This is a genomic window from Nocardia sp. NPDC051929, assembly GCF_044548645.1.
Lineage (GTDB): Bacteria > Actinomycetota > Actinomycetes > Mycobacteriales > Mycobacteriaceae > Nocardia > Nocardia sichangensis.
On the sequence record NZ_JBIUCG010000001.1, the window covers coordinates 115,344 to 172,854 of the forward strand.

Annotated in this window: 51 protein-coding genes (1 of these 51 running past the window's edge); 26 read left to right on the plus strand and 25 right to left on the minus strand. The window is 69.3% G+C overall.

Annotated elements, in window-relative coordinates; translation table 11 throughout:
* Positions 1-225: 225 nt before the first annotated feature.
* The gene (locus ACIHAX_RS00310) at positions 226-828 is read right to left on the minus strand and encodes a TIGR03086 family metal-binding protein (RefSeq protein WP_355074876.1); all 603 of its coding nucleotides are present in this window, start codon (positions 826-828) and stop codon (positions 226-228) included.
* A gap of 51 nt (positions 829-879) precedes the next feature.
* On the opposite strand from ACIHAX_RS00310, the gene ACIHAX_RS00315 reads away from it, so the two are divergent.
* The 3 genes from ACIHAX_RS00315 to ACIHAX_RS00325 all read left to right on the plus strand — a co-directional run bounded on the left by ACIHAX_RS00315 (position 880) and on the right by ACIHAX_RS00325 (position 3,018).
* Entirely contained in the window at positions 880-1,317 is a 438-nt protein-coding gene (locus tag ACIHAX_RS00315) for a MarR family winged helix-turn-helix transcriptional regulator (RefSeq protein ID WP_397275026.1), read from the plus strand.
* Positions 1,318-1,488: 171 nt separating this feature from the next.
* Complete coding sequence (locus tag ACIHAX_RS00320; protein ID WP_355074880.1) at positions 1,489-2,274, plus strand: metallophosphoesterase; 786 nt, start codon at positions 1,489-1,491, stop codon at positions 2,272-2,274.
* 66 nt (positions 2,275-2,340) lie between these two features.
* On the plus strand, positions 2,341-3,018 hold the full coding sequence (locus tag ACIHAX_RS00325; RefSeq protein WP_355074882.1) for a phosphodiesterase: 678 nt from the start codon (positions 2,341-2,343) through the stop codon (positions 3,016-3,018).
* Here ACIHAX_RS00325 and ACIHAX_RS00330 read toward each other — a convergent pair.
* A complete protein-coding gene (locus ACIHAX_RS00330) occupies positions 3,015-4,076 on the minus strand; it encodes an AraC family transcriptional regulator (RefSeq protein WP_355074884.1) in 1,062 nt (353 codons plus the stop codon). The genes ACIHAX_RS00325 and ACIHAX_RS00330 overlap by 4 nt on opposite strands.
* 85 nt (positions 4,077-4,161) lie before the next feature.
* Here ACIHAX_RS00330 and ACIHAX_RS00335 point away from each other — a divergent pair, with 85 nt between their 5' ends.
* From ACIHAX_RS00335 to ACIHAX_RS00350, 4 genes are all read left to right on the plus strand, one after another.
* Entirely contained in the window at positions 4,162-5,628 is a 1,467-nt protein-coding gene (locus ACIHAX_RS00335) for an NAD(P)/FAD-dependent oxidoreductase (RefSeq protein WP_356963725.1), read from the plus strand.
* A gap of 78 nt (positions 5,629-5,706) precedes the next feature.
* Positions 5,707-7,833 (plus strand): ATP-binding cassette domain-containing protein, encoded by a 2,127-nt coding sequence (locus tag ACIHAX_RS00340; RefSeq protein WP_397275029.1) that lies wholly within the window; start codon positions 5,707-5,709, stop codon positions 7,831-7,833.
* Positions 7,833-8,570, plus strand: coding sequence for an energy-coupling factor transporter transmembrane protein EcfT (locus ACIHAX_RS00345; protein ID WP_355074890.1), 738 nt, complete (start codon positions 7,833-7,835; stop codon positions 8,568-8,570). The genes ACIHAX_RS00340 and ACIHAX_RS00345 overlap by 1 nt, the downstream gene beginning before the upstream one ends.
* A gap of 666 nt (positions 8,571-9,236) precedes the next feature.
* Positions 9,237-9,890: an ammonium transporter gene (locus ACIHAX_RS00350; RefSeq protein WP_364424952.1), complete on the plus strand. Its 654-nt coding sequence runs from the start codon at positions 9,237-9,239 to the stop codon at positions 9,888-9,890.
* A 163-nt stretch (positions 9,891-10,053) separates the two neighbouring features.
* Here ACIHAX_RS00350 and ACIHAX_RS00355 read toward each other — a convergent pair whose 3' ends face one another.
* Entirely contained in the window at positions 10,054-11,322 is a 1,269-nt protein-coding gene (locus tag ACIHAX_RS00355) for a lipase family protein (protein WP_397275032.1), read from the minus strand.
* Positions 11,323-11,573: 251 nt separating this feature from the next.
* On the opposite strand from ACIHAX_RS00355, the gene ACIHAX_RS00360 reads away from it, so the two are divergent.
* Positions 11,574-12,218, plus strand: coding sequence for an isochorismatase family cysteine hydrolase (locus ACIHAX_RS00360; RefSeq protein ID WP_355074896.1), 645 nt, complete (start codon positions 11,574-11,576; stop codon positions 12,216-12,218).
* Positions 12,219-12,260: 42 nt separating this feature from the next.
* Here ACIHAX_RS00360 and ACIHAX_RS00365 read toward each other — a convergent pair whose 3' ends face one another.
* From ACIHAX_RS00365 to ACIHAX_RS00385, 5 genes are read right to left on the minus strand one after another with little or no spacing between them, the layout of a single operon-like run.
* Positions 12,261-12,437 carry an antitoxin gene (locus tag ACIHAX_RS00365; RefSeq protein WP_355074898.1) on the minus strand — a complete coding sequence of 59 codons (177 nt, stop codon included), beginning with the start codon at positions 12,435-12,437 and terminating at the stop codon, positions 12,261-12,263.
* A 43-nt stretch (positions 12,438-12,480) separates the two neighbouring features.
* Positions 12,481-14,781 (minus strand): ATP-dependent DNA ligase, encoded by a 2,301-nt coding sequence (locus tag ACIHAX_RS00370; protein ID WP_397275034.1) that lies wholly within the window; start codon positions 14,779-14,781, stop codon positions 12,481-12,483.
* Between the two features lie 47 nt (positions 14,782-14,828).
* The gene (locus tag ACIHAX_RS00375; protein ID WP_355074902.1) at positions 14,829-15,035 is read right to left on the minus strand and encodes an antitoxin; all 207 of its coding nucleotides are present in this window, start codon (positions 15,033-15,035) and stop codon (positions 14,829-14,831) included.
* A gap of 38 nt (positions 15,036-15,073) precedes the next feature.
* Positions 15,074-16,216 carry an MBL fold metallo-hydrolase gene (locus tag ACIHAX_RS00380; RefSeq protein WP_397275323.1) on the minus strand — a complete coding sequence of 381 codons (1,143 nt, stop codon included), beginning with the start codon at positions 16,214-16,216 and terminating at the stop codon, positions 15,074-15,076.
* Positions 16,216-16,944 carry an enoyl-CoA hydratase gene (locus ACIHAX_RS00385; RefSeq protein WP_355074906.1) on the minus strand — a complete coding sequence of 243 codons (729 nt, stop codon included), beginning with the start codon at positions 16,942-16,944 and terminating at the stop codon, positions 16,216-16,218. Before ACIHAX_RS00385 ends, ACIHAX_RS00380 begins: the two co-directional genes overlap by 1 nt.
* 89 nt (positions 16,945-17,033) lie before the next feature.
* On the opposite strand from ACIHAX_RS00385, the gene ACIHAX_RS00390 reads away from it, so the two are divergent.
* The gene (locus ACIHAX_RS00390) at positions 17,034-18,137 is read left to right on the plus strand and encodes an NAD(P)-binding domain-containing protein (RefSeq protein ID WP_364424960.1); all 1,104 of its coding nucleotides are present in this window, start codon (positions 17,034-17,036) and stop codon (positions 18,135-18,137) included.
* Between the two features lie 22 nt (positions 18,138-18,159).
* Here ACIHAX_RS00390 and ACIHAX_RS00395 read toward each other — a convergent pair whose 3' ends face one another.
* The 6 genes from ACIHAX_RS00395 to ACIHAX_RS00420 form a co-directional block, all read right to left on the minus strand.
* Positions 18,160-19,017 (minus strand): aldo/keto reductase, encoded by an 858-nt coding sequence (locus ACIHAX_RS00395; RefSeq protein WP_355074910.1) that lies wholly within the window; start codon positions 19,015-19,017, stop codon positions 18,160-18,162.
* Positions 19,018-19,131: 114 nt separating this feature from the next.
* Entirely contained in the window at positions 19,132-20,718 is a 1,587-nt protein-coding gene (locus tag ACIHAX_RS00400) for a carboxyl transferase domain-containing protein (protein WP_397275037.1), read from the minus strand.
* Positions 20,719-20,769: 51 nt separating this feature from the next.
* Positions 20,770-21,372 carry an ATP/GTP-binding protein gene (locus tag ACIHAX_RS00405; RefSeq protein ID WP_355074914.1) on the minus strand — a complete coding sequence of 201 codons (603 nt, stop codon included), beginning with the start codon at positions 21,370-21,372 and terminating at the stop codon, positions 20,770-20,772.
* On the minus strand, positions 21,353-21,727 hold the full coding sequence (locus tag ACIHAX_RS00410) for a DUF742 domain-containing protein (RefSeq protein ID WP_039795171.1): 375 nt from the start codon (positions 21,725-21,727) through the stop codon (positions 21,353-21,355). The genes ACIHAX_RS00405 and ACIHAX_RS00410 overlap by 20 nt, the downstream gene beginning before the upstream one ends.
* A 7-nt stretch (positions 21,728-21,734) precedes the next feature.
* Entirely contained in the window at positions 21,735-22,148 is a 414-nt protein-coding gene (locus tag ACIHAX_RS00415; protein WP_011207200.1) for a roadblock/LC7 domain-containing protein, read from the minus strand.
* On the minus strand, positions 22,145-26,047 hold the full coding sequence (locus ACIHAX_RS00420) for an ATP-binding protein (protein WP_397275039.1): 3,903 nt from the start codon (positions 26,045-26,047) through the stop codon (positions 22,145-22,147). Before ACIHAX_RS00420 ends, ACIHAX_RS00415 begins: the two co-directional genes overlap by 4 nt.
* Before the next feature lie 320 nt (positions 26,048-26,367).
* On the opposite strand from ACIHAX_RS00420, the gene ACIHAX_RS00425 reads away from it, so the two are divergent.
* The 5 genes from ACIHAX_RS00425 (at position 26,368) to ACIHAX_RS00445 (ending at position 32,369) form a co-directional block, all read left to right on the plus strand.
* On the plus strand, positions 26,368-28,428 hold the full coding sequence (locus tag ACIHAX_RS00425) for an AMP-binding protein (RefSeq protein ID WP_364424968.1): 2,061 nt from the start codon (positions 26,368-26,370) through the stop codon (positions 28,426-28,428).
* Positions 28,429-28,546: 118 nt separating this feature from the next.
* Positions 28,547-28,933: a hemophore-related protein gene (locus ACIHAX_RS00430; RefSeq protein ID WP_355074921.1), complete on the plus strand. Its 387-nt coding sequence runs from the start codon at positions 28,547-28,549 to the stop codon at positions 28,931-28,933.
* 122 nt (positions 28,934-29,055) lie between these two features.
* Entirely contained in the window at positions 29,056-29,769 is a 714-nt protein-coding gene (locus tag ACIHAX_RS00435; protein WP_355074922.1) for a response regulator transcription factor, read from the plus strand.
* Positions 29,766-31,142: a sensor histidine kinase gene (locus tag ACIHAX_RS00440; RefSeq protein ID WP_397275042.1), complete on the plus strand. Its 1,377-nt coding sequence runs from the start codon at positions 29,766-29,768 to the stop codon at positions 31,140-31,142. The genes ACIHAX_RS00435 and ACIHAX_RS00440 overlap by 4 nt, the downstream gene beginning before the upstream one ends.
* A 57-nt stretch (positions 31,143-31,199) precedes the next feature.
* A complete protein-coding gene (locus ACIHAX_RS00445; protein WP_364424971.1) occupies positions 31,200-32,369 on the plus strand; it encodes a hypothetical protein in 1,170 nt (389 codons plus the stop codon).
* 82 nt (positions 32,370-32,451) lie between these two features.
* Here the strand turns inward: ACIHAX_RS00445 and ACIHAX_RS00450 are convergent, their stop codons facing one another.
* The 4 genes from ACIHAX_RS00450 to pdxH all read right to left on the minus strand — a co-directional run bounded on the left by ACIHAX_RS00450 (position 32,452) and on the right by pdxH (position 36,395).
* On the minus strand, positions 32,452-32,811 hold the full coding sequence (locus ACIHAX_RS00450) for an FKBP-type peptidyl-prolyl cis-trans isomerase (protein ID WP_355074928.1): 360 nt from the start codon (positions 32,809-32,811) through the stop codon (positions 32,452-32,454).
* Positions 32,812-32,848: 37 nt separating this feature from the next.
* Positions 32,849-34,162, minus strand: a complete 1,314-nt coding sequence (locus ACIHAX_RS00455) for a citrate synthase (RefSeq protein WP_083880375.1) — start codon at positions 34,160-34,162, stop codon at positions 32,849-32,851.
* 191 nt (positions 34,163-34,353) lie between these two features.
* Positions 34,354-35,634 carry an MFS transporter gene (locus ACIHAX_RS00460; protein WP_355074930.1) on the minus strand — a complete coding sequence of 427 codons (1,281 nt, stop codon included), beginning with the start codon at positions 35,632-35,634 and terminating at the stop codon, positions 34,354-34,356.
* A gap of 68 nt (positions 35,635-35,702) precedes the next feature.
* Positions 35,703-36,395: a pyridoxamine 5'-phosphate oxidase gene (pdxH, locus tag ACIHAX_RS00465; protein WP_364424975.1), complete on the minus strand. Its 693-nt coding sequence runs from the start codon at positions 36,393-36,395 to the stop codon at positions 35,703-35,705.
* A gap of 121 nt (positions 36,396-36,516) precedes the next feature.
* Here pdxH and ACIHAX_RS00470 point away from each other — a divergent pair, with 121 nt between their 5' ends.
* Together ACIHAX_RS00470 and ACIHAX_RS00475 are read left to right on the plus strand one after the other, a co-directional pair.
* Entirely contained in the window at positions 36,517-37,665 is a 1,149-nt protein-coding gene (locus ACIHAX_RS00470; protein WP_364424977.1) for a citrate synthase 2, read from the plus strand.
* 110 nt (positions 37,666-37,775) lie between these two features.
* Positions 37,776-38,648 carry a polysaccharide deacetylase family protein gene (locus ACIHAX_RS00475; protein ID WP_364424979.1) on the plus strand — a complete coding sequence of 291 codons (873 nt, stop codon included), beginning with the start codon at positions 37,776-37,778 and terminating at the stop codon, positions 38,646-38,648.
* A 25-nt stretch (positions 38,649-38,673) separates the two neighbouring features.
* On the opposite strand, the gene ACIHAX_RS00480 is transcribed toward ACIHAX_RS00475, so the two are convergent.
* The gene (locus tag ACIHAX_RS00480) at positions 38,674-39,312 is read right to left on the minus strand and encodes a hypothetical protein (protein WP_355074937.1); all 639 of its coding nucleotides are present in this window, start codon (positions 39,310-39,312) and stop codon (positions 38,674-38,676) included.
* A 64-nt stretch (positions 39,313-39,376) separates the two neighbouring features.
* Between ACIHAX_RS00480 and serC the strand changes: the two genes are divergently transcribed.
* From serC to ACIHAX_RS00495, 3 genes are all read left to right on the plus strand, one after another.
* Positions 39,377-40,501 carry a phosphoserine transaminase gene (gene serC / locus ACIHAX_RS00485; protein WP_355074939.1) on the plus strand — a complete coding sequence of 375 codons (1,125 nt, stop codon included), beginning with the start codon at positions 39,377-39,379 and terminating at the stop codon, positions 40,499-40,501.
* Between the two features lie 210 nt (positions 40,502-40,711).
* Positions 40,712-41,749 (plus strand): septation protein SepH, encoded by a 1,038-nt coding sequence (sepH, locus tag ACIHAX_RS00490; protein ID WP_397275045.1) that lies wholly within the window; start codon positions 40,712-40,714, stop codon positions 41,747-41,749.
* A 273-nt stretch (positions 41,750-42,022) separates the two neighbouring features.
* The gene (locus ACIHAX_RS00495) at positions 42,023-42,766 is read left to right on the plus strand and encodes a DUF6928 family protein (protein ID WP_356963706.1); all 744 of its coding nucleotides are present in this window, start codon (positions 42,023-42,025) and stop codon (positions 42,764-42,766) included.
* A gap of 27 nt (positions 42,767-42,793) precedes the next feature.
* Here ACIHAX_RS00495 and ACIHAX_RS00500 read toward each other — a convergent pair whose 3' ends face one another.
* Both ACIHAX_RS00500 and ACIHAX_RS00505 read right to left on the minus strand, forming a co-directional pair.
* On the minus strand, positions 42,794-43,093 hold the full coding sequence (locus ACIHAX_RS00500) for a DUF2537 domain-containing protein (RefSeq protein ID WP_355074945.1): 300 nt from the start codon (positions 43,091-43,093) through the stop codon (positions 42,794-42,796).
* The gene (locus tag ACIHAX_RS00505) at positions 43,090-43,893 is read right to left on the minus strand and encodes a TrmH family RNA methyltransferase (RefSeq protein ID WP_397275047.1); all 804 of its coding nucleotides are present in this window, start codon (positions 43,891-43,893) and stop codon (positions 43,090-43,092) included. The genes ACIHAX_RS00500 and ACIHAX_RS00505 overlap by 4 nt, the downstream gene beginning before the upstream one ends.
* 111 nt (positions 43,894-44,004) lie before the next feature.
* Between ACIHAX_RS00505 and ACIHAX_RS00510 the strand changes: the two genes are divergently transcribed.
* The 3 genes from ACIHAX_RS00510 to ACIHAX_RS00520 all read left to right on the plus strand — a co-directional run bounded on the left by ACIHAX_RS00510 (position 44,005) and on the right by ACIHAX_RS00520 (position 46,074).
* A complete protein-coding gene (locus ACIHAX_RS00510) occupies positions 44,005-45,207 on the plus strand; it encodes a GNAT family N-acetyltransferase (protein ID WP_397275049.1) in 1,203 nt (400 codons plus the stop codon).
* Between the two features lie 37 nt (positions 45,208-45,244).
* Positions 45,245-45,646 (plus strand): YccF domain-containing protein, encoded by a 402-nt coding sequence (locus tag ACIHAX_RS00515; RefSeq protein WP_355074951.1) that lies wholly within the window; start codon positions 45,245-45,247, stop codon positions 45,644-45,646.
* A 200-nt stretch (positions 45,647-45,846) separates the two neighbouring features.
* The gene (locus ACIHAX_RS00520) at positions 45,847-46,074 is read left to right on the plus strand and encodes a hypothetical protein (protein ID WP_355074953.1); all 228 of its coding nucleotides are present in this window, start codon (positions 45,847-45,849) and stop codon (positions 46,072-46,074) included.
* 48 nt (positions 46,075-46,122) lie between these two features.
* Here the strand turns inward: ACIHAX_RS00520 and ACIHAX_RS00525 are convergent, their stop codons facing one another.
* Positions 46,123-46,560: a MarR family transcriptional regulator gene (locus tag ACIHAX_RS00525; RefSeq protein ID WP_355074955.1), complete on the minus strand. Its 438-nt coding sequence runs from the start codon at positions 46,558-46,560 to the stop codon at positions 46,123-46,125.
* A gap of 116 nt (positions 46,561-46,676) precedes the next feature.
* On the opposite strand from ACIHAX_RS00525, the gene ACIHAX_RS00530 reads away from it, so the two are divergent.
* Positions 46,677-46,916, plus strand: a complete 240-nt coding sequence (locus ACIHAX_RS00530; RefSeq protein WP_355074957.1) for a DUF2530 domain-containing protein — start codon at positions 46,677-46,679, stop codon at positions 46,914-46,916.
* A 9-nt stretch (positions 46,917-46,925) separates the two neighbouring features.
* Here ACIHAX_RS00530 and ACIHAX_RS00535 read toward each other — a convergent pair whose 3' ends face one another.
* Entirely contained in the window at positions 46,926-48,986 is a 2,061-nt protein-coding gene (locus tag ACIHAX_RS00535) for a neutral/alkaline ceramidase (RefSeq protein WP_397275052.1), read from the minus strand.
* A gap of 125 nt (positions 48,987-49,111) precedes the next feature.
* Here ACIHAX_RS00535 and ACIHAX_RS00540 point away from each other — a divergent pair, with 125 nt between their 5' ends.
* The gene (locus tag ACIHAX_RS00540) at positions 49,112-49,729 is read left to right on the plus strand and encodes a TetR/AcrR family transcriptional regulator (protein WP_228829715.1); all 618 of its coding nucleotides are present in this window, start codon (positions 49,112-49,114) and stop codon (positions 49,727-49,729) included.
* Between the two features lie 6 nt (positions 49,730-49,735).
* On the opposite strand, the gene ACIHAX_RS00545 is transcribed toward ACIHAX_RS00540, so the two are convergent.
* Positions 49,736-52,585, minus strand: coding sequence for a sacsin N-terminal ATP-binding-like domain-containing protein (locus ACIHAX_RS00545; protein WP_397275054.1), 2,850 nt, complete (start codon positions 52,583-52,585; stop codon positions 49,736-49,738).
* 44 nt (positions 52,586-52,629) lie between these two features.
* A complete protein-coding gene (locus ACIHAX_RS00550; RefSeq protein ID WP_397275056.1) occupies positions 52,630-54,714 on the minus strand; it encodes a DUF3027 domain-containing protein in 2,085 nt (694 codons plus the stop codon).
* Positions 54,715-54,731: 17 nt separating this feature from the next.
* Between ACIHAX_RS00550 and ACIHAX_RS00555 the strand changes: the two genes are divergently transcribed.
* On the plus strand, positions 54,732-55,505 hold the full coding sequence (locus tag ACIHAX_RS00555; RefSeq protein ID WP_355074963.1) for a glutaminyl-peptide cyclotransferase: 774 nt from the start codon (positions 54,732-54,734) through the stop codon (positions 55,503-55,505).
* Positions 55,506-55,597: 92 nt separating this feature from the next.
* A protein-coding gene (locus ACIHAX_RS00560) for an MFS transporter (protein ID WP_397275058.1) crosses the window boundary here: on the plus strand, positions 55,598-57,511 show its 5' portion. The gene runs 21 nt beyond the window's last position; the window shows 1,914 of its 1,935 coding nt (coding positions 1-1,914); its start codon is at positions 55,598-55,600; its stop codon lies beyond the right edge, outside the window.

The window sequence follows — 57,511 nt, forward strand, 5'->3', positions numbered from 1 at the left end:
ATGGGGCGCGCTCGCCTAGAGCGGCAAACAGCGCGCGAGTGCCATCGAGGTCGCTGCTCACCACTGGCGCCATCGCGAAGCACGCAAACCGTCGCCGCTCCGTCGCGCTCGCTCGGCGGCAGATACCGGCTCGCTGTTCGTCCACAGTCATCCCCAGGCGGTCTGCCCCGTGTGCACAGAGCCGATGCACCGAGTAGAAACGGTCTATCGGGCCGCTCGAGCAGATCAGTTCGGCCAGCTCGGCGCACGGCCGAGGAGCAAAAGGATGCGGTCGAGGGTCGGCGTGTGTTCCGGAACGGACAGTGCCGGTGCGAAAGCCGCGCCCGGGACGGAGCGCTCCGGACCATCGGGGACGGCGAGGGCGATGGCCAGCGCCGCCTCGGCCACGTCGGGATCGGGTGTGATGGTCTCGCCGATCGAGCGCGCGACATCCCAGGCGTGCACGACGCTGTCAACGAGGTGGAAGCCGATCACGCGAACGGCGGGAATCCCCTGGTCGGGCAAGATCTCCGGCAGCAGCAGCGAGCGCTCGAGCACGTCCTCGGCGGCGAACGCGGCGAGGACGTCGTCGGCGGAGGCGCGATAGTCGGCGACCGGATCGGCCGACGCGCGCACGGTCCAGACATCGAGATCCTCGCTGCCCCGCGCGGCGGCGGCGAAGCCGTGGTTCTGCGTGATCATGTGTTCCAGCAGGTCACGAAGACGCCAACCCGCGCAGGGTGTCTCGGCGTCCAGCGCATCGGGACGGACGCGGTCGACGACGTCCACGCTCAGTCGGACAGAACGGGCATGCCGGTCGCGCAATCCTTCGGCAGATTCAGTAAGCATGAGCTTATCATATGCGCAAGCTTACGATTTGCCAAGCAGTATCGTCGATCCATGTCCAACGCCCGCCCCGATCTCGCCGCGATGATCGTGCCGCTCGGGCGGGCGCTCATGGCCCTCGAACTGCCCATCCTGGAGCGGCACGAACTGTCCATGTGGGGCTACTCCGTATTGCTCGGCCTCGACGCCGAACCTGTCTACACCCAGGCGGCGCTGGCCAAGGCGATCGGCGCGGACAAGACCCGCATCATCGGCGTCCTCGACGAACTCCAGCGCCGCGACCTGATCACACGCGAACCGGACCCCACGGACCGCCGGGTGAACCTGCTGTCGCTCACCGACGCGGGCCGCACCCTTCGCGACCGCGCCCAGCGCGACATCCAGGCCGGGGAGGACCGACTGCTCGAGCGGCTGCCCGCGCCGGATCGCAGCGCGTTCCTGCGCGCTTTGCGGACCCTCTCCGACACGGTGTCCGACCGCCCCGCCACTTGACCCCCCACGAGTCCGCGCAATGTGATCCAGCACACAATGCGACGGGCACCGCTCGTACGGTGGCGAGCGTCATGACGACGCGTAATGCGCAGGTCAACTAGCCTTATGAGGTGCCGCGGACGCGACGCGCGCGCAATCTGACGCAATGCAGCGAACCCCTAGCGAAAGCGAATGCCGATGATCCTGGTTGCTCAGGTCAGCGACACCCATTTCGATCTCGGCACCCGTAACGCCCAGCGTGTGCGGCGGGTGATGGACTTCGTCGCGGGGCTGCGCCGCAAGCCGGACGCCATCCTGGTGACCGGCGACGTGACCGATTCCGGCAAACCGGAGCAGTTCGCGGAGGCCAAGGCCGCTTTCGACGGCGAGATCCCGGTGTACGCGATCCCGGGCAATCACGACGACCGCGCGGGCTTCCGCACCAGCCTGCTCGGCGAGCCCGCCTCCGATGCCCCGATCAACCACGCGCATCGCATCGGCGATCTCACCGTCGCGCTGCTGGATTCGAGCGTTCCGGGGCAGCCGGGCGGGCAGCTCGCGGACGAGACCTATGACTGGCTCGGCGGCGTCCTCGACGCGGCGCCCGCGGGCAAGCCGATCCTGCTCGCCTTGCACCACCCGCCCGCGCACCTGTTCAGCCCGATCGTCGACGTGATCTCCCTGGCCGATCCGCAACGGTTCGCCGACCTCGTGGCCGGTGACGACCGGATCGTCGGCGTACTCACCGGGCACGCGCACTCCGCCGCGACGACCACCTTTGGGGGACGCCCGCTGCTGGTGGCCCCCAGCACCGCATCGGTGCTCAGCGGCGAGTGGGAACTCGACCTGCCCGACCACGTCATGGACTACGCGCCTGACCCGGCGGTGGCGCTGCACGTCATCGGTGACGACCACCGCCTCACCAGCCATTTCCGGGCGGTTCCGATGGGCGGCCGGATCGGCGTGCAGCCGGTCTGACAGCGGTTTACCCGGCACGTGCCGGGGCAATCGGGAGGCACACGACGCCTACCGGGAGGATCCGCCATGGTCGATCTACCAGCCGCAGTGGTGAAGAACGCGTTCGCGGCCGGAGCCCGGATCCGGCACGCGCGGGTATTCCACCCCTCGGGCTTGCACCTGGCCGGCCGTCTGCACGCGGAGCCCGAATTCGAGCCGCTGTTCGGCAGCGGCGATCGCGCGGTCATCGCACGGGTGTCCAAGGGCATCGGGTTGCCGAACGGCCTGCCCGATGTGCTCGGCCTGGCGTTCCGCGTGCTCGATCGCGACGAGCAGCCTTGGGATTTCGCGCTGGCCACCACCGGCCGGGGACCGCTGGGCCGGTTGGTGATCACCCCCGCGCGCGGTTGGGCCAGCGCCCGGTACGGCTGCCTGATGCCCTATCGGATCAGCAACTCCTCGCCCACCTGGTTCTTCGCCGAGCCGGACAGCGTGCAGCCCGCGTCCGCGTCGCTGGAGGCGATGCAAGCCCACCTCGACGAGGATCTGGTCAGCTTCACCCTCACCGCGGGCCGCCTCGGCGGGCCGACTTGGCGAGTCGCGGAACTCACTCTGCGTCCCGCCGACTCCGCCGAGTACCGCACGGATTACTTCGATCCGATGCTCAATCACCCGGCCGAGGTGGAGTTGTTTCCCAAGGCTGTCGGCAAGATTCGCGAGTTGGCATACATCGGCAGCAGGAGCGGCCGCGGCGAAGAGGGCTAACGCCGGACGGCACGTTCGCGGCGATAGGCCGCCGGGGTGTTACCGGTCCAGCGTTTGAAGGCGAAGATGAAGGTCGACGCTTCGGCGTAGCCGAGACGGATGGCGACGTCGCTCACCGATAGCGGTGTGGCGGTGAGCATTTCCTCCGCCAGCGCACGACGCACTTCGTCCAGCAGCGCGCGATAGCTGGTACCCGCGGCGTCCAGGTGCCGCCGCAGCGTGCGGGTGCTCATGTTGAGATCGTTCGCCACGGCGTCGATGCCGGGCGGAGCGGCGAATCCGTCCGCGCCGCCGCGCGGCACAAGACGTTCGCGCACCTCGGCCGCGATGCCGGTGCGCGCCCTGCGGCGGTGCACCAGTTCCCGGCACTGCGCCAGGCACATCGCCCAGGTCTGCTCGTTGGCCTGCGGCAACGGTTGTTCCAGCAGCATCGGTTCGATCGCGAACAGGTTGTGCGGCATGCCGAAACGCGGCGGCACGAGAGTCACCTCGGCGATCCGCTCCGCGTAGCCGGGATCGGGAAAACGGAATTCCGCCCTGGTCAGCGGCAGGCGTGTGCCGAGCAGATCGCTCATCACCTGGTGCATCGCGGTGACGTCGCGTTCGACGAGGAACTGCCGCACGTCCGTCGGCACCGCCTCGTCGCGCACCACCGCGACGAACTCGCTGGCGCCCCACTCGGCCACCGGGATGCAGAAGGTGAAGCTGAGGTCCAGATAACGCAGCGCGAAGCTGATCGCCTCCCCGAGTGTCGGGCTGCTGACGCAGGCGAAGCCGAAGATGCCGAAGGTGGTGATCCGGTAGCGGCGACCGACCTCCACACCCAGCGCGGGCCGGTCGGCGAGTTCGCGGACGAGATTGCGGATGACCGTCAGTTCGGTGTGCGCGTCGATCTGGACGTCCGGATCGCGCAATTGCTGCTCACCGAGCGCGGTGCCGTGCAGCATGCGCGCCGAGGACACGCCGTGTTCGGCCGCGTATCCGACCATCAGCGCCACGCTGGCCACGCCGCGCGGAAAGTTCCAATCGCGGATATCCGGATCCTGTATCCGCTCCACGCGGACATTATGGCCGAAATTCTCTATACGACGGCACCGCGGCTCCTACAGTGGAGTCATCTACGGTCGTAGTGAGGAGTCTCACATGACAGCGCGCAATCGGCCATCCATACTCATCATCGGCGCGGGCTTCGGCGGCATCGGCATGGCGATCGAGCTACGCCGCAACGGCTTCGACGACATCACCATCCTGGAGCGGGCCGCCGACATCGGCGGGGTATGGCGGGAGAACACCTACCCCGGCGCGGCCTGTGACGTCCCCTCACCGCTGTACTCGTTTTCGTTCGAACCCAAGCCGGACTGGCCGCAGCGGTACTCGGGACGGACCGCCATCCACGCCTACCTGCGCGCGGTCGCCGAACGTCACAACGTGCTCTCGGCGATCCGCTTCGGCACCAGCGTCAGCGACGCCGAATTCGACGACGCCACCGGCCGGTGGACCGTGCGCACCACCGACGGCAAGAGCTGGATCGTCGACGTGCTGATCTCGGCGGTGGGCCAGCTGTCGCGTCCGTCCCTGCCCGCCATACCCGGCATCGACACCTTCGCGGGCCCGTCGTTCCATTCGGCCGAGTGGGACCACGAGGTCGACCTCCACGGCAAACGCGTCGCCTGCGTCGGCACCGGGGCGAGCGCCGTTCAGTACATCCCGGAGATCCAGCCCGAAGTCGACCGGTTGACACTGTTCCAGCGCACACCGGCCTGGGTGGTCCCGAAGTTCGACACCGACTACTCGCCGGTCCAGCACAACCTGTTCGCGCGGGTGCCGGGCGCGCTGCTGGTGGAGCGGTTCGGGTGGTGGTCGATCGCGGAGTTCATCTCGCTCGGGCTGGTCGAGGTTCCCGCCATCGCCCGGTTCGTGGCCCGCATCGCCTCCCGGCACCTGGCCGAACAGGTCGAGGACCCGCAGCTGCGAGCCAAACTCACCCCGGACTACCCCATCGGGTGCAAGCGCGCGCTGTTCTCCAACGACTACTACCCCGCGCTCACCCAGCCCAACGTGCGGGTGGAGACCACCGCCATCACCGAGATCACCCCGCAAGGCGTACGCACCGCCGACGGGACGACGCACGAAGCCGACGTGATCATCTACGGCACCGGCTTCAAGGGCACGGAGTTCCTCTGGCCGATGGAGATCTGGGGTCGTGGCGGGCGCAGGCTGGCCGACGCATGGGCCGACGGCGCGCACGCGTATTACGGCATGACGGTGCCGGACTTTCCGAATCTTTTCCTCGTCTACGGGCCGAACACCAATCTCGGCGTCGGCTCGATCATCTACATGATCGAATCGCAGGCCCGCTACATCCGCCAGGCCGTGCAATGGCTCGCCGACCACCCCGGCCATTGCGCCGAAGTCCGCGCCGACCTGGAAGAGGATTACAACACCGCGCTCCAGCAGCGTCTGGCCCGCACTCCGTGGAACTTCTGCTCGAGCTGGTACCGCAACTCCGCGGGCCGCATCACCAACAACTGGCCGGGATCGCAGACGAGCTATCGTCGCCGCACCCGCCGCTTCGACCCCAGCGCCTACACCCTCACCCCCGTCGCGTGACGGAGCGCGCCTCGGCGAGCGGGCCCGCCCGGATTCGCCTCGACCCGCCGCCGCCCGCCGGGCTGGCAGACTTGTGCTGTGAATGAACTGGCCCGTCCGGGCGGATCGGATGTGCGCGGCCCGCTGCGTCCGATCGAGTTGGCCACCGGCGCCGTGCTGGGCGGAGCCGCCGTCGGGCTGGTGACCATCGGATCGGTCATCCCGTTCGCCGCCGCGCTCCAGCTGGTCGGCGCGGTCCCGATCGGGCTGATCGCGCATCGTTTCCGGCTGCGCGCCCTGGTCACCGCGACGATCGCGGCGACGCTGGTCACTTTCGTCGCCGCGGGCATGGCGTCCGCGACGGCGCTGGTCGCCTCGGCCACCGTGGGCGGGATCATCGGCGCCGTGAAGCGGCGTGGCGGCGGTGTCGTCGCCGCGTTCGGGCTCTCCTTGCTCGCCGGGCTGGCCTGGGCCGCGTTCGCCGTCGGATCGCTTGCCCTGCTGTCGACCACCCGCGAACTGCTGTTCGACAACATCCGCAACGCGTCGCGCGGCTTCCAGGATCTCGCGGCGCGCCAAGAGCAGCTTGCCCCGCTCGGGCAGCTCGCCGCGGACCTGACCGACTCGGTGCTGCGCTGGTGGTGGGCGTGGGTCGGCGGCAGCGTCGCGCTCGGCATGGCGGCCACCGGCGTCTTCTCCTGGTACGTACTCGGCTCGGTGCTGGACCGGCTGGCCTGGCTGCCCGGCCGGGACCGGCTCGACGCGCCGCAAGACGACCGGCCCGTCGATCCGCTTCCGGTCACGCTGCGCGACGCGGGTTTCCGCTATCCCGGAGCGGCGCGCGATGCGCTGAGCGGTATCGATCTGACCGTGCGGGTCGGTGAATTCGTCGCCGTGGTCGGACACAACGGTTCGGGCAAGTCCACGCTGACCCGCTTGCTGGCCGGGCTGCCGCCCACCTCGGGGTCGGCGCAGCGGCCCGGGTCGGCCGGGCTCGGCAGACTCGGCGGGACGGCGCTGGTGTTGCAGCGACCGGAGAGCCAGACCTTGGGCGTGCTCGTCGCCGATGACGTCGTGTGGGGATTGCCCACCGATCTCGCCGCCGCGGTGGATGTCGACGCACTGCTCGGCGAGGTCGGGCTCGCCGGAATGGGGGCGAAGGAGACCGCCACGCTCTCGGGCGGACAGCAACAGCGGTTGGCGGTCGCCGCCGCGCTGGCCCGGCGGCCCGCGCTGCTGATCGCCGACGAGGCGACCTCGATGATCGATCCGGACGGGCGGCGGGAACTGGTGGAGCTGCTTGCCTCGCTGCCGAAACGACACTCGATGGCCGTGGTGCTGGTGACCCACCACGAGGCCGACGCCGCGGTCGCCGACCGGGTGGTGCACCTGGCCGGGGGACGCACCGTGGCGCATCTGCCCGCGTGGCCGCGTCCGGCGCAGGACACGCGACGCAGGCCGATGGGCGCGCCGGTCCTCGAACTGCGCGACGTCCGGCACACCTACAACCGCGCGACGCCGTGGGAGGCGCCCGCCCTGCACGGCGTCGACCTGTCCGTGTGCCAGGGCGAGGCCCTGCTGATCGTCGGCGGGAACGGCTCGGGCAAATCGACCCTGGCCTGGATCATGGCGGGCCTGATCGAACCGAGTTCGGGTCGGTGCGAGCTGCGCGGAAAGCCGATCGGCAAGCAGATCGGCCGGGTCGGACTGGCGTTCCAGCACTCCCGGCTGCAACTGCAGAAGCAGACCGTCGGCGCGGAGATCGCGGACTGGGGCGGTCGCGCGACCGGCTCTGGCGCGGTCGGCCGCGCGCTGGACGCGGTCGGGCTGGACCGTTCGCTGGCCGCGCGCTCGGTCGAGGAACTCAGCGGCGGCCAGGCCAAGCGAGTGGTGCTCGCGGCGATCGTGGCCAGCCATCCCCAAGTGGTCGTGCTCGACGAGCCGCTGGCCGGTCTCGACCCGGAGGGCCGGGCCGACATCGTGGAACTGCTCGCGCGGTTACGGGATTCCGGCTTGACGCTGATCGTCATATCGCACGACGTGGCCGACATGGCGGCGGTGTGCGACCGGACGGTGCGATTGCAGTCGGGACGCATTCTGGGAGCGGAATCGGCGCGGCAGACAGCGCCGGTGCCGAGTGACTCCGCCACGCGAGCCGATTCCGGACGGAACCCGGTGCGCGCGCCCGGAGAGACCGCGTGGCGGCTCGAGCACGGAGGTCGATGATGAGCACCGTTCTGCTGCGTCAGGTCCCGGTCGACAGTCCGGTCCACCGGTTGTGGGCGGGCACCAAGATGATCGGGGTGTTCCTGATCAGCCTGCTGCTGATGTTCCTGCCGTCCTGGCCGGTGCTCGGTGTGATGGCGGCGTTCCTCGTCTTCGTGGGCGCGGTCGCCCGGCTGCCGCTGGGCACTCTGCCACGGCTGCCGTGGTGGTTCTGGGCGCTGCTCGGCGCGGGAGCCCTGATCAACGTGCCGGTCGGCGGCACGGCGGTACTGCGCTATGCCCAGGTTCTGGCCTTCGGCCTGATCCTGGTGGCGGCCTCCTTCCTCATCGCGTGGACCACGCCGATGGGCGACATCGCGCCCGCCCTGGCCAAGCTGGGCGCGCCGTTGCGCCGGCTCCGGATTCCGGTGGACGAATGGGCTGTCGTCGTCGCGCTCACCTTCCGCGGTCTGCCGCTGCTCATGGAGGAGATCCGGGTGCTACGTGCCGCTCGCAGGCTGCGCCCGAAGGACGGCATGATCGCCCGCGCGGCCGACAACCCGCTCATCGACATCCTCACCGCCGCCATGGCGGTATCCACCCGCCGCGCCGGTGAATTGGGTGAGGCGATCACCGCACGCGGCGGCACCGGGCAGCTCACCGCCCGTCCCAGTGCACCCGGCCTGCGCGACGCTGTCGCGCTCGTGCTGGTAGTCGGCGTCTGTCTCGGTTCCATCGCGCTGCACGTGGTGCTGTGAGCGCGGTGAAAGGTGGGCGTAAATGCGGGGTCAAACGGGATCCTGGTCGGTTGCGGCCCCTGATGGCCGTCGGTGGAATTCCGGCAGGTCAATTCGCTGACCATTTGCAGACCGACTGGTACCTCTCGAAAAGACCCCGCAGGGGACCCCGGATGCGCCTCGCGCACAACGCATACGTCTCGAACGCATAGCAGCCGGCTCCGATACGGCGCACAGAGCACCGATCAGTACCACCGGCTGGGTTACCCGGTTCGCAGTCGCACCCCCGCGACCAGGACGTGCTGCCACGCCCCAGTGCGACACCAGCGAAAGCCCTTGTGGTACTGCGGCTTACACCTATCGGCGACGCGATGTGAAAGGCTCGGAATCGATGCCCCGATTCGGCGCATTACACCTTCATCCACCCGCGCGGAACCGACCGGTGCGATCAGAGCACCCCGGACCCGCACGAATGAATAGCTGATAGCTATAACTCATCAGGTGGCAAAAGTCGAAAGAATACCCTCTGAAATCGTGTCCCAAACCCCAAGGGCCACAGTACAGTTATCACTCGGAAGTAACTGTCTTTTGGATCACATCACGGATGGACACGTCGGCGGGGGAAGGAATTTCGGCGTGTGTCGCGTTCTCTAATGCTTGTAACCTGATGAAGATTGGATACCGAGAATGATTCTCCGGAGAGTCACCGCCGCCGCCGCTCCACTCGTCGCCGCACTCACGGTCGGGGCAGGCGTCGCGCACGCGGAACCGGCTGCGGCACCGGTCCCGGATATCGGGTACCAAGCCCAGCTGGTCGGCGACAAGATCGTCACGACACTCACCGCAGGCACGTTCGACGTGCGCGGCGACGCCGTGGACATCAAAGACGCCGCAGGCAATGTCGCGGTCACGCTGCCGCTCGCCTTCCGCCAGGACGGGCTCGAATACCCCATGCCCCACCTCGTGCGGGACGCGGGCCGCGTACTGGAACTGACCGTCGTCAAGGACGCGGCGCAGGCTCACCCGGCGGCAACGCCGGTCGCGTCGCCGTTCGAGAACCAGCGCGCGATGGATGCCTTCCTGTCACAATTCGGCATCGCCACCGCGGTCGGCGGGTTCATCGGCACGGTCATCGGCGCGCTCGTCGGATTGACCGGCCTCATCGGCGGTCCCATCGGAATCGGCACCGTGGTCGCCGGTGCGGGCATCGGCGGCATCATCGGCACGATCGTCGTCGGCGGTCCGGCCTTGATCATCGCGGGCATCGATCTGATCAGCACGCTGGCCGCCCAGCCCGGCACCACCAAGTGGATGGACACCACCGGGCGTTCACAGAACTGACCGACGCCAGCGAGCACGACGCGCACCGAATCGGCCGGGATCCGGTGCGCTCTCGTCTGTGCGCACCAGTCGGTGCCGCCCGGACGCGATGCCGCGACTCGCGATCACACATCCGGCTCCATCGCCGGGAGTACCGCGGTCGACCTTCGAGGCGGTCGTCCACCTACCGCTCATGGCATCCAGGAGCCGCCGGCAGACCGGCAAACCGGTCGGCGAGGAAGTTCATCGCGCCCGGCGCCTCACCGATCGCCGTCGGGTTGTGGGTGGGCAGCATCGAGTGCACCGAGGTGACGGTCGCGCCCAGGGCGCAGTACCGGCCGACCAAGTCGGTGAAACCCGCTACGGGGATCACGTCGTCGGTGCGGCTGTGGTACAGGTACATCGGCGCCTCCGGCGCGCTGCCACCGAGTTCCTCGACTTCGGTGGCGGCGCGAAATGCCGGGTGCGAGAACACATCGGGCACAGCGGCGAAGTCGGCGACCTGCGCGCCCGCGTATATCGGCACCAGATCGGACCCGCAGGCCGCGCCGTTCTCCACCAGCGCCGCGAGCCCCTGCTCGTTGAGCAAGTCCAGCACGCCCCCGGCAGGATCGTTGCGGGCGAGCGCGAACAGGATGAGCAAAGCGAGCCCGGTCTGGATGGTGCCGTCCGCGTCGGCGGCTATGGCGGGCCAATCCGCGGGGATCCCGCCGGAAGTGATGCCCGCGAATCGGACGTCCGGCGCGTACCACGGCTGCAGCTGCGCGGCCCACAGCGTGGCGAACGCTCCGCCGGAGTAGCCCCAGGTGCCGATGGGCGTCGCGGGCCCGAGCCCGGCTTGCGGGAGATCACGGGCCGCCCGGATGCCGTCCAGCACGCCGCGTCCGGAGTTAACGCCATCCAGGAAGCGGGACCGCGGCCCCTCGTAGTCGCTGACCACCACCGCCCACCCGCGGCGTAGCGCCTCCGCCATGAACGGCGTGTCGATCAGCGTGTTCACCGCGCCGGAATCCCAGCCGCCGCGCAGCGCGAACGACGGCGCGCAGCGCGTGCCGAGACTGTCCTCGGCCACCTGATACGACAGCAGCGGCCGGGAGCCGGGCCCGAACCACGGCAGCATCGGGACCAGCACGGTCGCCACGTCGGCGACGGGATCTTCGCTCGAGTCGGTGCTGCGGTATTTCACCTGCCATGCCGAAATCGGCAGGGGCAACCCGAACAACGCGATCGGCCGGGAATCCAGCACGGCGCCGTCGTGGTAGCGCGCGAGATCCGCGGGGGCGGCGTAGAACGGGTCGCGATCCGGCGGTGGTAGCTCGGCGTGTGCCGCAGGTGCGGCGGCCAGACAGGCGGCCAGCACGAGCAAAGCGGCCAGCAGAACCCGCGGGATCGTCGTGCACACAGATCGGTCGCGCGCCTGCGCGATGACAGGCACTGCATCGGCGTCCTTCATCAGAGCCTCCCCAGTTCCGGCGAGGCGGCAGATGTCCCGGCGCGGTCAGCGGCGGCTCACCTGACCTCCAGGCTTTCCACGGTACTGCCGGGCCGACCGACCCGGCAACGGTCTATCGCAGGTCACACCCACCGCCGCCGCTGTCCGTGCGGCTGGTTACAGTGTTGGCCAAAACACCCCCAGCGCAAGCGAATAGCTGTCCGGCGCGACCCCGCCCGCAGCGCGAGCGCAACGAAGAGGAGTAGCCGAGCATGCGGCATGGCAACGGACTGGACATCCCCGAAGGACTCGCCGATGTGTGCGCCCCGGACCGGATGGCCGTGATCGTCTACGACATGCAGGTCGGTGTGCTCAGCCAGTTGCCGGACGGCCCGGAGATCATCGAGCGGGTGGTGGGGGTGGTCGACGCGGCGCGTTCCGGCGGCTACCCGGTGGTGTTCCTACGCCATTTCTTCCTGCCCGAGCGGCTCAGCGGAACCTTCGCGCTGCGGATGGCCATGAGCTGGCAGCAGGTGGATTCGGTGGACAAGGTGCGCTTCATCCTGCAGCGCGACACCCCCGCCTTCGAGCTCGTGCCCGAACTGCGGCCGCGCGCCGACGAGGTGGTGTTCGACAAGACGTCGATGTCGGCCTTCGAAGGCACTCCGCTGGCCTCGATGCTGCGCGACCTGCGCATCGGCGCCTACGCGATCGCGGGCGTCGCGCTGGAGATCGGCATCGCGCCCACGGTCACGCATTCCACCGATCTCGGATTCGTGCCCGTGGTGATCAGCGACGCGGTCGGCGGCCGGGACAAGGAAGCCATGGCGCGGGCTTACGACGATTTCGAGTTCCAGGGCCACGCGCTCGTCACCGATATCGCGACCATCACCCCGCTGCTCACGGGCGCGGGCTGAGCCGCGAACGGGACCCGGCCGGTGCCGGGTCCCGTTCGAAGATCACTGCTCCCGCAGGGCTTTCTTGGCCGCGTCCTGGGCGGCGTCCACCTGGCCGGAGTACTTGTTGCCCGTCTTCTCGTCGACGAGGTCGCCCGCCTTGTCGATGACCGCGTCCAGCTTGTCCGCGTTCTTCTGGGCCAGGTCCATCGCCTTACCCGCCAGGTTCTTGAAGTCCACCGTGCACTCCTCGTTTCGAGCTGGGAACAACCGCGCCCCAACCCTACCCAGCGCCGGGCGCGGGCCCGAGCCATGCGGGATGCCACAAACGACCCATCTCGGTCCAGTTCATGAACCGCACGGTGCCACCGAGTTTCGGCGTCACCCACACCGCTTCCTTGCGTTCTTCGGCGGTGAGTTCGTTGTCGAACGGCGAGGTCTTGCGTTCCAGCTTGCGCAGCCGCGCGGCCAGCTCCCGCATGTCCGGCTCGCTGAACCCGGTCCCGACCCTGCCGACGTAGTACAGCAGACCGTCGTGGGGAATGCCGATCAGCAGCGACTTGAACTCCCGCGCCGCGCTGCGCCGCCACCCGCCGATCAGCACCCGCTGGGTACGCCAATTGCGCTGCTTCACCCAGGCGTGCCCGCGTTTGCCAGGTAGGTACACCGAGTCCTTGCGTTTCGCGACCACGCCCTCCAGCCCGTGCTCCTGGCTGTAGCGCAGGGCATCGGCGCCCGAGCCGTCCAGTCGCGGCGGCACCACCAGCGACGGCGCGTTCGCCGCGAGCGCCTCCAAGACCCTGCGGCGATCGGCATATCGTTTGCGCAACAGCGACGTACCGTCCAGGTACAACACGTCGAACGCGACGAACACCGCACGCGCCGCGTCGGCTTGCAGCAGACCGAGATTCGCGACGCCGTGATCGTCGAAGACGACGGCCTCGCCGTCCAGCACCACCTGGTGTGCGGACAGTTCCCGCCGCAACGCCGCGATACCGGGGTAGCGGTCGGTCACCACGTTCCCCGCCCGGCTGCGCAAAGTCAGCGCGTCGTTGTCGATCTCGGCGATCAGCCGGAAGCCGTCCCACTTCGTCTCGAAGCACCACTCGTCGGCGCCGAGCTCGGCGACCTCGCCGTGCGTCGCGAGCATCGGCGCGAGACCGCGCGGAAGCGTCGCGGGCCCGTTCGACGGACGGATGATCCGGCCCGGCGGCTCGTCCGGCTCCTCCCGCGGTTCGGCGCCGTTCCGCGCGCGCATCAGATGCATCAGCCACTGGTTGCCGTTGGTCTGGATCAGCGCGTACCGGCCGTTGAGCCGCTTGCCGTGGAATCGCACGATGACCTCGTCGTCGCGCCACTTCTCGGTCTCGTAGGTGCCGGAGTCCCAGATCGTCATCTCCCCGGCGCCGTACTCGCCTTTCGGGATGGCGCCGTGGAAGTCGAGATACTCCATCGGATGGTCCTCGGTGTGCACGGCCAGACGGTTCTGGTCGGTGGAGATCGGCGGCCCTTTCGGCACCGCCCAGGACACCAGGACCCCGTCGCGCTCCAGCCGCACGTCCCAGTGCAGGCGTCGCGCGTGATGTTCCTGCACGACGTAGCGGTTGTTCGTCCCCGGCGCGGGCGACTCGGCGGGTACCGGTTCGGGCGTGCGGGACGGATCGCGCATCGACCGATACTTGGTCAACGCGTCGGGCGAGGACGAGGCGTCCGGCGCGATCCGCGGATCCAGCTCGGCGAGCAGATCGCCGTCGGACCGGTACCTGGCCAGTACCTCGTCGAACCGCAAGTGCCGCAGCTTCTTCCGGTTCTCGATCTCCTTCCACGTGCGCGGCGCCGCGACGTTCGGCTCGGTCCGTCCCCGCATCGAATAGGGCGCGATGGTGGTCTTGGCGGGGTTGTTCTGGCTCCAGTCCAGGAAGACCTTGCCGCCGCGCGCCGCCTTCGCCATCGTCGCCGTGACCAGGTCCGGTTGCAGCCGTTGCAGATTCGTGGCCACCTGTTTCGCCACCGTGGACGCGCCGCCCGAACTGAGCGCGCGATCCAACGGCACGTACAGGTGAATTCCCTTGCTGCCGCTGGTCACCGGGAACGCGTGCAGCCCGATGCCCTCGACCATCTCGCGCACCGCGAGCGCCACCTCGGCGCATTCGGCGAGCCCGACGCCCTTGCCCGGGTCCAGGTCGAACACCAACCTGGTCGCCGGGCCCATGCTGTCGTCGTCGAAACGCCACTGCGGCACATGGACTTCCAGCGCGGCCTGTTGCGCCAGCCAGGCCAGCCCCGCTTCGGAATCGATCAGCGGATAGACGACCTTGCGATCGGAATGGCGCAGGGTGCGCCGCTCGATCCAGGAGGGCGCGTGCGACGGGAGATTCTTCTCGAAGAAGGAGGGTTCGTCCACCCCGTTGGGCCAGCGTTTCCGGGTGACCGCCCGCCCGGCGATATGCGGCAGCATGGCGGGCGCGATCGCCGAATAATAGGCGATCACTTCGCCTTTGGTCGTTCCGGTGGCCGGGTACAGCACCTTGTCGAGGTTGCTCAGGTCAACCTCGATACCACCGAACTCGCGGCGGGCCGCCATATCCGAAGTGTAGCGGCGGAGGCCGCGGTGCGGCCTCCGCCGTGGGATCAGGCGTGCGGTCCGGACTGATCCGGCGGAACCACCTTCTTGGCGGCCTCTTTGCCCTTGGCGATCTGGTCCGAGTACTTGCCGTGCGTCTTCTGATCGATGAAGTCACCGGCCTTGTCGACCGCTTGATTGATCTTGCCTGCGTTCTTGGCCGCCGCGTCCTTCCCCTTGTCGACCAGGCCCTTGACCGTATCCGCGAAACTCATCGCCGTGATCCTTCCTGTCGCCGATTGTCCGGAGTCGTTCAGCCGATATTCTCCCACCACGTATCCGCGGGTGGGGCGCTCGACGGGTCCACACGCTGTCCCGGCATCGGCACCGCGACGTCGGTGCCCGCCGCCCGCGCCGCGGCCACCATGCGCGCGACCGGCTCGGACCAGCCGTGGAAGGCGAGATTGAAGGTGGCCCAGTGAATGGGCACCAGCAATCCGTGGCCGGGATTCCCGCCGCACAGGTCGGCGTGTGCCCGGACCGCCTCCTCGGGATTCATGTGCACGTCCGGCCAGCGCTCGTCGTAGGCGCCGATCGGCAGCAGCGTCAGATCGAACGGGCCGAGCGCCGCACCCGCCTCGGCGAACGCCTTGGTGAAGCCGGTGTCGCCGCCGAAGTAGGCCCGCCGGGTCGGACCTGCGATCGACCACGAGGCCCACAACGTCGTGTTGCGCAGCAGTCCGCGCCCGGAGAAATGCCGTGCCTCCGTGCAGGTGATCGCCAGATCCACGCCGTCGCGGTCCCGGCCGAGCTCGGCGAGCGTCACCGAACCGCCCCAGTCCAATTCGACGATGCGATCCTCCGGGACACCCCAGTGTCGCAAGTGCGCGCCGATACCGATCGGCACCAGAAACGGTGCGCTCTGGCGGGCCACCAACTCCCGGACGGTCTCCTTGTCCAGGTGGTCGTAGTGGTCGTGGGAGATGAGTACCGCGTCGATCGGCGGCAGGTCGGCCAGCGGCTGCGGCACGGGATGCATGCGCGCCGGGCCGACCAGCGGCGACGGCGAAACGCGCTCGCTCCACACCGGATCGGTGAGGATCCGGTACCCGTCGACCTCGATCAACGTCGTGGCGTGGCCGTACCAGGTGACGGCGAGAGCGGCCGCCGTGTCCGGTTGCTGCGGCGTCCGCAATGGGATGCTGCCCCGCGGCCGGCCCACGTTGCGCTGGGTCAGCGCCGAGACCAGCAGCGAGGGAGCCGAACCGGCGACCACTTGGCTACTGGGCTCGGTGTTGTGGAACTGTCGATCGCGATAGGTGGTCGCACCCACCGCGTACGGCTGGATCGCCGAGATCGAAGCGCCCATCGCCGATGGGATGTCCCGCACCGCCCGCACCACCCAGGTGAGGCCGAGCGCGCCTGCCGCGGCGCCCGCGATCCGTCTGATGTCCATCATCGCCCCACAAACTTCGCGGGGCGCTTTTCCTGCCTGGCCAAACGACCCTCCTTGGCATCCTCGCTCGTCCACGCGGCCTCCAGTGCCGCGCGCTGCTGCGCGGTTTCCGGATCGCGCGTTCCGTCGTCATTGAGCACCAGCTTCATGTGCCGCAGGGACAGCGGGGCCAGCGCCGCGATGTGCTTGGCCCAAGCCTGTGCGTCGGCCACGGTGCCGATCCGGTTGGCGAACCCGAACGCGTAGGCGTCGTCGGCCGATATCTGCTCGGCCCCCAGCAACACCGTCCGCGCCGGACCGCCGCCGATCAAAGCGGCGAGCCTGCGCACGGTCCACCGATCGACGGTGATGCCCAGTTTCGCCGCGGGGACCGCGATGTACGCCTCCGGCGCGATCACCCGCAGGTCGGAAGCGAGCGCCAACTGCACACCGGCGCCGATCGCGGCGCCGTTGATCGCCGAAATCACCGGGACCGGGGCCGATTCGATCGCGTGCAACATTTCCAGCAATCCGGACAGGAAATCGTCCGAATACACCCCGGACAAGTCGGCGCCCGCGCTGAACACCGGGCCCCGCCCGGTCAATACGATGGCCCGGGCCTGGTCGGCGACCGCGGCGAGCACTGCCTCGCGCAGCAGTGTCACGAGTTCGTGATTGAGCGCGTTGCGGCGCTCCTCCCGCTGAAGTTCGATGGTGACCACGTCACCATCGCGGCTGACCCCGAGCATGCGACCTCCCCGACTGAACGGTCCGTCTGTTCTCTTCACTCTGCCACAGCGGACTACCCGTTCCACGCCGGGCGATACGATCACCGGCTGTGCCGACCGACTTCGACATCCTGGTGATCGGCGCTGGTCAGGCGGGGCTCTCGGCCGGATACCACCTCCAGCGCCTCGGACTGCGTCCCGAGCGGCACTTTCTGCTCGTCGATCGGTCGCCCGGCCCGGGCGGCGCTTGGCAGTTCCGCTGGCCCTCCCTCACCCTGGACACGGTCAACCGTGTGCACGATCTGCCCGGTATGTCGTTCGCCGAGACCTTGCCGCCCGGTTCGTCGTCCGTGCCCGCCGCGACCGCCGTGCCGCACTACTACGAGCTGTACGAGAAACGATTCGACCTGCGCGTGCACCGGCAGGTATCGGTCACCGTGGTCTGCGACCGGACCGAGGAAGGCGCCCCCGCCGAGCGGGGTGCGGTGCTCAACGCGGAGACCGATACGGCGGGCACGATCCGGGTACGCGGCCTGATCAACTGCACCGGCACCTGGGAGCGTCCGTTCGTTCCGCACTACCCCGGGGCGCAGACCTTCGCCGGACGCCAGCTGCACACCCACGACTACCGCACTGCCGAGGAGTTCGCGGGCGAGCACGTCGTGGTGGTGGGCGGCGGCATCTCGGCGGTCCAGCTGCTCGACGAGATCTCCCGTGTCACCACGACGACCTGGGTCACGAGGACACCGCCGCGCTTCCGCGAGAACACCTTCACCGAAGCGGCCGGCCGCGCCGCGGTAGCAATGGTCGAAGACCGGGTGCGGCGTGGGCTGCCGCCGGGATCGGTGGTCTCGGTCACCGGGCTACCGCTCGATGACCGGCTACGGGCGGCGCGGGCCCGCGGCGCGCTCACCCGCCTGCCGATGTTCGAACGCATCGAGCCCGACGGGGTGCGGTGGGCCGACGGAACCTTTCAGCGAGCGGATGTGATCCTCTGGGCCACCGGCTTCCGCAGCGCGCTGGACCACCTCGCGCCGCTGCGGCTGCGCGGTCCCGGCGGCGGCATCACCATGTCGGGACGGCTGGCCACCCGTGTGGCCGCCGATCCGCGCATCCACCTGATCGGGTACGGACCGTCGGCCAGCACGATCGGGGCCAATCGAGCGGGGCGCGCGGCGGCCCTCGAACTCACCGAATACCTCGGACTGCGCTGACCGGCCCCGGCGCTTCCCGCGGTCAGTCGATCAGGCCGTAGGTGAACCGGTCCGGGTCCGGACCGATGCGCGCACCGGCATCCAGGCCGTTGATCGCGTCCATCTGCTCCGGCGTCAGCTCGAAACCGAATACGTCGAAGTTCTCGGCGATCCGCGACGGTGTGACCGACTTGGGAATGACGATGTTGCCCAATTGCAGGTGCCAGCGGATGATCACCTGCGCCGGGGTGCGGCCGACCTCGGCGGCCACCGCCGAGATGGTCCTCTCGTCGAGCAAGGTGCCCTGCCCGAGCGGGCTCCACGCCTCGGTGGCGATCGCGTTGCCCGCGTGGTACTCGCGCAGCTCGCGTTGTGCCAGCCTCGGGTGCAGCTCGACCTGGTTCACCACCGGGATCTCACCGGTCTCGGCGATGAGCCGTTGAATGTTCGCGACCGTGAAGTTCGAGACGCCGATCGACCGCACCCGGCCATGCGACTTCAGGGCCTGGAAGGCACGGAAGGTGTCCACGAAGCGGTCGGCCTCGGCCACCGGCCAGTGGATGAGGTACAGGTCGAGGTAGTCCAAGCCGAGCCGCTGCAGGCTCGCGTCGAAAGCGCGCAGCGTGGAGTCGTAGCCCTGCTCGGCATTCCACAGCTTGGTCGTGACGTAGATCTCATCCCTGGGCAGGCCGGATTCCCTGATCGCACGGCCGGTGCCCTCTTCGTTTCCGTAGATCGCGGCCGTATCGATACTGCGATAGCCGACCTCGAGCGCAGTGGTGACGGCCGAGAAGACGTCCTCGGAGGGCACTTGGAACACGCCGAAGCCGAGCTGCGGGATCACGTTCCCGTCGTTCAGCACGATCGAGGGAACGGTGCTGGTCTCGCTTTTGAAGGTCACATTCCGACGGTAGAAGTGTGGCGGCGAACCGTCAATCACGCACTCGGGTGTGTTGGCTTGTAATTTGCTGGGAACGGGAGCTTGCGGACCGCGGACTTTCCGCGTTCACCGCGGTCAGCTCGTCGAGCCGGGCAACCCAAGCCGCCGGTACCGCGTCTGCCGAGCCGTCGGCAACTCCGATTCCGGACGGGCGCGCAAGGCCGCCAGTTCGTGCGCGATCGCGGCGACCATCCGGCGGGCGAAGTCCACCGGCTCGTCCGCCGCGTCGGGCAATTCCGGCACGATCCGGTCGACCACGCCGTCGGCCAGCAGGTCAGGGGCGCTGATCCGTTGCGCCGCAGCCAATTCCGCAGCATGATCGGTGTCACGGAAGACGATGGCGCTCGCCCCCTCCGGCGGCAGCGGGGCCAGCCACGCATGTGTGGCGGCGAGCACCCGGTCGGCGGGCAGCAGCGCCAGCGCGCCGCCGCCGGTGCCCTGGCCGAGCAGCACCGACACGGTCGGGGTATCCAACGTCACCAGATCGGCTATGCAGCGAGCGATCTCGGGCGCCAGCCCGCGTTCCTCGGCCTCCTTCGACAGCGCCGCGCCTACGGTGTCGATGACCAGAACCAAAGGCAGCCGCAACTCCTGAGCAAGCGCCATACTGCGCCGCGCCTCGCGCAGCGCCGCCGGACCCATGGTGTTCTCACCCTGCTGTCCTCGCCGATCGTGCCCGAACACCACACACGGCTGCCCACGGAAACGGCCGAGAGCGAGCACGGCGGTGCGATCGGACTCGCCCTGACCGGTGCCGCTGAGCGGAACTCGTTGCGTCACATGACGAAGGAGATCCCGAATGCCGGGACGCTCCGGGCGGCGGGAGATGAGGACCGACCGCCACACCCGATCGTCCGCGGCGCGATCACATTCGGCATCGGACTGAATCGACTCTGTCGCAACGTCGTTCGAATGCGGAGCAGATACCGGCCGGTGCGGCTCCGATGCCGCGATCTGCTCGGAACTCCGTCCAGCAGCCGAATCCGGCAATTCGATGCCGCTGAACACACTCAACGCGCGATGGGCGATACGGCGGAAGACCGGAATCGTCAGAACGCCGTCGATTACGCCGCGCCGATACAGGTTCTCCGCGGTCTGCACGCCTTCCGGGAAAGGTCTGCCGTACAGGGCCTGATAGACCCGAGGGCCGAGAAACCCGATGAGCGCCCCGGATTCGGCGAAAGTGATGTGCCCCAACGAACCCCACGACGCGAAAACGCCGCCCATCGTCGGGTTGCGAAGGTAGACGACGTAGGGGTACCCCGCCGACTTGTGCGCCGCCACCGCACCGGCGATCTTCACCATCTGCACGAAGGCGACGGTGCCCTCCTGCATCCTGGTCCCGCCGGAGGTCGGCGAAGCGACCAACGGCAGCCCGAGTTCGGTGGCGCGCTCGACCGCCGAGACGATCCGCTCCGCCGCCGCGACACCGATCGAGCCGGCCAGAAATCCGAACTCGCACGCGATCACGGCCACGCGCCGACCACGCAGCAGCCCTTCGCCGGTGAGCACCGATTCGTCGGTGCCCGCCGCGACGGCCGCCTTCCGCAAGGCATCGCGGTACCGCGGAGAAACGGCCACCGTCACCGGCGGCCGGTCCCAGCTGACGAACGAGTTCTTGTCGAGCAGTTGCTCGAGTAACTCTCGCGCCGAAGTACGCACCGGGCGAGCCTATCCGGCCCTACCCAATGCTCCGGCGAGCCGCGCGAGCACTCAGTAGCCCTGCATCACCTTGCGCAGCGCGTACTCCGTGAGCGCGACCAGGGCCTGCTTGGCCGGCTCCCGGCGACGGGCGTCGATGGACATGATCGGCACATCGGCAGGCACGGCGAGCGCCTGCCGGATGTCCTCGATCGGGTAACGCGGCGCGTCGTCGAATTCGTTGAGCGCCACCAGGAACGGTAGGCCGCGCGCTTCGAAGTAGTCGACGGCCGCGAAGCTGTCCTCCAGCCTGCGGGTGTCGACCAGTACGACGGCGCCGATGGCGCCCCGGATCAGGTCGTCCCACATGAACCAGAATCGGTACTGGCCGGGCGTGCCGAACAGGTACAACACGAGATCGTCGGCGAGACTGATCCGGCCGAAGTCCATCGCCACGGTGGTGGTCGATTTCATCGGGATGCCGGTCAGATTGTCGATCCCGGCGCTGGCATTGGTCACCAATGCCTCGGTGCGCAGCGGAACGATCTCCGAGACAGCACCGACCAACGTGGTCTTCCCGACGCCGAAGCCACCCGCGACCACGATCTTCGCCGATGTTGGCTTACTGGTACGAGTGTCGACCTGCGCCGTCGAATCAAATACGCCGGAGTCCACTGAGAACCCTTTCGATCAGCTCGCGACGCTCATCGTCGCTGGAATCGTCTTTCAAAGTCGCCGAAACGCGCACGTGCCCGGCCTCGATCAAATCGGCCACGAGCACACGGGCCACCCCGATAGGGATACCCAATCGGGCTGCTACCTCGGCAACGGACGGCGATTCTCTGCACAACTCCACGATTGACGTCTCGATGTTGGTCAGTTCGAACTGCCGCTCCAGGGCGACCGGATGCGATGCGACGAGAGCCTCCAACGCCAACTCGACCGCGGGCCTGGTGCGGCCTGCGGTCAGCGAGTACGGCCGTACGAGGCTGGGCTCGACGCTTCCCACGCGGTGATCTTCTATGTCCATCCCACCATCAGGAACCCATCGTGACGCGTGGTGTGGCCTGAACAGTCTGGCCAACCCGCTCGACCAACAGAGCCATCTCGTAGCCGACCTGACCGATGTCACACGAAGTGTTGGTCAGCACAGCGAGATAGGAACCGTCGCCGACAGCCATGAGTAGCAGGTAACCGTGCTCCATCTCGACGACGGACTGCAGCACGGTGCCGCCCTCGAACAGGTTCGAGACGCCGACTGACAGGCTGGCCAGACCGGCCGTGACGGCCGAGAGCTGTTCGGCGCGGTCGACGGGCAGTTGGGCACTCGCGGCCATGAGTAGGCCGTCAGCCGAGACCAGGACAGCATGGGCTACGCCAGGAACCTCGTTGGCAAAGTTCGAAACCAGCCAATCCAGCTGACGATTCGTACCACCTAGATCGGGGTTCATCGGTCTCCTTTATCTCCGGTTAGGTTCATTGCTCTCATTGCGCGGCCATCCCGGACGCCCTGCTGGTGACGACTCAAGCTGGACCTGATCGTTTCTGGGTCGCGGCGCGGCGCCCGATCCGCCGCACCGCTGACGCCGCCGGGGACAAGCCTTCCGCCCGGATTGCGTTGCGGCAACCCCGCCGCCGTTTTCGTCTCCGGCTGCGCCTCGCTTGCCCGGCGAGCCGCTTGCCAACCCTCGTCACCCGGCGATTCGAAGGAGGCAGCCACCTGGGACCTATCCGTGTTGGGATCCGACAGCCACGCCGACATCATCTCGGCGAAGATCGGCGTTCCGCCCATCGACGCTCCCGACTCGTCCGCGGGCTGCAACCTGGTCTGGAAGAACGACGCCGTCTTGGCCGGGTTGGACCGGAAGCTGTGCTTGCCGGGATCGCGCCCCGGCGAGGCGGCAGGCTGCTCTGGGCTCGCGGCGTGCTGGCCACCGCGATCGCGCTGCGGGAGCGCGATACCCGGCGGTACGGGCTGGCGCTGCGGCGCCTGAGCGCCCGGCTGCCGCTGTGGCAGACCGGTCAGCCCGCTCTCGCGCTGCGGAAGGCTCGACGGCGCTGGCGGACGCTGCGGCAGACCGCTCGCCGTCGCATCTCGTTGCGGCAGACCGTTGCCGACGGCAGGCAGCGCGCCGGAGCCCGGCTCCCGCTGCGTCAAGCCGTTGGCGGACTCACGCTGCGGCAGACGGTGAGCACCGGCATCCCGCTGCGGCAGACCGTTGCCGGGTTCACGCTGCGGCAGACCGGTGGGCGCCGCATCGCGCTGCGGCAGGCTGGGCGTGGGCTGCCGCGATGGCAGGCCGGTAGCACCCGATTCACGCTGCGGCAGGCCGGTAGCGCCCGGCTCACGCGACGGCAGACCCGTCGCGCCCGATTCACGCTGCGGCAGGCCGGTAGCACCTGGCTCACGCTGCGGCAGGCCGATGGACGGTTCACGCGACGGCAGGCCGGTAGCACCTGGCTCACGCGACGGCAGGCCGATGGACGGTTCACGCGACGGCAGGCCGGTGGCGCCCGGTTCACGCGACGGCAGACCCGTGACACCCGGCTCACGCGACGGCAGACCCGTGACACCCGGCTCACGCGTCGGCAGACCTCCCGCCGCCGACTCACGCTGCGGCACACCGTTCGAACCCGGCTGCCGCTGCGGTAGGCCGGTGGCGCCCGGTTCACGCGACGGCAGACGCGTCACACCCGGCTCACGCGTCGGCAGACCACCCGCCGCCGACTCACGCTGCGGCAGGCCGCCAGATGCGGACTCACGCTGCGGCAAGCCACCCAAACCGGAGTCGCGCTGCGACAAACCACCCGCGGCCGATTCCCGCTGCGGCAGACCGCCGGAGGCGGACTCACGCTGGGGTAGACCGCCCAAACCGGATTCCCGCTGCGGCATGCCCTTCGAAGCGTCTCGCGGCGGCACGCCGTTGGTGCCCGGCTGGCGCTGCGGCAGACCGGTGCTCGGCTGCGGCACGCCGTTGGCGCCCGGCTGACGCACCGGTAGCTCGCCCGAGTTCGGCTCACGCGACGGCAGGCCCGTACCGGACGACTCGGCGGGCCCACCGGGCTGGCGCGGCGGCGGACCGCCGGGGCTGAGGTTGCGCTTGGGCAGGCTGGCCGCGGCGAGCTTGCCACGCTGCGGACCACTCGGCGCGGGCTGCCCCGGCGTGGGCCGCAGACTCGTAGCCGACTGCTGGTTCTCCGAGTGCATACCGGACGACGTCATCGCCGAACCCGGCTGCCGCTGCGGCAGTCCACCCGGTCCCGTGGGGATCGGTCCGCTGGACGAAGCGGTGGGCTTGGCGCTCACGGCCGGAATCGGGCCGCTCACCCCGGGATCGACGGTGACCATGACATTGCCCCCAGGAGTCCGCTGGACGGCCCGCATCTGCATGGACGACGGCGCCGACGGACGCTGTGGAGCGGCGGCCTGCGGCGAAGGCTGCGGGGTGACGGGCTGCCCCGCGCTCGGTTTGCCCGCGACGATGAGTCCGACGGGCACGTGCACGGTCACCGTCACGCCCGGATCGCGCGCGGTGTCGAAGGTCGGCCGCAGCCGCACGGTGAGACCGTGCCGCTCGGCGAGCCTGCCGACCACGAACAGACCCATGTGCCGGGCCGTGTCCGGCCCCGGCTCGGCGGTCTGCTCCAGACGGCGGTTGATATCGGCCATCTCGGCGGGCGGCATACCGATGCCGCGGTCGGCCACCTCGATGAGCAGTCCCTGATCGTGCGCCTGCGCGAACGTGAACTTGACGTCGGTCTCCGGCGGCGAGGCGCGCAGCGCGTTATCGAGCAGCTCGGCGAACAGATGCGCGAGGTCGGAGGCGGCGGGTTCCTTCAGCGAACCGCGCGGCGTGGCGCCGAGCTTCACGCGCTCGTAGTCCTCCACCTCGGAGATCGCGGCGCGCAGCACGTCGGCGATCTCGACCGGGGCGGACTTGGCGCGGCGCTGCCTGGTGCCCGCGAGAATCAGCAGGTTGTCACCGTTACGGCGCATACGGGCGGCGAGATGGTCCAGCCGGAACAAGTTCTCCAGCAGGCGCGGGTCCTTCTCGTCGTACTCCATCGCCTCGATGAGCGTGAGCTGATGGTCGACGAGCGACTTCGACCGCCGCGCCAAGGTCTCGAACATGTCGTTGACCTGCGAACGCATCTTCGCCTGGTCACTCGCCAGGCGCAGCGCCTGGCCGTGGATGTCGTCGACCGCGCGGGCGAGCTGACCGATCTCCTCGGTGCTACGCACCGGCATCGGCTCCAGCGGCACCTCTTCCGGCGAGGCGCCGGTGCGGAGCTGGGCGACCTCGTGCGGCAGGTCGCTCTCGGCCACGCGCAGCGCGGCCAACCGCAGCCGGTGCAGCGGGACGATCATCGAGCGGGCCACGAAGACCGCGAGCAGCAGCGCGGCGAGGATGGTCGCGATGACGACCGCGGTATAGGTCCACGCGTCCCGCTGGGCGGTGGTCACCAGCGAGTCCATAGCGGAGTCGATGTCCTTGGTCGCCTTGCCGACGACGTGCTCGTACACCGCGAGGCTGTCGGTCAGCGACTTCTTCAGGTCACCGACCGGAAGCTGGCCCGCCTGCGACTGCGGGCTGGTCAGCAGCGCGATCCTGGTGTCGATGCCCGCGCGCAGGTCGGCGATCGAGGTGTCGCCGTCGGCGAAGCGGTGCGCGAGCACGTTGAGCAGCGCGCGCTCGGTGTTGGAGGCGATGAGGAAGTTCTGGACGCCGGACTGCTGGGCGCGCAGCACCTCGGGGAAGGCGGCGAGCTCACTGACCAGGGTTGCACGGGTGTTGAGCGAGTCGACCAGCCGCAGTTTGGCCGCGTCCACCGCGGTGTCGCTGACCTGGCCGACCGTCGTCTCGACGATCCGGACGCTGTCGCTGCGGACGCGGTCGATCAGCGCGAGGGTGTCCGACGGCGGTCCGGTGGAGACCGACTTGCCCTGGGCGCGCACCCCCTTGGCCTGGGTGAGCATGCTGTCGATGGCCGCGCGCGCGCCCGGTACGCCGTCGAGTTTGCCGACCGCCTTCTCGGCGTTGGCGATCGCCTTGTCCAGGTCCGCCAGGTTCTGGTCGGTCACCACGGACTGGTTGGACCCCAGCGAGATCATCTGCGAGCCCGCTGTGGTGGCGGTCTGCGCGCTGAGCGCGGTGACCGAGGGGATGGCGGCGACGTTGTCCGAGATGTCGGCGAGCCGGTTCGAGTCCGCGAACTCCGACGAGATCCTGGATACGCCGAGGCCGACCGCGACCGCGAGAGGCACGGCGAGGACCGCCGTCACCTTCCAGCGCAGGTCCCAGTTGCCCAGCGCCCAGCGGCTACTGCCGGAGCTAGCGGCGTCACGCATCTCCCACTCACTTTCCAAACTGGCCTCTACCACGCGCCATCAACCGAACCTCCACAATCGCGTGCTTGGCTCGACAGGTGGAGCTGGCCGAGAGCTGCGGCTGGCCGAGAAATTGCGTCTACGACGGCCCAAATAAGTGACATCAGATTCTAACGGATCAATAACTTCTTGGGTGACGGGGCGTGATGTCGCGATCATTGACCTGCCGGTTCCAGGCAAAACCAAAGGTAGCGGCACCCACCCGGGCGTCGCGTGAAGTCTGCCACAATCAACCAGATCTATCGAGGCGGGCATCGAGGCGAGGCTAGGGAGTCACGGGGTTGAACGTGCGGCACGAGTACCGACCGGCCTACCAGACCAGCTTGGTGGATCCAGCCGAGTTCTGGGCCGGCGCGGCCGAAGCGATCGACTGGGACGTGCCGCCGACGCAGATCGTCGACAGCGGCGCCCGCCCGGTAGCCAGGTGGTTCTCCGGCGCCCGGCTCAACACCTCCTTCAACGCGCTCGACCGCCACGTCCACCCCACCACCCCCGACTCGCCGAGCCGCGCCGACCAGCCCGCACTGATATACGACTCGGCTATGACCGACGCCACCGTTGTCTACACCTACGCCGAGCTGCTCGACGAGGTGTCGCGGTTCGCTGGGGCGATGGCGCGGCTGGGCGTCGCCGCGGGCGATCGCGTGGTGATCTACCTGCCGATGATCCCCGAAGCGGTGATCGCGATGCTGGCCTGCGCCCGCATCGGCGCGGTGCACTCGGTGGTGTTCGGCGGCTTCGCGGCCCCGGAGCTGGCCGCGCGCATCGATGACGCCGAGCCGGTGTTGATCATCACAGCGTCCGGTGGCCTGGAACCGGGCAAGCAGATCGAATACCCGCCCATCGTGCTGCACGCGCTGGATCTCGCCGAGACGACCGCGCCGCGCACGGTGATCGTCAAGCAGCGGCCGCAGTTCGACACAATCCACTTTCCCGCGCCGCAGCCCGCCACCGAGTACCTGCCGAGTTCGGCGGAGACCGTGGCCGCGCAGTGGCTCGACTGGGACGACGCCGTCCGCGACGCGCCGCGGGCCGACCCGGTGTCGGTCGCCGCGACCGATCCGCTCTACATCCTCTACACCTCCGGCACCACCGGGAAGCCGAAGGGGGTGGTCCGCGACAACGGCGGGCACGCGGTCGCCCTGGCCTGGTCGATGCGCAACATCTACGACGTCGACGCGGGCCAGGTGATGTGGGCCGCCTCCGACGTGGGCTGGGTGGTCGGGCACTCCTACATCGTCTACGCGCCGCTGTTGGTCGGAGCCACCACGCTGCTGTACGAAGGCAAGCCGGTCGGCACCCCGGACGCGGGCGCGTACTGGCGGGTGGTGGACAAGCACAAGGTCGACGTGCTGTTCACCGCCCCGACCGCGCTACGCGCCATCCGCAAGGCCGACCCCGAGGCCGAGCTGGCCCGCCGCCACGACCTGTCCTCCCTGCGCGCGCTGTTCTGCGCGGGCGAACGCCTGGACCCGGCCACCTACGCCTGGGCCGACGAAACCCTGCTCGCGGGCCGCTCGGACTGCCCCGTCGTGGATCACTGGTGGCAGACCGAGACCGGCTGGCCGGTCTGCGCGAACCCGCTCGGCCTGCAGCAGCTGCCGATCAAACCGGGCTCGGCCTCGGTACCGGTGCCCGGCTATCGACTACGCGTGCTCGATTCCTCCGGCAACGCGGTGGCGCCGAACACCGAAGGCAACATCGTCATCGGTCTGCCGCTGCCGCCCGGCACGCTGACCGGCCTCTGGCGGGACGAGGCCCGGTACGAGCGCTCCTATCTCTCCGCGTATCCCGGCCACTACCTCACCGGCGACTCCGGCTACTTCGACGAGGACGGCTACCTGTACGTCCTCGGCCGCAGCGACGACGTGATCAACATGGCCGGGCACCGGCTTTCGGCGGGCAGTATCGAGGCGGCCATCGCGGGGCACGAGGCCGTCGCAGAATGCGCCGTCATCGGGCTGCCCGACGAACTCAAGGGGCACCGGCCGCTGGCGTACGTGGTGCTCAAGTCCGGCGTCGACATCGATCCCGACCGGCTGCGCGACGAACTGATCGAGCGAGTGCGCACCCACGTCGGCGCGATCGCCACGCTGCACGACGCCATCGTCGTGACCGCGCTGCCCAAGACCAGGTCCGGCAAGATCTTGCGCAAGACCATCCGGCAGATCACCTCCGGCGAGACTTTCGAGGTGCCTTCCACCATCGAGGATCCGGCGGTGCTGGTGGCGCTGGAGCAGCAGATCCGCGCGGCGCGTCCCGAATGGCGGGACCCGGCGCACAGCACGGAGAACACCGACGACGTAGTGGCGCCGGACGTGGATCCGGTTGCGCCGTCCTGAGTTTCCGCACCGCCGTTAACGTCCTCAGAGTTTCCTCAGAGGATGTTCATGTCGGTGCCAGCAGTTCGAAATAGCCTCGAGACCGCCCGAAACCCCTCGATGATCTGGAGGCAGAGACATGAAACGTTCCGTAGGCCGCCCCGCCGTCGCCGCCGCGGCAGCAGGTGGAATCGCCACGGTCACGTTGCTACTGAGCCCCGCTATCGCCGCCGCGGGCCCGATGGAATACGCCGAGCCCCTGCTGACCTCGGACTGCTCGTTCGCCCAGGTCGACGCGGCCCTGCACGACAAGGCGCCGCAGCTGGCCGCGATGCTCGACGCGAACCCGAACCAGAAGGCCGAGTTGCAACGCAAGTTCGACCAGCCGGTCGAGCAGCGCAGGGCCGAATTGCGGCGGGCCATCGACGAGAACCCGGACGCGGCGCGCCAGGCGGAGAACGACCCGCGGACCGCGCAGTTGCGCGACACCATCCGCGTCGTGGCGGAGACCTGCCACAACTACTGATCCCGCGGAAACATGGGTGACTCGCCGGGCATTTCCGTATTCCGGCGGGTCATCCCCTGGTTCCGAACGCGAGTCCGCGCGCCGACTCGCACGACCGAAGATTCACGGAGGCGGGGAGCAGAATGGACGACGTGACCTCGACCTCGAACCCGACGGTTCTCGTCGTCGACGACGACGAGGACGTGCTCGCCTCGGTCGAGCGCGGGCTGCGTTTGTCCGGCTTCCAAGTCCTGGTGGCCAGGGACGGCGCACAGGCGTTGCGCAGTGTGAACGAGAACGCGCCCGACGCCATCGTGCTGGACATGAACATGCCGGTGCTCGACGGCGCGGGCGTGGTGACCGCCTTGCGCGCGATGGGCAACGAGGTGCCGATCTGTGTGCTCAGCGCCCGCGCGTCGGTGGACGACCGCATCGCTGGGCTGGAGTCCGGCGCCGACGACTACCTGGTCAAACCATTCGTGCTGAAGGAACTGGTGGTCCGGATCAGGGCGCTGCTGCGCAGGCGGTCGGACGTACCAGCCCCCGCGACCCCGGGAGCGGTCGCCATCGGCCCGCTCGAGGTGGACGTCGCCGGCTACCGCGCGCTGCTGCACGGCCGCGAGATCGAACTCACCAAGCGGGAATTCGAACTGCTGTCGACGCTGGCCAGGAACGTCGGAGTGGTGCTGAGCCGGGAACGTCTGCTGGAACTGGTGTGGGGCTACGACTTCGCCGCCGACACCAATGTGGTGGACGTGTTCGTCGGCTATCTGCGCCGCAAACTCGAGGTGGACGGCACTCCCCGGTTGCTGCACACGATCCGCGGCGTCGGGTTCGTGCTGCGAGCGCCGAAATGACGGTGCCCGCCGCCGCACCGCCGAAAACCCGTCGGCGCCGATCGTTTTCGCTGCGCACCCGCGTCGCGGGCGCGGCAGCCGCGGGCGCGATCATCATCGTGACGCTGATCAGCCTGATCAGCATCCGCGCCATCGAGCGCAACAACGTGCGGCAATCCGACCAGCAACTCGACGTCGCGGCGCGAATCGTGCTGATCGAGCCGCAGATCGCCGTCCGGTTCATCAGCCTGACCGGCTTGAACAACAACATGGCGGTGACCGTCCGGGACAACGGCGAGGTGGTCGCGAGCACGCCCACGGAACTACCCGAGTTGCCCACCGGCTCCCGCACCGTGCCGGTGGGCGGCACCCCCTACCGGATCCTGACCACCACCGAGAAGCAGCCCGCGGGCCGCGTGGTCGCAATCGGCATACCCGCCGCGGACGCGGCCGAGGCCACCGCCGAGCAGCAACGATGGGTGCTCGGCGGCGCGCTGCTGGCCATCGCCGCCGCCGCCGGGCTCGGCTGGTTGCTCGCGGGCGCTGCGGTGCGCCCGATCGTCCGGCTCACTCGGCAGGTGGGCGCACGCAGCGCGTTTCCCGATCCGAGCAATCCGCACGCGCCGGTGGAGGGTGCGGGCGTGCACGAGGCGGAGCAATTGGCCGACGCGGTGAACACCATGTTGCAGCGGGTGGACCAGGCGCAGGCGCAGACCGCCGCCGCACTGGAGACCGCCCGCGACTTCGCCGCCGTGTCCGCCCACGAACTGCGCACCCCGCTGACCGCGATGCGCACCGATCTCGAGGTACTGCGCACACTCGACCTGGACGAGTCGCAGCGGTCGGAGATCCTGGGCGACCTGCAACGCAGCCAGGGCCGGGTGGAGAGCACGCTCGCGGCGCTGGAGCGGCTGGCCACCGGCGACCTGACCAATGAGCGCGACCACGTCGCTACCGACGTCGGCGACCTGTGCGACCAAGCCGCGCACGATGCCATGCGGCACTTCGCCGGCCTGGTCGTGCGCATCGATTCCGACGCCGAGCTGGTCACCCGCGGCCTGCCCGCCGGGCTGCGGTTGGCGGTGGACAACGCGCTGGCCAACTCGGTCAAACACGGCGGAGCGACCGAGGCCCTGGTCTCGGCGCACCGTGCGCCCGACGGCCACATCGTGATCTCGATCGATGACAACGGGCGCGGCATCCCGCCGCAGGAGCGCGAGGCCGTCTTCGACCGCTTCTTCCGCGGCAGCCAGGCGAGCAAGGGTGGGTCCGGACTCGGCCTCGCTCTGGTCGCTCAGCAGGCCCAACTCCACGGCGGCCGGGCCTATTTCGACGCGGGTACGCTCGGCGGCATCCGCTTGGTCCTGGACTTACCAGAGCGGTCGGCAACTTAGACAACTCTCAGAGAAACGCCAAGGGGGGCGCCATAACTCGCGTTTAGGGTCTGCGGCGTGATCGGAAAACGCGCCCGCTGGGGCCTTCTCGTCGTCGCCCTCGTCGCAGCTGGAGCGCTCGGCGCCGGGCTCACCGCATGGACCGGGACGGATCGGGGGCCGACGGGGATCGCGCTGGTCAATGCCGATGCCGGGCCGACAGGGGCGCGCGTGGTCAAGGCGTTGCAGGACGCGGGCGGCTACGAATGGACCGCCGCGGCGCCGGGTGAGGCGAACACCGACGACTACGCCGCGGTGATCACGCTGCCCGCCGACCTCACGGCGTCTATGGGCACTTTGGCCGGGCCCGAACCGAAGCGGGCCAAGGTCACCGTGGACACGAACGAACACGCCGACGCCGACTTGGTGCACGGCGCGATGACCGCGGTGACGCACCGGATCGGCGCGGCAGGCGTCGACGCCGCGCTCACCGCCGTCGCACAGGCCAGGTCGCAGATGTCGCAGGTGCAGTTCAGCGCCCAGTTGCTCAACGCGGGCGTCGAGGCGGCCGCCGCGGGAGCCGACCAGTTCAGCTCCGGCGCAGATCAGTTGCTCGGCTTCCTGGAGTTCGCGAAATCCGGATCGGCGCAACTCACTTCGGCCATCGCGTTGCTGAACTCCACCGTCGACGGCGCCGCCGCGCAAGCGGGCCGGCTCGCCGCGGCCCTCGATTCGACCGGAATCACGATCGCGCAGGTGGAACGAACGGCGAACACGGTGAGCGGCGGACTCGACCAGATCCTGCCGCTGCTGCGCGCGCTGCCGTTCGCGAGCGACCCGGCACTCGCCGACATCATCGGGAAGCTGGAAGCGCTGCGCGGCGTGTCCGCGCAGGCGGGATCCCAGCTGACCGGCCTCGGCTCGCTCGTCGGCGGCGCGGTCGACCCCGACACCGATCTCGGCACCCTGCTCCGCACCGTCGTCGACCGCCTGACCAGCGCGAGCGCGCAACTGTCCGAAGGCGCGAAACTCGCCGAGGGCCTCCCGCAGCTCGCCGAACAGGGCGGCGCTCAACTGGTCGGCGCCATCGGCCAGCTCACCGGCGGTGTGAGCCAGCTACAGAACATCGTGCGCAACCTGAGCACGCAAACCGACAAGGCGGTGGCCGCGCTGCCGCAACGCAGCAGCACCCAGCAAGCAGCGCTGGCAGCGGCCCTGACCGACCCGGTCGAGATCGTCAGGAAGTAGATACGACGATGGCCCGTCTTCTTCTAAGAAGACGGGCCATACGCGAGCCATAAGAGGGCCGCGAACACGCGGCGCCGCCAGACTAGTTGGCGTTCAGCAGGTCGATCACGAAGACCAGCGTCTTGCCGGACAGGGGGTGACCGCCGCCAGCCCCGCCGTAGGCCAGCTCCGGCGGGATGGTCAGCTGACGACGACCGCCGACCTTCATCCCGGGAATGCCGTCCTGCCAGCCCTGGATCAGGCCGCGCAGCGGGAAGGTGATGGACTCGCCGCGGTTCCACGACGAGTCGAACTCTTCGCCGGATTCGAATTCGACGCCCACGTAGTGCACTTCCACGGTGCCGCCGGGCACGGCTTCTTTGCCCTCGCCCTCGATGATGTCCTTGATCACCAGCTCGGTGGGCGCGGGCCCTGCCTGGAACTCGATCTCCGGTTTGGTCATTCGGCTATCCCCTTCGATAGATGGTGGATGGATTTCGTCAGCGATTGTTGATCTCGCGGTAATCGCGAGCGCCGTAGCCGGTGTAGATCTGCCGGGGACGGCCGATCTTCAGCGGCTCGCTGTGCATTTCGCGCCAGTGCGCGATCCAGCCGGGGAGCCGGCCCATCGCGAACAGCACGGTGAACATGCGGGTCGGGAAGCCCATCGCCTTGTAGATGACGCCGGTGTAGAAGTCGACGTTCGGGTACAGGCGGCGCTCGATGAAGTAGTCGTCGGTGAGCGCGGCCTCTTCCAGGGCCTGGGCGATGTCGAACAGCTCGTCGTGGCCGCCGAGCTTGCTCAGGATGGCGTCGGCGTGCTTCTTGGCGATCGAGGCGCGCGGGTCGTAGTTGCGGTAGACGCGGTGACCGAAGCCCATGAGCTTCACCCCGTCTTCCTTGTTCTTGACCTTGCGGATGAACTCCTTGACGTCGCTGCCGCTGGCCTTGATGCCGTCGAGCATCTCCAGCACGGCCTGGTTCGCGCCGCCGTGCAGCGGGCCCCACAGCGCGTTGATGCCGCCGGACACCGAGGTGAACAGGTTGGCGTCGGACGAGCCGACCAGGCGCACGGTCGAAGTGGAGCAGTTCTGCTCGTGGTCGGCGTGCAGGATGAGCAGCATGTCCAGCGCCGCGGCGACCTCGGGGTCCACCTCGTAGGGCTCGGCCGGGAAGCCGAAGGTCATCCGCAGGAAGTTCTCCACCAGGCTCAGCGAGTTGTCCGGGTAGAGGAAGGGCTGGCCGACCGACTTCTTGTACGAGTAGGCCGCGATGGTGGGCAGCTTGGCCAGCAGCCGGATGGTGGACAGCTCGACCTGTTCGGGGTCGCGCGGGTCCAGTGAGTCCTGGTAGTAGGCCGACAGGGCGTTCACCGCCGAGGACAGCACCGGCATGGGGTGCGCGTTGCGCGGGAAGCCGTCGAAGAACCGCTTCAGGTCCTCGTGCAGCAGGGTGTGCCTGCGGATGCGGTCGGTGAAGTCCTCGAGCTGGGCCTGCGTGGGCAGCTCGCCGTAGATCAGCAGGTAGCTGACCTCGATGAAGGTCGAGGCCGCCGCGAGCTGGTCGATCGGGTAGCCGCGGTAGCGCAGGATGCCCGCCTCACCGTCGATATAGGTGATCGCCGACTTGGTCGGGGCGGTGTTCATGAAGCCCGGGTCGTACGTCACATACCCGGTGCTGGCCAGCAGCTTTCCCAGCTCGATCCCGTCGTTGCCCTCGGCGGCCCTGGTGACCGTCATCGGGAACTCGCCGCCGGGGTAGGAAAGGACCGGCTTGGCGTCGTCGTCGACGTTGATGATGTTCTCAGCGGGCACGGAAGGATCCCTCTCAGGCTAGAACCACAGGCACCGGCGCGGTGGCGCACGATGCGCTTGCCTCAACGCTAGCCGTTGGCCGACGCGGACAATACCGGAGGGTAGTCCTGCGGCGGCTCACAAACACGTCCCGGCGCGGTGAGGTCCGGTGGCTACCGCGAAACGCGGTCGCCAAGCGTTAGCACTGCACGTCACACGGCGATTTCGGCAGGAGCGCGACCGACACGGTAACGCGTGAAGGCCGGAAACGCGACCGCCGCGATCAGTACACCCACCACCACGAGCGCACCGCCGCCCGCCGCGGCTACAGCGGTACCCAGGCTCGCTGCCGCGAAACCGTGGGCAACATCACCGATGCGCGGGCCGCCCGCGACCACCACGGTGAACACCCCTTGCAGCCGCCCGCGCAGCTCGTCGGTGGCCACCGTCTGCAGCATCGTGACCCGCAGCGCGGCCGAGACCATGTCCACCGCGCCGCCGAAGGCCGAGCACACCAACGCAATCCACAGCCCGGCGCCGAGACCGAGACCGTGGCCGGTGAGCCCGACGGCGAGGCCGAAGCCGACCATGGCCAGCCCCCACAGCGCGATGCAGACCAGCACCGCGAAGCCCTGCCTGCGGATGCGCGGAATCCACCCGGAGAACACGCCGCCGAGCACCGCGCCCGCCGACATCGAGGCGAACAGCAGGCCGAGCGCGACGCCACCGGTCGCCGGGTCGCCGAAGGTCTCGTGCGCGATCTGCGGGAACAGCGCGCGCGGCATGCCGAACACCATGGCGATCACGTCCACCGCGAACGACGCCAGCAGCACCCGTTGCGTGGCGAGGTAACCGAAACCGTCCAGCACGGTGCGGAATCCGGCGCGGCGCACCGTTCCGGTCGGCGGCAACTCGGGCAGCCGCCAGACCGCCCACAACGTGGCCAGCAGCGCGACCGCATCGATCAGGTAGAGCGTGGCGAGCCCGACGACGGGAATGAGCACCCCCGCCAGCACCGGACCCGCGATGGCGCCGAATTGCATCACCGTCATGTTCAGCGAATTCGCGGCGGCCAGTTGGCCTTCCGGCAACAGGCGGGGGATGGTGGCGCTGCGGGTGGGCTGGTTCACCGCGAAGAACGCCTGCTGCACGGCGAACAGGCCGAGCACGAGCCACACGTTGTCCGCCCCTGCCACCGCTTGCAACCAGAAGGCCAGGGCGGTGAGGCCGGTGCCCGAGTTGGTGATCAGCAGGAGCCTGCGCCGATCCAGCACGTCGGCGAGCGCGCCGCCCCACAGGCCGAACACGATCAGTGGCACCAAGCCGAACAGACCGGCCAAGCCGACGTAACCGGAACTGCCGGTGATCTGGAAGATCTGCTGCGGAACCGCGACCACGGACAACTGCGCGCCGATCATGGTGACGATGCCCGAGCTCCAGAGGCGTCGGAAGTCCGGATTGCGCAGCGGAGTGGTGTCGGCGAGCAGTTTCACCGCCGCAGCGTAATCAGTCCTCCCCTCCGGATCGACGCGAGAATTCTCACGCCCGCGCTGGGAATACGTCAGGGCTGTAAGCGCTCGACCGTGGTCCCCGCGTCCTGGATCCGCACCCGGATGCGGTTGTGCAACCGGCCGCGCCGTCCCTGCCAGAACTCGACCTCGTCGGGACGGACCAGGAAACCGCCCCAGTGCGGCGGCACCGGGATCTCGTCGGTATCGGCGAATCGCGCGGTCGTCTCGGCCAGCGTGCGATCCAGTTCGGCCCGGGAGCCGATCGGCTGGGACTGGCGCGAGGCCCATGCGCCCAGCTGCGAGTCCCGCGGCCTGGAACGCCAGTAGGCCACCGTCGTCTCGGCGGAAACCCGCTCGACCGCGCCGCGCAAGTGCACCTGCCTGCCCAGCGCGGGCCAGACGAAGGTGACCGCGGCATACGGGAGGGCAGTCAACTGAGCGCCCTTGGCCGAGTCGTAGTTCGTGTAGAAGATCACACCCTCCGGGGAGAGCCCTTTGCACAGCACCGTCCGCGCGACCGGCCGCGGCGTGCCGTCGGCCAGCGACACCGTGGCCAGCACCATCGCGTTGGGTTCGGCGATGCCGACCGCGGTGGCCTGTTCGATCCAATGTCGCAGCAGCGGCTCCCAGCCGCCGGCGAGCCAGGTCTCGTCCAAGTCGACGTCGTCGTTGCCGCCGTGCGGTAGGCCGCCGTAGTCGACCCGCATGGCCGCGAGATCCGATGAATTGTCCAGGTCACGCATGGGGCAGACGTTACTCTTCGGTAGCGGGGAGCTAAGGTTTTGATGATCGGCATGTGCTCGTCAAATCCGACAACTTCCCATCGGCGAGAACATGCGACCCAAGTGCAAGGAGAGTCGCGACATGACTACCAGCCCCGCGGTTTCCGGTGGGCAGGCCACCGTTCCCAGCGATTTCGTCAGTGGCCTCGAGGGCGTGGTGGCTTTCACCACCGACATCGCCGAACCGGACAAAGACGGCGGCGCGCTGCGCTACCGCGGAGTCGACATCGAGAACCTGGTCGGGAGCCGGGTGACCTTCGGTGACGTGTGGGCGCTACTTGTCGACGGATCGTTCGGGCGCGGTCTACCGCCCGCCGAGCCGTTCCCGCTCCCGGTGCACACCGGTGACGTGCGCGTGGACGTGCAGGCCGGGCTGGCCATGCTCGCGCCGATCTGGGGCTACCAGCCGCTGCTTGACATCGATGACGAGACCGCTCGCGAGAACCTGGCCCGCGCCTCGGTGATGGCCCTGTCCTACGTCGCGCAGTCGGCGCGCGGCATCTACCAGCCCGCGGTCCCGCAGAAGAAGATCGACGAGTGCACCACGGTCACCGAGCGCTTCATGACCCGCTGGAAGGGTGACCCGGACCCGCGCCACACCGAGGCCATCGACGCCTACTGGGTCTCCGCCGCCGAGCACGGCATGAACGCCTCCACCTTCACCGCCCGGGTGATCGCTTCTACCGGGGCCGACGTCGCGGCGGCGCTGTCCGGCGCGATCGGCGCCATGTCCGGCCCGCTGCACGGCGGCGCGCCCGCGCGCGTGCTGCCGATGATCGAAGAGGTCGAGCGCACCGGCGACGCGCGCGCGCTGGTCAAGGGCATCCTGGACCGCAAGGAGAAGCTGATGGGCTTCGGTCACCGGGTCTACCGGGCCGAGGACCCGCGCGCCCGCGTGCTGCGCGCCACCGCGAAGCGGCTGGCCGCGCCGCGCTACGAAGTCGCCGCCGCACTGGAGCAGGCCGCCCTGGCGGAGCTGCGCGAACGCCGTCCGGACCGCGCCATCGAGACCAACGTGGAGTTCTGGGCCGCGGTGATCCTGGACTTCGCCGAGGTGCCCGCGCACATGATGCCCGCCATGTTCACCTGCGGCCGCACCGCGGGCTGGTGCGCGCACATCCTGGAGCAGAAGCAGCTGGGCAAGCTGGTCCGCCCGGCGGCCATCTACACCGGCCCCTCCCCTCGCAGGCCCGAGGACGTCGAGGGCTGGGCCACGATCGCGCACACGTAGCGCGACCACAGCGTCACGACCGCGAGCCGGACGTGACGGCGGAAGCTGTTGTCCCGCCGTCACGTCCGGCTCGCGTAGCATCCGGGAGGGGAAGCTAGAGGACTAGAGGGATGCTGGACGAAGGAATATCGAGGCGGCGGATGCTCGGCGTCGGCGCCGCTCTGGCCGCAGGATTCGCCGCCACCGGGTGCGGCACCACACAGAACACGGCTCTCACGCAGGCGCGCGCGTCGGTCGCGCCCGGCGCCACCACCGGGATGCGGGCCGCTCCCGTCTCCGCGTCCCTGGACGCGGGCACACCGGTCGCCGTCGCCGCCAGGCACGCCGGGATCTCGCCGAAGCGGTGGGGCGTCGAGATGGCGGGAATCACAAGTGCTTTCACCGCCGCGGGCAAACAGATGGCGCTCACTTTCGACGCCTGCGGCGGGACCGGCAACAACGACATCGACGAGTCGCTGGTGAACTTCCTGATCAGCGAGCGAATTCCGGCGACGTTGTTCCTCAACAAACGCTGGATCGATGCCAACCGCGCGCGTACCGCGCAGTTGGCGGCGAATCCGCTCTTCGAACTGGCCAACCATGGTGTGGCGCACAAACCGCTGTCGGTGAACGGCCGCGAAGCCTATGGCATCGCGGGAACCGCTTCGGCGCGGGAGGCGGCCGACGAAGTGTGGGCCAACCACGAGTTGCTCACCACGATCACCGGCAAGCCGCCGCGATTCTTCCGCGCGGGCACCGCGCATTACGACGACGTCGCGGTGTCCATCGTCAACGAATTGGGCGAAACCCCGGTCGGTTTCAGTATCAACGCCGATTTCGGCGCGACCGCGTCGGCCACTCAAGTGCAATCGGCGATGAATGCGGCCGCGCCCGGCGCTATTTCACTGGCCCATATGCATCGGCCGCGCTCCGGAACCGGAGCGGGGATGATCGCGGCGCTGCCGAAGATTCGCGCCATGGGTTTCACCTTCGTGCACCTGTAGCCGCTCGACCGTATTCGCCAGAGGTTTACTCCTCGAGCGAGGCGACCCAGTCGACGGCGACCGTGTCGCCGCGGTCCACTTCGAAGAAGGCGACCTCCAGATGCCTGCCCAGGTCGACCAGCCGGAGGGCGTGCAGCGGCACCGGCTGGACCAGCCGTACCCGCCACGGCTTGGGTTCGTCCCAGGCGCGCAGTTCGAGGTCCAGCCGCAGCACCGGGTCGTCACGACCGGAGTAGTCGGCCGCGACCGGCGCGGCGGCGAGCACGGTGGCGTCGGCGCGGCGGCCGTCGGCGAGGATCTTCGCGATGCTCGCCCGGCCCGCTTCTTCGAGGTCGGGCACGTACAGGACCAGGCGATCGCGGTCGCGCGGGTCCACCCGGCAGCACACCACGTCACCAGGCCGCATCCATTCCAGGTCCGCGTCCGGCACTCGCTGCCGCACCCGGCTCTCGTAGGGGAACTCGCCGGCCAGCTGCACGCGGACCCAGAACACGTGTCCCGGTTCGGTGCGGCGCGGACGCACGCCGAGGATCGTCGCGGTTCCCGCTTCCCCGCGGATCAACAACTCCCGCCGCATCGCGTCCGAGACCGTCGCGCCGCGCAGGCGGAGATTCCGCGCCCGCCGGCGCAGGCGCCACCCCGAGTTAGCTGACGGCATGCTCATGGGCGCTTACGTTAGCCGGAGTGTGGGCGTCGCCACAGCGACACCACCGACTACCCTGTTGGCCATGACCTCTGCGTTTCCGACCATTCCCGACGACCTCAAGCCCGCCGACGGACGGTTCGGCTGCGGCCCCTCCAAGGTGCGCCCGGAGCAGCTGCAGTCGCTGGTGAACGTCGGCGCCTCGGTGTTCGGAACCTCGCATCGGCAGAAGCCGGTCAAGGACGTGGTGGCGCGCGTGCGCTCCGGCTTGCGCGAGCTGTTCGGCCTGCCGGACGGCTACGAGGTGGTACTCGGCAACGGCGGCACCACCGCTTTCTGGGACGCGGCGGCGTTCGGCCTGGTCCGAGAGCGTTCGCTGCACCTGACCAACGGTGAGTTCAGCTCGAAGTTCGCCGCTGTCACCAAGGGCAACCCGTTCATCGGTGACCCGATCGTGGTCTCGGCGGAGCCGGGCAGCGCGCCGGAGCCGGTGTCGGACCCTTCGGCGGACCTGATCGGCTGGGCGCACAACGAGACCTCCACCGGCGTCTCCATCCCGGTGCGACGTCCCGCGGGCTCGGACCACGCGCTCATCGCCATCGACGCCACCTCCGGCGCGGGCGGCCTCCCGGTGACCATCACCGACGCCGACGTCTACTACTTCGCACCGCAGAAGTGCTTCGCCTCCGACGGTGGCCTGTGGGTCGCGCTGATGAGCCCCGCCGCGCTGGCGCGGGTCGAGGAGATCAAGGCGTCGGGCCGCTGGACGCCCGATTTCCTGTCGCTGCCGATCGCGATCGACAACAGCACCAAGGATCAGACCTACAACACCCCCGCGTTGGGCACCCTGCTGCTGTTCGCCGACCAGATCGAGTGGCTCAACAACAACGGCGGCCTGGACTGGGCGGTCAAGCGCACGCTCGACTCCTCCTCGCGCCTGTACTCCTGGGCGGAGTCGAGCGAATACGCCACCCCGTACGTCACGGACCCGGCGCACCGCTCGCAGGTGGTCGGCACCATCGACTTCGCCGACTCGGTCGACGCGGCCGCGGTCGCGAAGATCCTGCGCGCCAACGGCATCGTGGACACCGAGCCCTACCGCAAGCTGGGCCGCAACCAGCTGCGTATCGGCATGTTCCCGGCGATCGATCCGGACGACGTCAGCCAGCTGACCCGCGCCATCGACTGGGTCGTGCAGAATCTCGGCTGAGCGCCGCCTATTTCGGTCCGGAGTGCGCAACACGCCCGGGATCGACACGCCGCAGAATTAGCCATAGCGGAACGAACAGAGCAGATTAGCGGGGCACGGACGTCTCCGAGGAGATTTCCGTGCCGCGTGTCCTGCCCCATGAATCTCAGATGTGCACTACTGTTTCGGAAAGTGGGCGGTGTCGCGAGTCGACGCGATAAGGAGGTAACGGTGCGTGAACTTCGAGTGATCGGGGTGACGCCCGACTCCACGCACATCGTGTGTATCGACACCGAGTCCGGTCAGAAGTTCCGGCTGCCCGCCGACGACAAACTGCGAGCCGCCGCGCGCGGAGACCTTGCCCGATTCGGCCAGATCGAGATCGAAATGGAAGCAACTATGCGTCCCCGCGATATCCAGGCCCGTATTCGAGCAGGGGCCTCAGTGGAACAGGTCACCGAAGAATCCGGAATGCCGGCCAGTCGCGTCGAGCGATTCGCCTATCCGGTGCTGTTGGAGCGAGCCCGCGCCGCCGAACTCGCCCAGAAGGCCCACCCGCTCCGTCCCGACGGTCCCGCCGTCGACATCCTCATCGATGTGGTCACCGCCGCGTTCACCGCGCGCGGGCACAACATCGAGGGCGCCGAATGGGATGCCTGGAAGGACGAGAAGGGTTACTGGGTCGCCCAGTTGCAGTGGCAGAACGGACGATCCGAGATCGCCGCGCACTGGCGCTACCAGCCCGACGCGCACGGGGGTTCGGTTTCTCCGCTCGACGACCCGGCCTCCGATCTGATCGATCCGGATTTCGGACGCGCGCTGCGCGGACTGGCCACGATCGTGCCTCCGGAACCCGAGCCCGCGCCGCCGCAGCCGGAGCCGGTGGCCGAACCGCGTCCCGCCCCGGCCGCACCGCCCGCGCGCACCACGAGCCGACAGAGCCAGCCGACGCTGGACGAGTACTACGAACAGCGGGCCGTCGCGGCCGGTGGCAGCGCCGCCGCGATCCCGCCGGGCAACGCCACGGCGCCCGCCGCGGCTACGCCTCCCGCGCCTCCCGCGGCCGCCGCCAACGCGACGCCTACCGCCGGTGCCGCCGCGCCACCGGCCGCCACCGTGGACACCCCCGCGCCGACGCCCGCCGCGCCCGAAGAGCCCGCGAAGCCCGCGGCCAAGGCTCCGGCGAAGCCGACGCGCAGCAAGCGCGGCAAGGCCCCGATGCCGTCCTGGGAGGACGTACTGCTCGGGGTACGCAGCTCGGGTCACTGAGCGCCGCCCGCCACCGCGGGTCTTCGACGTGCCGATCAGTCACGTCAGCGCGGTTCCAGGTACCCATCGCGGGACGCGTAAGCGCGCGAAATCAGTGGTCACGAACCGGCGTTCGCGGTGCGAAGCCGCACCGAGGCCGGTGCGGTGCGAGTAGATTTCGGTGTGGTCGACGACGAGCGCCGACGGTGACCGCAGCGATGCCGCGGCCTATGCCTTCGCGCGTTGCTCGAAGTTCGCTGAGTTCGATTCGTGCGACTATCGGGAGGTGCCGGAATGCTGTCCAAGGCTTGGTCGCTCTGGTACGTCGACGCACCGGACCCCCTGGCGGTACTGCGCGCGAACCACAACCCGGACCCCCAAGCCGCACTGGCACTGGCCAAGCAACTGCACCAGGACCGCGACGTGCAGCCGATCCTGGCAGGCACGCTGGCTGGTTGCGCGGGCCCGGCGATCGACGAGGTCTGCATCGGTTGCTTTCCGGGCGTGACGGTGCTGTGCTCGGCCCAGGCCGCGCGCATCCACCCGACCGAGATCCCGGAGTTGCTGGTACGTCCGCTGGCCTCGGAGCACACCTACCTGGTGTCGTTCGACGTCGAGCACGGCTGGGGCGCGTTCGCGCACTGGGAGCGCGGCGAGTTCCGCAGGTCGTTCAGCTCGACCCGGGTGTACATCCTGGAGGACGAGGGACTTCCGCTGGTATGGGAACGGTCCTACTGGGCCGGCGAGCATCCGGTGCGCTGGCGCGCGGGCGAACTGCCCGACCCTCAGTCGCTGCCGTTCGATCCGCCCGACTTCGCCGACGCGGCCAACAACGAATGGCTGGGTTTCCACTACCGCGGGGCCGCCGCATCCGGCGCGCTCGGCCCCGGGGACATACCTATCTGCAAGTTCGCACTGCACCCGAAGGGCAAGCTGCCCACCTCGGGGCTGCGCGGCTCAACCGACGGCGGGGCGCACACGACCTCGCGCAAGCGCGGCCTGTTCGGCTGGCTGCGCGGACACGACCCCGTCGGTTAGCCGCGTCGCCCCGCGGCACCGGCCGTGTCAACCGAATAGTCCGCCCAGCAGCAATATGACCCACCCGAGCAGCACGCCCGCCGCGCCGCCTCCGATCACCCACCGTGTCACCGGTGCGAAACGCCAACGCCATGCGGTGGGCGCGGCGCCGCCGGCCGCGACCAGATTCACCGCCACCGCGAGTAACGGATGCACTTCGGCCAGCGCGGCCCCGAAGGCATAGACCGCGACCGCCGACAGCAGCGCCACCAGGAACGCCACGGTGAGGCCCGCGCCCCACGGTGTCGGGTCCTGGTAGGACGGATACGGCCGGTACGGTCCGGTCACGCCGTCCTCACCCGCTCGTAGAACGCCATCGCGGCCGCGGTAGCCACATTCAGTGAATCGGTGCCCGGCGTCATGGGGATGCGCGCGCGGACGTCGGTGGCCCGCATGGCCTCCTCGGTCAGTCCCGGTCCCTCGGCTCCGAGCAACAACGCCACCCGCTCCCCCGTCATCGCCGCGGCCAGATTCGCCGCCGCCGGGTCGGGCGTGAGGGCGATGATCTGGAATCCCTTGCGCCGCAGTATATCCAGACCATCCGGCCAATCCGGCACGGATGCGAACGGCACGCGCAGCACATGTCCCATCGACACCCGGACGGCGCGGCGGTACAGCGGGTCGGCGCAGCGGTCGCCGAACAGGATCGCGTCGGCGCCGAGCCCGGCGGCGTTGCGGAACATGGCGCCGAGATTCTCGTGGTCGTTGACGCCTTCGAGCACCGCGACCGTGCGCGCCTTCTCGATCACCTCGTCCAGGCCGAGACCGGTGGGGCGGCGGGCGACGGCAAGCACGCCGCGGTTGAGGTGGAATCCGACCACCTCGGCCATCACCTCGGCCGTGGCGCGGTAGTACGGCACGTCGACGGTCACCAGGTCGTCGGCGAGTTCGGCGCGCCTGCGCTCCACTCCGAGCAGGGCGGTCGGCGCGAAACGCGAATCGAGCATGCGCTGGACCACCACGACGCCCTCGGCGATCACCAGCCCTTTGCGCCCGGGTAGATCGGGCCTGCGATCGGCCGACTTGAGATCGCGGAAGTCGTCGACCCGTGGGTCGGCGGGGTCATCGATGTCGATCACTTCGGCCACCGCTCCATCCTGCCGGGCGGCCGCGGCCGGGTCCGAATCGGTGTTCGCCGCGCGGTCGCGGACGGCGAAAATGCGGTGCGGGCAGGTACGCGGGCGTGGGATGGTCGAGCCATGACCCTGCCGGGAATCACCATTCGGTCGGCCACCGCGGACGACGCGGCCGCGATCACGACGCTGGTGGAGACCTCGTTCGGCACCCGCTACGACCCGGCCGAGGTGGACCCGAATCCACTGCTGTTCCCACCGGAGAACTCGATCGTCGCGGTCGAGGGTGGAGAGGTCGTCGGGCACACGCAGTCCACCACCATGACGGTGACCGTGCCCGGCGAGCGGACCGTGCGGGTGTGCGGCATCGCGGGCGTCGGCGTCGCACCGACGCACCGGCGGCGCGGCATCCTCCGCGCCATGTACACCGAACAGCATCGGCGCGTCGAGGCCGACGGCTTGCCTCTGACCATGTTCACCGCGAGCGAGGGCGGCATCTACGGCCGATTCGGTTACGGTCCCGCGACACGGGAGAACGCGGTGGCCATCGAGCGGCGCTTCGCCGAATTCCTCCCCTCGGCACCCGATCCCGGCGGTGTGACGCTGCGCCCGCCGAGCGAGCTGCGCGCGGCGGCGGAGGCGATCTACGACCGATGGCGCAGGCTGGTGCCCGGCGCGCAGGTACGTCCTGCGGCGGCCTGGGACATCGTGTTCGATGATCCGCAACGCTACCGGGAGGGCGGGACCACCCTGTTCGGACTCCTGCACGCCGACGGCTACGCGCTGTATCGGTACCACGCGGACGGCAGGGCACGGACGGTGGAAGTCGCCGAGATGCGGACGGTCACGGCCGAGGCACACGCGGCCCTGTGGCGGGCCTTGCTCGGACTCGACCTGGTGCGACGGGTGGATGCCGTGCTCACCGACCACGACCCGCTGCCCTATCTGCTGACCGATCCCCGCCTGGTGCGCACCACCGCCCGCTACGACGGGCTGTGGCTGCGACTGATGGACGTCCCGGCGGCACTGACAGCACGCGCTTACGCGAGCGACTTGGACGTGACGCTAGAGGTGACCGATCCCTTCCGAAACGCGGGCGGCACGTTCGCACTGCGCGTGCGGAACGGAGAGGCCGAATGCGAGCCGACCGATCGCGCGGCCGATATCGAGCTGGGCATCGACGTGCTCGGCAGCATGTATCTCGGCGCGTATCCCGCGCGAGTGTTCGCCGCGGCGAACCGGTTGCGGGCGAAAGACGCCGCGCAGCTGCGTACCTTCGACGACGCCTTCCGCGCGGAGCGGGACGCGATGCTCGGTTGGTTCTTCTGACGACGCGCGGCGGGCCGCGGGCTGGCATGCTGGTCTCATGAAGCCGATTCAGCTGATCCTCAACATCCTGTGGCTCGTCTTCGCTGGATTCTGGCTGGCGCTCGGCTACATCGCGGCGGGGATCATCTGCTTCATCCTGATCATCACGATTCCCTTCGGCATCGCGTCGTTCCGGATCGCCGCCTACGTGCTGTGGCCGTTCGGCCGGACCACCGTGGAGAAGCCCGGCGCGGGCGCGGGCTCGCTGATCGGCAACATCATCTGGTTCATCGTCGCGGGGTGGTGGCTCGCGCTCGGGCATCTGCTCACCAGCATTCCGCTGTTCCTGTCGATCATCGGCATTCCGTTCGGCTGGGCGAACCTGAAGTTCATACCGATCTCGCTGTTCCCCCTGGGGCGGGAGATCGTGGACAGTGATCGGCCGTTCGGCGCGCAATAGCACCAGGTCCACCAGGGTTTCCATCGCTCGACGCCGTGGAAGAAGAGCTGCGCCATCTCGCGACGACACTGTGATCCGCATCACAGTGTGTTAACGAAATCACACCTCCGTGCGAAGGTTAGCTAGAAGGTAACTGATTTATTTCCAGTGCCCACAGCGTCCCGAGCGGGCGCCGAGCCGACCGCACGGAGGGCTCCACCATGACCGACCGAACCGCCCGCCGGGCCGACTCGGACACCGCGCCACTCGCGCCGATCGCGGTGACTTTGGGAGTGCTGCTGCTGATCGGCGCGGCCACCCAGCTCACACACCTGCCCCGATGGGCCGACGACTACGGAGTTCTGGTCTATCCGGCCTTCGTCCTGTGCCTGGCCATCGCGGGCGGCCTGCTGTGGTGGGGCGCCGGAATCATCCGGGCCAAGCGTTGATCCGAGCCTTCGGCGGCGTATGCGACGAACTCCGTTGCGGCCGTGGCGCTACTCGGATTCCGCGACGATCTGCTTCATGATCGCCACGGCACGGGTGAGCACGACGAGTTGGTCCTCGGTGAGCGTCGACAGCTGCTCGGTCATCCATGCCTCGCGGGCGCTGGCTTCGTCGGCGATGAGCGCGCGCCCCGCCGGGGACAGCGAGACGATGATCTGACGGCCATCGGTCGGATGCGGATTGCGCTCTACCAGATCCAGGTCGGTGAGCGAGGCGATGACGCGGGTCATCGACGGAGGCTGGACGCGTTCCTTGGCGGCGAGTGCCCCCGGGGTCATCGCGCCCTCGCGCGCCAGCGTGGCGAGCGCGGAGAGTTGAGTCAGCGAAATCTGCGAGTCGGCACGACGGCCGCGCAGGTGTCGCGTCAGTCGAACGACCGCCAGCGAGAGCTCACCAGCAAGGGCTCTGACATCCGATGGCGTTGTCACAGTGGCAAACGATACGGGACCGAGGGCGGCCGGTCGCGGCTTCCCGCCATGGTGCGGCCACCTCGTCTTCGCGCGGGCGGCGGACTCCTCCGAGCCGGGCCGATTAGGCTTGACCCGTGACACAGAACGTCCCGCAGCTTCCGCCGCGCCTGACCGACCCGCGCCCCGTGCTCGCGGTCGGCAGCGCGCTGTGGCTGATCGCCACCGTGGTGGTGTGGGCGGGCGGCGACCGGTGGGCGTCGGCACGTCCGGTCTGCCTGATGGGCCTGGTGGTGGGGCTGATCGGACTGGTCATCTATCTGGTTCAGCGCCGCGGCGCGCGGCGCGGGGACAAGGGCGCGCAGACGGGCTTGTAGCCGACCTGGTTACCTTCGGACCAGCTCGAATTCGTCGGTTGTGCCGGTGAGCGGGTAGAGCGCGCCGCCGGGATCCAGACGGGTGGCGTAGTGCTGGAAGCGATAGCGTCCCGGCTCGGCGTCGAGAGGGATGTCCCAGGTGAACCGGGCCACCGACTCGGCGAGCCCGCGCTTGCTCCAGTGGTATTTCACCGCCCACTCGCCCTCGTTGGCCACCCGCACCCATTCGCCGGAAGCATTCCTGCGCTGCACTTCCAGGAACGTCCCGTTACGCCGATTGTCGTGTTTCGGGTGGGCCGAGACGAATTCGGCCAGCACTTGGTCTCCGGGACCGTAGGACGGGTGCGGTTGCACGAGCACGTCACCGAAGTCGCGACCCGGCGCGGCCGCGTCCGGACCCGCGCCCGGCTGGAAGTTCGGTTGCAGCTGGGACACATCGCGCGGGGCCGGGCCGCGCGGCACCGGTCCACGGGCGGCGAATGCCGTAGCCAGACGGGTGAACTCCTGCTGATAGGCGCACAGCGTGTAGCGGCCGAACAGCGTCGAAGCGCCCTCGTACTGCTGGGAGTCGTATTCCTCTGGCGTGGTGACGTATTCGTGGTAGGCGTTCGCGTATCCCTGCATGAGCACCTGCTCCAGCGGGACGCTCAGCGCCGCGGCGACAGCCTTGCGAATGCGCAGGCCCGACGTGATGGTGAACTCGCCGCCCGCGGCGGCCAAATAGAGCTCGCCGATGCGAACGAGCTGAATCGGCACCACATTCGGCACCCATGGCACCGGAGGCAGCAGGCCCAACGGCACCGCGATCGCTTTCGGCGCCTGCGCGTCCGCCAGCCAAACCGGCGCGGGCTGGGCCGGATCGCCGAGCGACTCGATAAACGGGTTGCGCACGCCCTCCGGGATCGGGCCGCCGGGCAGTCCCGGGCCGTCCTCGACGCTTCCCGCGATCAGCGAGACTCCCGCCGCGGCCGGTGCGGTGCGTCGCGGCAGGCCGTCCGGCGTGAAACGGCCGTCTACCGCGATGTCCGCCAGGTCGATGTAGCAGAGCGTCCCGTCGACCGGGCCGGAGATCGACCGGGCCTGGGCCACCGCTTCTTTCGACGCCGCGTACTGCCGCTCGCCGAGGATGCGGGTGTTCTCGAACTCGTCCTCGGTGGGACCGGAGCCTTGGCGCAGGTTCAGGTTCGGGGACATGTCACCGGCGTTGGTCTGCGCGAAGGCAGCGACGAACGCGGGCTTGCCGTCCAGGTAACGCACGCCGTGCTCGATGTGCTCGGCGGAGAACGCGGCGTAGCCCTTGTTGTCCGAGCTGATCAATCGGTTCGTGTTGGTCATGGACGTGTTGTGCGTGGCGAACCAGGTGATGGTCCCCGCCGTTCGCCCGCCCTTGCGCAAGACGAGAGTGGTCACCGCGGGGTCTATGGCATCCGGGAAATGCTGTTTGTCCGCAGGCGGATTGAGCTCCCAAGCCACGCGCGACCGATTCACACTCGCGTTGTGCAGCTCGGCGCGGCCGAGGGACAGCGAGCCGGGGCCGAGATCGGCGTGCGCGGCTGCGATCGCCTCGACGATCCCGTTCACCTCGGCGTCGTACACCTGCTGCTGGAAACCGAGGATGGACAGGTTATAGGCGTAGTCGTTGCTGGAGCCGCCGCAGGTCGCGTGCGAATGGGTCGATGTGAGCAGGACGTTCTGCTCGGTGTACAGGTCGCCGAAACGCCGGGCCAGTTCGGTCAGCACGCCGCGGTGGACGGACTGGAAGATCATTCCGTTCTCGGCGACCACGAAGACGATCCGCCGCCCCGCGCCGCCGATGATGAACGCCCGCGCCCGCGGGCGCAGGTGGATGCCCGCGCTCTGCTGCTCGAGCTGGGAGTAGCCCATCATCCCGCATTCGGCGGCCGGGCCGGTGATGTCGGAGAGTCCGACACCGATCTCGTAACCGCCGGGATCCGGTGCGGCGGCCGCCGGAACGCCGAGTGCGTCGCTCATCCCGGGCACCGTCGCGGCCGCGAGCGTGGCGGACCCGATCGCCGTCCGAGTCAGAACAGTTCGGCGTGACACCGGCATACCCGTCTCCTTCTGTCCCGATGCAGCGAACCACACAACTGGTCACTCGTCCAGTCCAGATTTTTTCCACCCTTGAATTGACTGCACGAGCCGTGGGCGCTTAACTCCCTTGGGTGTCCTCCCGATTGAGCGTCGAAGAACGACGGGCCCACCTTATCGAGGCCGCGATCGGCCTTGCCGAGAAAAAGGGTGTTGCGGGCGTGACCACGCGTGATGTCGCTCAGGCGGCCGGCGTCTCGCTCGGTGTGGTGCATTACTGTTTCGAAAACAAGGACGCGCTGATGACCGAGCTGGTCAAAGCGTTGTCGATGGAATTGCGCGATTCCGTCGACGCGAACGAAACGGTTTGGCAGGACGTCGGAAGTGGAAAAGAAGCCCTTCAAAAATTGATCCGCGCGGGTCTGGAACTGATGTGGCTGAACATTGAAGCCACTCCGGAACGACAGCTGCTCACTTACGAAACGACCACTTACGCGTTGCGCGAGGGCGAACAAACCCCGGCGAAACTCGCGATCGCGCGCGAGCAGTACAACTTCAACGACTCCACGGTCGCCGACATCCTGGAGCACGCGCGCGACGCGACCGGCAACACCTGGTCGGTCCCGGTGCAGACACTGAGCCGGTTCACGCTCAACGTCATCGACGGTGTGGTGCTGCGCTGGCTGGTGGACAACGACAGCGAGAGCGTGCGCGGACAGCTCGATCTGCTGAGCGAGATGCTCACGGGGTACGCGGCGCAGTAGCCGAGCTCAGCCACCCGGCCGCGGCGCGCGGACGTGCACGGCCGAGCCGGTCTGCCACCAGGGCACCGCGACCGTGGCCTCGATCGCGCCGCTCAACCGCACCGTCAGGTCGTGGTGTACGACCAGCTCGCCCGCTTGCGGCGGCAAAGCGAACAGCTGCCGCAGCACGACTCCCAGCGGCTCCGCTGCCCAGGTCGTGCGACGGCCGACGCTCACCACCTCGCCGGTGACGGCCTCCGACACCAGCCGCAGATCGAGCAGAGCGGCCAGAGACGAGGCCGTTCCGGCGTCGCCGACCACCAATCTATCCGGCGGCACCGCCAGGCCGAACCACGGTCGATCGAGGACGAACGCGTCTTCCGGATCGACCACGGCGCCGGTGAGCGCGCGCACGCGATCGGGTGGCCGCAGGTCGGCGAGGTCGAGCAGGCCGGCGGCGACAGCGGCGGCCAAGCGGGCATGAGTGCGGGAGACGACCTCCGGCGAGGGAGTTCTCGACGTGTCGGCGAGCGCCTCCAACAAAGCGGCGGCCAACTCGTCGGTGATCGTCGCGGGGTCGGCGAGAACCGCGCGACAAGCGTCCGGGTCGACGCCGGCGACGGCGAACGCCGGTAACAGACCGTCGAAGTCGGTGTCGGCGGGATGGCGCAGAAGTCCCAGCGGAGTGCCGTCGACCCGCGCGTATCGGCGCAACCACCACGCGGTGTAACCGTCGGCGTCGGTGAGCAGGCGGCGGGTGCGCGGCGACCCGGCCAACTGCCGCAACGCTTCCGGCCAGGCGGCGTCATCGATCAGGTCCAGGTCACGGACGGCGACCAGCTCGGGCGGATCGTCCGGAAGCGTGGACCACCAGTGCTCCTCGTCGTCCAGATCGTGGTCCGGACCGGTCGGATCGGCTTCGACGATCACACCGAAATCCCAGCCGACGCCGACGGCGCGCAGCGCGTCCGCGCCGTAGCGTTCGACCAGTTCTGGGTCGACGGTGCCGAACGGCGCATCGGGCACCAGCAGCTCGCGCAGCGGCGCGCCGGGCAGCAGCAGTTCGTCGGCGGGCCGCGAGTCACCTTCGGTGTCGGGCAATTCGAGCAGCCCCAGCCAGGAAGACAGGGCCTCCCGGTCGGCATGCGCGGCTAGACGCAGGATGGCATCAGCGGTGTCCGGGTCGCCCGGATGGTCCTCCAGATCGGCACGCAAGCCCGGGTCGGTCAGGAGATCCTCGGCGGTGGCCGACCGCGCGCCGAGCCGAGCCAGCAGGGGATGCGCGGCCTCCGGATGCGCCAGCCTGGCCCAGTGCAGCGGGATCGCGACCTCGAGCTGATCGTCCAGCACCACGGTGCGCGGCCCCGTGACGAGTCTGCCGTCGGCCAACGGCACCGCCAGCGCGCCCAACTCCTCCGCCGCGAGCGGATCCACCACGAACGGTTCGAGCGCCGCGTAGAACGATCGCCACCAACTCGGCGGCCGCTCCAAGCCCCCGGACAACTCCGCCAGCCGAGCCAAGCCGAGCCGGTGCACGTCCAGCGCGCCCATGGCCTCGGTGTGCGCCCGTCCGGAGAGGTCCGGGATCACCAGGGGACCGACCACTTCATCGAGCAGGTCGGCCAATTCCGCGGTCAGACCGGCCAAGACGTACGCGCGGGTGGGGACGGCGATGTTCCCCGCTTCGACGTCGGCGACGGCACCCGATTCTCGGCCCCGCAGTTCGTCGTCCGCACCGGGAAAGGCGGGAGTGCCCGATCCGAGGTGGTCCGCGGTCAAGGGCTCGGGATCGCCTAGGCCTTCCGGGTAGGCGTGCCGGCGGGTGGCGACTACCGGCAGCCAAGAACGCGTCTGCAATTCGCGCAGCAGCGCTTCGCGCAGCAGGCCATCGGCCTCGCTGCGAGCGAACCCGGGCGTTGGTACCAGCACGAGCCGGTCGCGTGGCGGAAGAGCACGAGCGAAATCCGCGTAGCCGCGGGCCAGTTCGCCGAGCCGCGCGCCGGGCAGCAATCTGCGCCGATCCGGCTGCATCGGGATGTCGGCGATGAGCAAGGCGGGCAGGGACAGTTCCTCGTCCGATCTGGTCGGCGCGCGCAGCACATCGGGGGCGGCGGCCACCGGCCTGCCGTCACGCACCGGCAGCAACCAGCGGGCGCGCGGCGCGCGGTACTGCCACCAGGTGCGCTGTTCGCTGCCGGGGCCGTCGACATAGACCTCGTGCATACCGTCGCCCATGTCCTCGGCACTGCTGACGAATTCGTCCGTGCCGATCCGGATGCGGTGCAGGGCGGGCAGTTCCAGCAGCAGATCGACGGCTTCGGCGCGCATCGCGGCCAGCAGTGCGTCGGCGTCCACGTCCGCGCGCAGCCGCAGCACCACCTCGGTGTCGAGACCGTCCGCCGGTCGCGCCTCGATCGGCCAGGCCAACCGCAACACCGGTGCGGCGAATTCGCCCGCATCGACCGCAGGTAAACGGATCTCGTTGCGGTGCAGAGCGTTCCGGGTCTCGGCACGCGAGAACCACAGCGACCCGGAGGCCGACCGCAACTCGATGTCGTCGCTCACCGCGAGCACCGCGGTGAAACCGACACCGAATCGACCGACGGTCCCGCCGTCGGACTTCCCCGACGCGCGCAAGGCGGTGAGCGCGTGCACACCGGAGACGTCGAGCGGCGCACCGGTATTCCCGACGTGCAGGTCACGACCGTCCAGCCAGACCACGACAGCGCCGTCCACGCCCGCCCTGCGCGCGGCGTCGGCGGCATTCTGCGCCAACTCGGTCAGCAAGCGGTCCCGATAGCCCGCGCGCACCAGGTCGTTCTCGGTAGCGGCGTCCTCACGCAACCGCGTCGGCGAATCACGCCATGCGGCGAGCACCGCCGCTCGCAGCGCCGAAGTGCCGAACGGGTCGGCGGCGTCGCTCAGTTCCGCGGCGATGACCAGAACTCCGGCCGTGCCTCGGAACCCGGAGCATCAGCGATACCCGACTCGGATCGCGCGTCGGCGTCATCGGCGACCGGCGTAGCGGTGGGTTCCGGTGCGCCAGGCGTGTCCGCCTGGGACGACGATGCGGGCTCGTGCGCCTGCGACACGGCGTCGGAAGCCTCGGCCACATTCGGATCGGCTGCGACGGATTGCACCGGGGTCGACTCGACGGCCTCCGTCGTCGCGTCACTCGATCCGGCTGCTTCGCTCGACTCGACAGCGTCCGGTTCGGTCGCGCGCGCGTCGACGGCATATCGATCGTCAGAACCCGGCGACGCATCACCGCTCGTTACCCCGGGTGCACGTGATCCCGTCGTGCCCGACTCGGACTCCGCCGCACCGGCCTCGCGATCGGTCGCCACCGCGGGACGCGTGGCGGCATCGGCGTTTTCCGTATCGGCCGGCGTGACATCCGAACCGCTTTCACCGGCGTCCGCCGCTTCGTCCGTTCCGAGAGCCGGACCGGTGGCTGCGTCGTCCGTCGCCACGCTCGGCTCATCCGCGACCGTCCCGGCAGAGGCGGGCTCGTGGCCGGTCGGTGCTTCGGCGGCATCGTCCACGCTCGGCGTCGCACGCACGGCGGGCGGGATGCTCGATTCGGTGAACGCGGCGGCGGCGTCGATTTCGCCGACCTCGGCGGCGCTGACCTCGACGAACTCGACCACATCGCGGTGCGTAGCCGCCGTGCTGCCCGCGGGCTGGGCGGTCGCGCCCGAGCCCTCGACGGTGGTGCTTTCCTCCGAGGCGGCGGTGTCCTCCGTCGCCTCGTCACCTTCGACAGCCGCGAGTGCTTCCGCGATGCCGGAATGCTCGCCGCCGGCGGCGATCGCGGCGGCGTCGTCTTGGGCGAAGACCGCATCTCGAGCGACGACCGGGTTCTCGGTCACCGCAGCGTTCTCGGCGACCTCTTCGTGCCCGATCGCCGCGGTTTCCTCGATCACCGCGGCGCGCTCACCGAGTGCGGCATCCTGGCGGAACGCGGGATCGCCGGTCGTGGCGGTGGTCTCGGACCGGTCCTCCGGCGCGATGGCAGCTTCCCCGGAAACCGCAGGAGCCCGCACGTCCACAGCCTTCTCGACGACCGCGGCACCCTCGCCGGTCGAGACGTCTTCAGCAGGCGCAGCGGCCACGGCGGCATCCCCGGCCACGGCTGCGCCTTCGGCGACTCCCGGATCGGCGGCCACTGCGACATTCTCGGCGGCCGCACCGTGCGGATCGATGTCCTCGGTTGTCGGCGCTTCGTCCGCGCCCTGCGGGGCCACGCGAGAGTCGGCGGTTTCGAGCGAGATCACCTCTATGGCCGCGTCGTCGTACGCCTCGAACAGCGGCGACCCGTTACCGGCTGGAACCTCGGTATCCGAGTGCGCGCCGCAGCCATAGGCGACGTGGACAACGCGCCCGTCCGCACCCATGGCATTGCCGCAGACACCGAACGCGGCGCGCAGCGACCCGGCGAGTGGCAGATAGAAGCCGCAGGTCCCGCAGGTGGCGGGCGCGGCCTTGGCCATCTCCGAGTCGGGTCCGTGTTCGGTGTACCACCGCTCGGCGGCCTCTTCGCGGCCTTCCCTGCTCATCACCTTGGTACGGCCGAGACCGACCTCGTAGGCCACCTCGTCCACCACCGGATCGCCGGTCGCGACGTAGCCCGGCACCAGGCGTGGGTCGTCGGCGGGCGGGGCGAGCAGGTCCCCTGGCGCGAGATCCCCGGGGCGGACGCGCTGCTCCCAGGGCACGAACTCGGGCGCGACCAAGGCATCGGGCCCGGGCAGCAACGCGGACTCGCTGACCGTCGCGTGGTCGGCGTCGGGCGGGGCGGCCACCACGACCGCCCACTGCCACCCGCGGTAACCGGGGAGCGTGGCCTCGAATCGGTGGGTCGCCGCACTCTCGTCCTCGGCGATCACGCCGAGGTGCGCGCCGACGGCCGACGGTTCCAACTCCAGGAGCGCACGGCGGGCCAAATCGACGGCATCGGCCAGAATCGGCCGCACGCCGGACTCCGAAACAGAAACTGCGCTCACGGCCTACATTTTGCCGTATGGAACGCAATCGGCGTGCGTTGGCCATCAGTGTGCTGGTCGGTCTGCTCATCGTGGGTGGATGCGGCGGCGTAGCGGACCAGGCACCCAGCATGAACATCGAGGTGATCGCCACCCGGCCGCACGATACGAAGGCGTTCACCCAAGGCCTGGAGGTCGACGGCGACGTGCTCTACGAGGGCACCGGGCTGGTCGGCGCGTCCGGCGTGCGCGCGTCCCGGCTCACGACCGGGGAGGAGTTGGCCAGAACTGAGTTGCCCGCCCCGTACTTCGGCGAGGGCATCACCCTCGCCGGCGCCACGCTCTGGCAGCTGACCTGGCACGACGGCGTGGCCATCGCCCGTGACCCGGCGACGCTCGCCGAACGCGGCCGGGTGAGCTACGACGGCGAGGGCTGGGGTCTGTGCGCCGGAAACGGACGGCTGGTGATGAGCGACGGCACCGACCGCCTCACCTTCCGTGATCCGGTCACCTTCGCCCCTACCGGCTCGGTCGAGCTCGACAGTCACCACGGCGCACGCCTCAACGAGCTCGAATGCGCGGCGGACGGGTCGGTCTACGCCAACGACTGGCCCACCGACACGATCCTGCGCATCGACCCGGACTCCGGCGCCGTGCTGGCGACCGCCGACGCCGCCGGTCTGCTCCCCGCGACCGCACGGGCAGGCGCCGACGCCCTCAACGGCATCGCCCAACTGCCCGGCACCGACCGGTTTCTGATCACGGGCAAGAACTGGCCGACCATGTTCGAGGTCCGCTTCGCCCCCGCCTGAGCGTGATCGCGGGTCGCGACGACGATCGCTTTCCGCCGCCACCCCGGAGCGCGCGTGAACACCCGGCCCGAGAGTGCGCCAGAATTGGAGTCGTGACTACTCCCCGCGAACCTTCCGGTCCCGACCGTGATCGGCGGGAAGGCGAGGAGGTCCCGCCGTTCGATCGGCATCCCGGTTTCGACCGATATCCGCCACCCAATGGGCCGCGGCGCCGCAGGCCGCTACCACCGCTCGGACCGGGATCCGGACGCGCCGCCGAGCGTCATGACCAGCCGGGACCGCCGCCGAGCCCGCGACGCGACCCGCCACGGCCCGCGCAGCCTCCGCCCACCAAGCCGCTCCCGGTCGGGCCCGACGCCGAGCAGCCGAAGGCCTCCGGCCGCGCGGCTCGGCACGTCTTCCCGCACCGTCCGGAGCCGCCCCGGTACAGCGAGACACCGGCCCCCGCCGAAGGCGACCATCCCGAGACCGCCGCGCAGGATCAGGGCCGGCAACCCGAGAGCCCCGATGCCGCCGGCGCGCGGCGGATGCCACGCAAACTCACGGTCACCCGCGTGGCCGCCATGCGCGGCAGGGAACTCACCGAGAAAGGCATCGCGACCTTCCAGCGCGCGGCCAAGGCCGACGGCGCGGACAAGTCCGGCCTCACGGCGCTCACCTACGCCACCATGGCGAACTTCGCCCTGGACGCCGCCATCGCGGTGGCACTGGCCAACACCTTGTTCTTCGCCAGCGCCACCGCGGAGAGCAAGACGAAAGTCGCGCTGTACCTGCTGATCACGATCGCGCCGTTCGCGGTGATCGCCCCGCTGATCGGACCGCTGCTCGATCGCCTGCAGCGCGGTCGCCGCCTCGCGCTGGCGACGTCGTTCGCGGTGCGCGCGGTGGTCGCGGTGGTGCTGGTCTTGCAGTTCGACACCTGGGCGCTGTATCCGCTCGCGCTGTGCATGATGATCGGCAGCAAATCGTTCTCCGTGCTCAAGAGCGCGGTCACGCCCCGGGTGCTGCCGCCGGACATAGATCTGGTCCGCACCAACTCCCGCCTCACGGTGTTCGGGCTGGTCGGCGGCACCATGGGCGCCGGAGCGCTGGCCGGGTCGGCCGCGGCGATCGCGGGCTCCAACGGCGCACTGGTCTTCGCGGCGCTGATCGCTTGCGGGGGGACGTATCTGAGTCTGCGCATCCCCTCCTGGGTGGAGGTGACCGAGGGCGAGGTGCCGGCGACGTTGAGCTATCACGGCGCCGACGCGCGCACCGAGGTGCTCTCGTCCGGCGCGGAGTCGTCGATCCCGCCGCGCAAGCGCAGGCAACCGCTCGGCCGCGCCGTGGTGACCGGGCTCTGGGGCAACAGCGCCATTCGTGTCCTGACCGGGTTCCTCACCTTCTATGTCGCGTTCGTCGCCAAGGCGACAGAACACCGGCCCGCGCAGCAGGCCCTCATGCTCGGTGCGGTCGGCGCGGCCGCGGCCATCGGCAATTTCGCGGGCAATGCGACGGGCGCCCGGCTGAAACTCGGCAAGCCCTCGCTGGTCGTGCTCGGCTGCACGGCGGCGTGCGCGCTGGTGGCGCTGTTCGCGACGTTCGCCGACAACCTCCTCGGCGCGGCGACCGCGGCCCTGGTGGCGGCGGGGACGAGCGCGCTGGCCAAGGTGTCGCTGGACGCCTCGATCCAGGACGACCTGCCGCCGGAGTCGATCGCCTCCGGCTTCGGGCGGTCGGAGACCGTGCTGCAACTGAGCTGGGTCGTCGGCGGTGCGGCCGGTGTGCTGCTGCCGACCGACTACTGGAAGGGCTTCGCGGTGGTCACCGTGATACTCGTCCTCGGCTTGGTGCAGACTTTCCTCAGCTTCCGAGGCCACTCGCTACTGCCCGGCCTCGGCGGCAACCGTCCCCAGCACGCGGAGCAAGAGGTGCCGACGACCCGGCCGCACGGATATCCGGCGAGCGCGCCTCGGGCGGAGGACCCGGCGCCGCGCGACGGTGACGCCGAACGCTTTCGACGAGGG

Excerpts from the sequence above, each read along its gene's own strand:
- serC (WP_355074939.1), top strand. The coding sequence starts at position 39,377 with ATGACCTCTGCGTTTCCGACCATTCCCGACGACCTCAAGCCCGCCGAC.
- ACIHAX_RS00450 (WP_355074928.1), bottom strand. The coding sequence starts at position 32,811 with ATGACCAAACCGGAGATCGAGTTCCAGGCAGGGCCCGCGCCCACCGAG.
- ACIHAX_RS00380 (WP_397275323.1), bottom strand. The coding sequence starts at position 16,216 with ATGGACATCAGACGGATCGCGGGCGCCGCGGCAGGCGCGCTCGGCCTC.
- ACIHAX_RS00435 (WP_355074922.1), top strand. The coding sequence starts at position 29,056 with ATGGACGACGTGACCTCGACCTCGAACCCGACGGTTCTCGTCGTCGAC.
- ACIHAX_RS00495 (WP_356963706.1), top strand. The coding sequence starts at position 42,023 with ATGCTGTCCAAGGCTTGGTCGCTCTGGTACGTCGACGCACCGGACCCC.
- ACIHAX_RS00310 (WP_355074876.1), bottom strand. The coding sequence starts at position 828 with ATGCTTACTGAATCTGCCGAAGGATTGCGCGACCGGCATGCCCGTTCT.
- ACIHAX_RS00370 (WP_397275034.1), bottom strand. The coding sequence starts at position 14,781 with ATGGCGGCCCGCCGCGAGTTCGGTGGTATCGAGGTTGACCTGAGCAAC.
- ACIHAX_RS00480 (WP_355074937.1), bottom strand. The coding sequence starts at position 39,312 with ATGAGCATGCCGTCAGCTAACTCGGGGTGGCGCCTGCGCCGGCGGGCG.
- ACIHAX_RS00440 (WP_397275042.1), top strand. The coding sequence starts at position 29,766 with ATGACGGTGCCCGCCGCCGCACCGCCGAAAACCCGTCGGCGCCGATCG.
- ACIHAX_RS00415 (WP_011207200.1), bottom strand. The coding sequence starts at position 22,148 with ATGAACCCCGATCTAGGTGGTACGAATCGTCAGCTGGATTGGCTGGTT.
- ACIHAX_RS00420 (WP_397275039.1), bottom strand. The coding sequence starts at position 26,047 with ATGCGTGACGCCGCTAGCTCCGGCAGTAGCCGCTGGGCGCTGGGCAAC.
- ACIHAX_RS00535 (WP_397275052.1), bottom strand. The coding sequence starts at position 48,986 with ATGCCGGTGTCACGCCGAACTGTTCTGACTCGGACGGCGATCGGGTCC.
- ACIHAX_RS00555 (WP_355074963.1), top strand. The coding sequence starts at position 54,732 with ATGGAACGCAATCGGCGTGCGTTGGCCATCAGTGTGCTGGTCGGTCTG.
- ACIHAX_RS00320 (WP_355074880.1), top strand. The coding sequence starts at position 1,489 with ATGCCGATGATCCTGGTTGCTCAGGTCAGCGACACCCATTTCGATCTC.
- ACIHAX_RS00475 (WP_364424979.1), top strand. The coding sequence starts at position 37,776 with ATGCTGGACGAAGGAATATCGAGGCGGCGGATGCTCGGCGTCGGCGCC.
- ACIHAX_RS00430 (WP_355074921.1), top strand. The coding sequence starts at position 28,547 with ATGAAACGTTCCGTAGGCCGCCCCGCCGTCGCCGCCGCGGCAGCAGGT.
- ACIHAX_RS00325 (WP_355074882.1), top strand. The coding sequence starts at position 2,341 with ATGGTCGATCTACCAGCCGCAGTGGTGAAGAACGCGTTCGCGGCCGGA.
- ACIHAX_RS00375 (WP_355074902.1), bottom strand. The coding sequence starts at position 15,035 with ATGAGTTTCGCGGATACGGTCAAGGGCCTGGTCGACAAGGGGAAGGAC.
- ACIHAX_RS00385 (WP_355074906.1), bottom strand. The coding sequence starts at position 16,944 with ATGCTCGGGGTCAGCCGCGATGGTGACGTGGTCACCATCGAACTTCAG.
- pdxH (WP_364424975.1), bottom strand. The coding sequence starts at position 36,395 with ATGCGTGACCTGGACAATTCATCGGATCTCGCGGCCATGCGGGTCGAC.
- ACIHAX_RS00345 (WP_355074890.1), top strand. The coding sequence starts at position 7,833 with ATGAGCACCGTTCTGCTGCGTCAGGTCCCGGTCGACAGTCCGGTCCAC.
- ACIHAX_RS00360 (WP_355074896.1), top strand. The coding sequence starts at position 11,574 with ATGCGGCATGGCAACGGACTGGACATCCCCGAAGGACTCGCCGATGTG.
- ACIHAX_RS00510 (WP_397275049.1), top strand. The coding sequence starts at position 44,005 with ATGACCCTGCCGGGAATCACCATTCGGTCGGCCACCGCGGACGACGCG.
- ACIHAX_RS00515 (WP_355074951.1), top strand. The coding sequence starts at position 45,245 with ATGAAGCCGATTCAGCTGATCCTCAACATCCTGTGGCTCGTCTTCGCT.
- ACIHAX_RS00410 (WP_039795171.1), bottom strand. The coding sequence starts at position 21,727 with ATGGACATAGAAGATCACCGCGTGGGAAGCGTCGAGCCCAGCCTCGTA.
- ACIHAX_RS00315 (WP_397275026.1), top strand. The coding sequence starts at position 880 with ATGTCCAACGCCCGCCCCGATCTCGCCGCGATGATCGTGCCGCTCGGG.
- ACIHAX_RS00350 (WP_364424952.1), top strand. The coding sequence starts at position 9,237 with ATGATTCTCCGGAGAGTCACCGCCGCCGCCGCTCCACTCGTCGCCGCA.
- ACIHAX_RS00470 (WP_364424977.1), top strand. The coding sequence starts at position 36,517 with ATGACTACCAGCCCCGCGGTTTCCGGTGGGCAGGCCACCGTTCCCAGC.
- ACIHAX_RS00335 (WP_356963725.1), top strand. The coding sequence starts at position 4,162 with ATGACAGCGCGCAATCGGCCATCCATACTCATCATCGGCGCGGGCTTC.
- ACIHAX_RS00355 (WP_397275032.1), bottom strand. The coding sequence starts at position 11,322 with ATGAAGGACGCCGATGCAGTGCCTGTCATCGCGCAGGCGCGCGACCGA.
- ACIHAX_RS00520 (WP_355074953.1), top strand. The coding sequence starts at position 45,847 with ATGACCGACCGAACCGCCCGCCGGGCCGACTCGGACACCGCGCCACTC.